The 57671-nt window shown below is 50.0% G+C and carries 55 protein-coding genes and 1 pseudogene (2 of these 56 running past the window's edge); 12 read left to right on the plus strand and 44 right to left on the minus strand.

The window, feature by feature from the left end; translation table 11 throughout:
* From ACZYR9_RS06825 to ACZYR9_RS06855, 7 genes are all read right to left on the minus strand, one after another.
* Nucleotides 1-141, minus strand: partial view of a PucR family transcriptional regulator gene (locus tag ACZYR9_RS06825; RefSeq protein WP_488977712.1) — the 5' portion only. The gene continues 1500 nt to the left of window position 1, outside the view; the window shows 141 of its 1641 coding nt (coding positions 1-141); its start codon is at nt 139-141; its stop codon lies beyond the left edge, outside the window.
* Nucleotides 142-297: 156 nt separating this feature from the next.
* A complete protein-coding gene (locus ACZYR9_RS06830; RefSeq protein WP_488977713.1) occupies nt 298-489 on the minus strand; it encodes a hypothetical protein in 192 nt (63 codons plus the stop codon).
* Nucleotides 490-620: 131 nt separating this feature from the next.
* Entirely contained in the window at nt 621-2045 is a 1425-nt protein-coding gene (gene aspA / locus ACZYR9_RS06835; RefSeq protein ID WP_488977714.1) for an aspartate ammonia-lyase, read from the minus strand.
* A 30-nt stretch (nt 2046-2075) separates the two neighbouring features.
* Nucleotides 2076-3470, minus strand: a complete 1395-nt coding sequence (gene allB, locus ACZYR9_RS06840; RefSeq protein WP_488977715.1) for an allantoinase AllB — start codon at nt 3468-3470, stop codon at nt 2076-2078.
* Nucleotides 3471-3511: 41 nt separating this feature from the next.
* Nucleotides 3512-4453: a dihydroorotate dehydrogenase gene (locus ACZYR9_RS06845; protein WP_488977716.1), complete on the minus strand. Its 942-nt coding sequence runs from the start codon at nt 4451-4453 to the stop codon at nt 3512-3514.
* A complete protein-coding gene (locus ACZYR9_RS06850; RefSeq protein WP_488977717.1) occupies nt 4450-5235 on the minus strand; it encodes a dihydroorotate dehydrogenase electron transfer subunit in 786 nt (261 codons plus the stop codon). The genes ACZYR9_RS06845 and ACZYR9_RS06850 overlap by 4 nt, the downstream gene beginning before the upstream one ends.
* Nucleotides 5232-6497 (minus strand): Zn-dependent hydrolase, encoded by a 1266-nt coding sequence (locus tag ACZYR9_RS06855; RefSeq protein ID WP_488977806.1) that lies wholly within the window; start codon nt 6495-6497, stop codon nt 5232-5234. The genes ACZYR9_RS06850 and ACZYR9_RS06855 overlap by 4 nt, the downstream gene beginning before the upstream one ends.
* 198 nt (nt 6498-6695) lie before the next feature.
* Between ACZYR9_RS06855 and ACZYR9_RS06860 the strand changes: the two are divergent.
* A pseudogene (locus ACZYR9_RS06860) lies at nt 6696-6842 on the plus strand (IS5/IS1182 family transposase); the annotation flags it as partial.
* A 166-nt stretch (nt 6843-7008) separates the two neighbouring features.
* On the opposite strand, the gene ACZYR9_RS06865 reads toward ACZYR9_RS06860, so the two are convergent.
* The 3 genes from ACZYR9_RS06865 to ACZYR9_RS06875 form a co-directional block, all read right to left on the minus strand.
* Nucleotides 7009-7254, minus strand: coding sequence for a cupredoxin domain-containing protein (locus ACZYR9_RS06865; RefSeq protein ID WP_488977718.1), 246 nt, complete (start codon nt 7252-7254; stop codon nt 7009-7011).
* Entirely contained in the window at nt 7241-7405 is a 165-nt protein-coding gene (locus ACZYR9_RS06870) for a hypothetical protein (RefSeq protein ID WP_488977719.1), read from the minus strand. The genes ACZYR9_RS06865 and ACZYR9_RS06870 overlap by 14 nt, the downstream gene beginning before the upstream one ends.
* 109 nt (nt 7406-7514) lie before the next feature.
* The gene (locus ACZYR9_RS06875) at nt 7515-8471 is read right to left on the minus strand and encodes an NmrA/HSCARG family protein (protein ID WP_488977720.1); all 957 of its coding nucleotides are present in this window, start codon (nt 8469-8471) and stop codon (nt 7515-7517) included.
* 562 nt (nt 8472-9033) lie between these two features.
* On the opposite strand from ACZYR9_RS06875, the gene ACZYR9_RS06880 reads away from it, so the two are divergent.
* Nucleotides 9034-9921 (plus strand): LysR family transcriptional regulator, encoded by an 888-nt coding sequence (locus tag ACZYR9_RS06880; RefSeq protein ID WP_488977721.1) that lies wholly within the window; start codon nt 9034-9036, stop codon nt 9919-9921.
* Here ACZYR9_RS06880 and ACZYR9_RS06885 read toward each other — a convergent pair.
* The 5 genes from ACZYR9_RS06885 to ACZYR9_RS06905 all read right to left on the minus strand — a co-directional run bounded on the left by ACZYR9_RS06885 (nt 9893) and on the right by ACZYR9_RS06905 (nt 16535).
* Nucleotides 9893-11185, minus strand: coding sequence for an MFS transporter (locus ACZYR9_RS06885; protein WP_488977807.1), 1293 nt, complete (start codon nt 11183-11185; stop codon nt 9893-9895). The genes ACZYR9_RS06880 and ACZYR9_RS06885 overlap by 29 nt on opposite strands.
* 159 nt (nt 11186-11344) lie before the next feature.
* Nucleotides 11345-12133 carry an SDR family oxidoreductase gene (locus ACZYR9_RS06890; protein ID WP_488977722.1) on the minus strand — a complete coding sequence of 263 codons (789 nt, stop codon included), beginning with the start codon at nt 12131-12133 and terminating at the stop codon, nt 11345-11347.
* Nucleotides 12134-12187: 54 nt separating this feature from the next.
* Entirely contained in the window at nt 12188-13189 is a 1002-nt protein-coding gene (locus ACZYR9_RS06895; RefSeq protein WP_488977723.1) for a TAXI family TRAP transporter solute-binding subunit, read from the minus strand.
* Between the two features lie 33 nt (nt 13190-13222).
* The gene (locus tag ACZYR9_RS06900; protein WP_488977724.1) at nt 13223-14596 is read right to left on the minus strand and encodes a sigma-54-dependent transcriptional regulator; all 1374 of its coding nucleotides are present in this window, start codon (nt 14594-14596) and stop codon (nt 13223-13225) included.
* A complete protein-coding gene (locus ACZYR9_RS06905; protein ID WP_488977725.1) occupies nt 14574-16535 on the minus strand; it encodes a transporter substrate-binding domain-containing protein in 1962 nt (653 codons plus the stop codon). Before ACZYR9_RS06905 ends, ACZYR9_RS06900 begins: the two co-directional genes overlap by 23 nt.
* A gap of 344 nt (nt 16536-16879) precedes the next feature.
* Between ACZYR9_RS06905 and ACZYR9_RS06910 the strand changes: the two genes are divergently transcribed.
* The 5 genes from ACZYR9_RS06910 (at nt 16880) to ACZYR9_RS06930 (ending at nt 21149) form a co-directional block, all read left to right on the plus strand.
* Nucleotides 16880-17989, plus strand: a complete 1110-nt coding sequence (locus ACZYR9_RS06910) for an ABC transporter substrate-binding protein (RefSeq protein WP_488977726.1) — start codon at nt 16880-16882, stop codon at nt 17987-17989.
* A 19-nt stretch (nt 17990-18008) separates the two neighbouring features.
* Nucleotides 18009-19103 carry an ABC transporter ATP-binding protein gene (locus tag ACZYR9_RS06915; protein WP_488977727.1) on the plus strand — a complete coding sequence of 365 codons (1095 nt, stop codon included), beginning with the start codon at nt 18009-18011 and terminating at the stop codon, nt 19101-19103.
* A gap of 80 nt (nt 19104-19183) precedes the next feature.
* Entirely contained in the window at nt 19184-20011 is an 828-nt protein-coding gene (locus tag ACZYR9_RS06920; RefSeq protein WP_488977808.1) for an ABC transporter permease, read from the plus strand.
* The gene (locus ACZYR9_RS06925) at nt 20011-20808 is read left to right on the plus strand and encodes an ABC transporter permease (protein ID WP_488977809.1); all 798 of its coding nucleotides are present in this window, start codon (nt 20011-20013) and stop codon (nt 20806-20808) included. Before ACZYR9_RS06920 ends, ACZYR9_RS06925 begins: the two co-directional genes overlap by 1 nt.
* A 17-nt stretch (nt 20809-20825) precedes the next feature.
* Nucleotides 20826-21149, plus strand: a complete 324-nt coding sequence (locus ACZYR9_RS06930; protein WP_488977728.1) for a DUF3870 domain-containing protein — start codon at nt 20826-20828, stop codon at nt 21147-21149.
* Nucleotides 21150-21223: 74 nt separating this feature from the next.
* Here the strand turns inward: ACZYR9_RS06930 and glaH are convergent, their stop codons facing one another.
* From glaH to ACZYR9_RS06945, 3 genes are all read right to left on the minus strand, one after another.
* Nucleotides 21224-22162, minus strand: coding sequence for a glutarate dioxygenase GlaH (glaH, locus tag ACZYR9_RS06935; RefSeq protein WP_488977729.1), 939 nt, complete (start codon nt 22160-22162; stop codon nt 21224-21226).
* 282 nt (nt 22163-22444) lie between these two features.
* Nucleotides 22445-23335, minus strand: coding sequence for a hypothetical protein (locus tag ACZYR9_RS06940; protein WP_488977730.1), 891 nt, complete (start codon nt 23333-23335; stop codon nt 22445-22447).
* Nucleotides 23336-23488: 153 nt separating this feature from the next.
* The gene (locus ACZYR9_RS06945) at nt 23489-24682 is read right to left on the minus strand and encodes an MFS transporter (RefSeq protein ID WP_488977731.1); all 1194 of its coding nucleotides are present in this window, start codon (nt 24680-24682) and stop codon (nt 23489-23491) included.
* A gap of 188 nt (nt 24683-24870) precedes the next feature.
* On the opposite strand from ACZYR9_RS06945, the gene ACZYR9_RS06950 reads away from it, so the two are divergent.
* Nucleotides 24871-25083: a hypothetical protein gene (locus ACZYR9_RS06950; RefSeq protein WP_488977732.1), complete on the plus strand. Its 213-nt coding sequence runs from the start codon at nt 24871-24873 to the stop codon at nt 25081-25083.
* 70 nt (nt 25084-25153) lie between these two features.
* Here the strand turns inward: ACZYR9_RS06950 and ACZYR9_RS06955 are convergent, their stop codons facing one another.
* From ACZYR9_RS06955 to ACZYR9_RS06990, 8 genes are all read right to left on the minus strand, one after another.
* Nucleotides 25154-26017 carry an SDR family oxidoreductase gene (locus tag ACZYR9_RS06955; RefSeq protein ID WP_488977733.1) on the minus strand — a complete coding sequence of 288 codons (864 nt, stop codon included), beginning with the start codon at nt 26015-26017 and terminating at the stop codon, nt 25154-25156.
* 130 nt (nt 26018-26147) lie between these two features.
* Nucleotides 26148-26579, minus strand: coding sequence for an Rrf2 family transcriptional regulator (locus tag ACZYR9_RS06960; protein WP_488977734.1), 432 nt, complete (start codon nt 26577-26579; stop codon nt 26148-26150).
* Nucleotides 26580-26941: 362 nt separating this feature from the next.
* On the minus strand, nt 26942-27616 hold the full coding sequence (gene rpiA / locus ACZYR9_RS06965) for a ribose-5-phosphate isomerase RpiA (protein ID WP_488977735.1): 675 nt from the start codon (nt 27614-27616) through the stop codon (nt 26942-26944).
* A 37-nt stretch (nt 27617-27653) separates the two neighbouring features.
* Nucleotides 27654-28265, minus strand: coding sequence for a flavin reductase family protein (locus ACZYR9_RS06970; protein ID WP_488977736.1), 612 nt, complete (start codon nt 28263-28265; stop codon nt 27654-27656).
* 35 nt (nt 28266-28300) lie between these two features.
* A complete protein-coding gene (locus ACZYR9_RS06975; RefSeq protein WP_488977737.1) occupies nt 28301-28915 on the minus strand; it encodes an alpha/beta hydrolase in 615 nt (204 codons plus the stop codon).
* A complete protein-coding gene (locus tag ACZYR9_RS06980; RefSeq protein WP_488977738.1) occupies nt 28915-29862 on the minus strand; it encodes a ring-cleaving dioxygenase in 948 nt (315 codons plus the stop codon). The genes ACZYR9_RS06975 and ACZYR9_RS06980 overlap by 1 nt, the downstream gene beginning before the upstream one ends.
* Before the next feature lie 56 nt (nt 29863-29918).
* The gene (locus tag ACZYR9_RS06985) at nt 29919-30383 is read right to left on the minus strand and encodes a MarR family winged helix-turn-helix transcriptional regulator (protein WP_488977739.1); all 465 of its coding nucleotides are present in this window, start codon (nt 30381-30383) and stop codon (nt 29919-29921) included.
* Nucleotides 30384-31027: 644 nt separating this feature from the next.
* Complete coding sequence (locus tag ACZYR9_RS06990; RefSeq protein ID WP_488977740.1) at nt 31028-33337, minus strand: putative bifunctional diguanylate cyclase/phosphodiesterase; 2310 nt, start codon at nt 33335-33337, stop codon at nt 31028-31030.
* Between the two features lie 160 nt (nt 33338-33497).
* Here ACZYR9_RS06990 and ACZYR9_RS06995 point away from each other — a divergent pair, with 160 nt between their 5' ends.
* The 4 genes from ACZYR9_RS06995 to ACZYR9_RS07010 all read left to right on the plus strand — a co-directional run bounded on the left by ACZYR9_RS06995 (nt 33498) and on the right by ACZYR9_RS07010 (nt 37786).
* Nucleotides 33498-34298 carry a Cof-type HAD-IIB family hydrolase gene (locus tag ACZYR9_RS06995; protein WP_488977741.1) on the plus strand — a complete coding sequence of 267 codons (801 nt, stop codon included), beginning with the start codon at nt 33498-33500 and terminating at the stop codon, nt 34296-34298.
* A gap of 24 nt (nt 34299-34322) precedes the next feature.
* The gene (locus ACZYR9_RS07000) at nt 34323-34874 is read left to right on the plus strand and encodes a GNAT family N-acetyltransferase (RefSeq protein ID WP_488977742.1); all 552 of its coding nucleotides are present in this window, start codon (nt 34323-34325) and stop codon (nt 34872-34874) included.
* A gap of 252 nt (nt 34875-35126) precedes the next feature.
* A complete protein-coding gene (locus ACZYR9_RS07005) occupies nt 35127-36527 on the plus strand; it encodes a hypothetical protein (protein WP_488977743.1) in 1401 nt (466 codons plus the stop codon).
* 161 nt (nt 36528-36688) lie between these two features.
* A complete protein-coding gene (locus tag ACZYR9_RS07010) occupies nt 36689-37786 on the plus strand; it encodes a hypothetical protein (RefSeq protein ID WP_488977744.1) in 1098 nt (365 codons plus the stop codon).
* Nucleotides 37787-37971: 185 nt separating this feature from the next.
* Here the strand turns inward: ACZYR9_RS07010 and ACZYR9_RS07015 are convergent, their stop codons facing one another.
* The 18 genes from ACZYR9_RS07015 to ACZYR9_RS07100 form a co-directional block, all read right to left on the minus strand.
* On the minus strand, nt 37972-38364 hold the full coding sequence (locus ACZYR9_RS07015) for an acyl-CoA thioesterase (RefSeq protein WP_488977745.1): 393 nt from the start codon (nt 38362-38364) through the stop codon (nt 37972-37974).
* A 369-nt stretch (nt 38365-38733) separates the two neighbouring features.
* Entirely contained in the window at nt 38734-39759 is a 1026-nt protein-coding gene (locus ACZYR9_RS07020; RefSeq protein WP_488977746.1) for a zinc-dependent alcohol dehydrogenase, read from the minus strand.
* A gap of 32 nt (nt 39760-39791) precedes the next feature.
* Nucleotides 39792-41834 (minus strand): (Fe-S)-binding protein, encoded by a 2043-nt coding sequence (locus tag ACZYR9_RS07025; protein WP_488977747.1) that lies wholly within the window; start codon nt 41832-41834, stop codon nt 39792-39794.
* Between the two features lie 19 nt (nt 41835-41853).
* Nucleotides 41854-42828, minus strand: a complete 975-nt coding sequence (locus tag ACZYR9_RS07030) for an electron transfer flavoprotein subunit alpha/FixB family protein (protein WP_488977748.1) — start codon at nt 42826-42828, stop codon at nt 41854-41856.
* Nucleotides 42829-42865: 37 nt separating this feature from the next.
* Nucleotides 42866-43639 (minus strand): electron transfer flavoprotein subunit beta/FixA family protein, encoded by a 774-nt coding sequence (locus ACZYR9_RS07035; protein ID WP_488977749.1) that lies wholly within the window; start codon nt 43637-43639, stop codon nt 42866-42868.
* A gap of 26 nt (nt 43640-43665) precedes the next feature.
* Complete coding sequence (locus tag ACZYR9_RS07040; protein ID WP_488977750.1) at nt 43666-44757, minus strand: glycoside hydrolase family 88 protein; 1092 nt, start codon at nt 44755-44757, stop codon at nt 43666-43668.
* A 142-nt stretch (nt 44758-44899) separates the two neighbouring features.
* Nucleotides 44900-46183, minus strand: coding sequence for a TRAP transporter large permease (locus tag ACZYR9_RS07045; RefSeq protein ID WP_488977751.1), 1284 nt, complete (start codon nt 46181-46183; stop codon nt 44900-44902).
* Nucleotides 46180-46737 carry a TRAP transporter small permease gene (locus tag ACZYR9_RS07050; protein ID WP_488977752.1) on the minus strand — a complete coding sequence of 186 codons (558 nt, stop codon included), beginning with the start codon at nt 46735-46737 and terminating at the stop codon, nt 46180-46182. The genes ACZYR9_RS07045 and ACZYR9_RS07050 overlap by 4 nt, the downstream gene beginning before the upstream one ends.
* An 82-nt stretch (nt 46738-46819) precedes the next feature.
* Nucleotides 46820-47965, minus strand: coding sequence for an acyl-CoA dehydrogenase family protein (locus tag ACZYR9_RS07055; RefSeq protein ID WP_488977753.1), 1146 nt, complete (start codon nt 47963-47965; stop codon nt 46820-46822).
* Between the two features lie 39 nt (nt 47966-48004).
* Nucleotides 48005-48424 carry a MaoC/PaaZ C-terminal domain-containing protein gene (locus tag ACZYR9_RS07060; RefSeq protein WP_488977754.1) on the minus strand — a complete coding sequence of 140 codons (420 nt, stop codon included), beginning with the start codon at nt 48422-48424 and terminating at the stop codon, nt 48005-48007.
* A 255-nt stretch (nt 48425-48679) separates the two neighbouring features.
* Entirely contained in the window at nt 48680-49711 is a 1032-nt protein-coding gene (locus tag ACZYR9_RS07065; protein WP_488977755.1) for a LacI family DNA-binding transcriptional regulator, read from the minus strand.
* A 211-nt stretch (nt 49712-49922) separates the two neighbouring features.
* Complete coding sequence (locus ACZYR9_RS07070) at nt 49923-51122, minus strand: CaiB/BaiF CoA transferase family protein (protein WP_488977756.1); 1200 nt, start codon at nt 51120-51122, stop codon at nt 49923-49925.
* A 378-nt stretch (nt 51123-51500) separates the two neighbouring features.
* On the minus strand, nt 51501-52241 hold the full coding sequence (locus tag ACZYR9_RS07075) for a hypothetical protein (protein WP_488977757.1): 741 nt from the start codon (nt 52239-52241) through the stop codon (nt 51501-51503).
* A complete protein-coding gene (locus tag ACZYR9_RS07080; RefSeq protein WP_488977758.1) occupies nt 52216-53304 on the minus strand; it encodes a molybdopterin-dependent oxidoreductase in 1089 nt (362 codons plus the stop codon). Before ACZYR9_RS07080 ends, ACZYR9_RS07075 begins: the two co-directional genes overlap by 26 nt.
* A 49-nt stretch (nt 53305-53353) precedes the next feature.
* Nucleotides 53354-54115 carry an SDR family NAD(P)-dependent oxidoreductase gene (locus ACZYR9_RS07085; RefSeq protein ID WP_488977759.1) on the minus strand — a complete coding sequence of 254 codons (762 nt, stop codon included), beginning with the start codon at nt 54113-54115 and terminating at the stop codon, nt 53354-53356.
* A gap of 83 nt (nt 54116-54198) precedes the next feature.
* Nucleotides 54199-55248, minus strand: a complete 1050-nt coding sequence (locus ACZYR9_RS07090) for a TRAP transporter substrate-binding protein (protein ID WP_488977760.1) — start codon at nt 55246-55248, stop codon at nt 54199-54201.
* 419 nt (nt 55249-55667) lie between these two features.
* Entirely contained in the window at nt 55668-57479 is a 1812-nt protein-coding gene (locus ACZYR9_RS07095) for an FAD-binding protein (RefSeq protein ID WP_488977761.1), read from the minus strand.
* 5 nt (nt 57480-57484) lie between these two features.
* On the minus strand, nt 57485-57671 hold the end of the coding sequence (locus tag ACZYR9_RS07100; protein WP_488977762.1) for an IclR family transcriptional regulator. The gene runs 602 nt beyond the window's last position; only the last 187 of its 789 coding nucleotides appear in the window; its start codon lies off the right edge, out of view; its stop codon occupies nt 57485-57487.

Consider the following 57671-nt stretch of genomic DNA (forward strand, 5'->3'; position numbering starts at 1 on the left):
TCCTTTTAACCATTGAATCACATCAGGAACTTCCATAACGGTAATATATTCAACAGGCCGATCTAATCCTTGTTCTCCTGCGACCACTTTGCAATGAGCCAAACCTCCAATTTTCATTGCCTCCCGGACTGTAATGGGCATACGCTCCCCCCTTAATGGATATGGTGTCAACTTCTATTTTTATTTTGTAACATTGGCGGCTTAACTGCCCCAATATTAAACAGACTGCCGGAAGTTGCGGCAGCCTAGTTCATGATATTCATCCACTGTGTCGATAAATCCGTAACAAGAAGTATGTTAGAAGGTATCACTAAATTTTTTGATGCCGAACTGTTTTCTAAATTCGGTGAAATCCACCTCAATCAGGTTGCAATAGTTCTCCAACTCATCGAAGAAATTAATATCGCTGGGTTTGTCGCGTTCTTCATAATAAAAGTTAATCAACTCAAATAAATTAAAAAGCACCTTGACCTTCTCTGTATTATCCATTCGGCTATCCCTTCCCCATGAAATAATATTTTATAATTATACAATATATTTTATAATTATACAATCCATTAAGAATTGCCCGATCGACTTTTTATCGCAAATCGCTGGCAGCAGGCGCCACTTAAGTCCCTTTATTTTTTTGTGAGCAGCGCCTCGCCGGCAATACCTGGATTGGTCATTTCGAATGGGTTCAGAATCAGATCCAATTCTTCTTCAGTAAGCACATGATATTTAAGACATAGTGTCCTGACGGACTCTCCGGTTAATATAGCCTCCCGCGCGATACGCGATACCGTTTCATACCCAAGATGCGGGTTGACGGCTGTAATTATGCCCACGCTTTTTTCCACATCACGCTCCAATTTTTCTCCATTCGCTTCAATACCCTTCAAACAAAATTCCGTGAATACGCCAAAAGAATTATTCATTATGCTGATGGACTGGATCAGGTTAAAGAACAGAACCGGCTCCATCACGTTTAACTCCAATTGTCCCGCTTCGGAAGCCAGACATATCGTATGATCGTTTCCAATCACTTGAAAAGCTACCTGATTGATAACCTCCGGCATGACCGGGTTGACCTTGCCGGGCATAATGGACGAACCGGGCTGTCTGGCCGGTAAAGTAATTTCGCTGAATCCTGTGCGCGGTCCTGAGGCCATTAGTCTTAAATCGTTTGCTATTTTGGACATATTCATCATACATACTTTTAAAGCTGCCGACACTTCGGTGTAGGCATCCGTATTTTGGGTGGCATCGACAAGATGACTCGCAGTCACTAACGGAAAGCCGCTAATATCGGCCAAATATTTGACTACAAGCTGTATATAGCGCGGATCCGCATTTAATCCCGTGCCGACTGCCGTTGCCCCCATGTTGACTTCATACAGATGCTGTCGCGAATGAGCGATTCTCTGAATATCCCGCTCCAATACTCTGCTGTAAGCTTCAAACTCCTGTCCAAGACGAATAGGCACCGCATCCTGCAGGTGCGTTCTTCCCATTTTGATAACAGAGTCAAACTCTTTTGCTTTTTGCAAAAACACGCTGTGCATGCTTCTCATCGTATCCAGCAGTTTTTCCAGCAGGGACAGCACCGCTATATGAATTGCCGTCGGAAAAGAATCATTGGTCGACTGCGCCATATTTACATGAGTGTTCGGACTTAATTGGGCGTAGTCGCCTTTTTCCTTGCCCAGTAGTTCCAGCGCACGGTTAGCGATGACCTCGTTCGTATTCATGTTAATAGAGGTGCCGGCCCCTCCCTGGATGGGATCGACAATATACTGTTCATGCCATCTGCCTTCTATGATTTCATCAGCCGCCCGAATAATGACCTCGCCCAGGCCGGAATACAATCTTCCCACTTCCATATTGGCCAGAGCCGCCGCCTTCTTGACGACAGCCATGGACCTGATCAATTCCGCATGTAATCTGTATCCTGTAATCGGAAAATTTTCGACAGCTCGAAGTGTCTGAATGCCGTAATAGGCATCGATGGCTACTTCTTTTGTCCCAAGGAAATCTTTTTCTAAGCGAAATTTTGCGTTTGACACTATTCATCCCCCCCATGATGGGTTTATTCCTTATTTGTGGGGTGTAACCAAGGTACCGACCGGTCCGCTGACAATCTGACCGTCTTTCATTACAATTTTTCCTCCGACAATCGTTGCTACAGGCAGGCCTTTCACTTGATAACCGTCAAATGCCGATACCTTGGTCTTGCTGTGCAGGTTTTCCTTTTTGATTACTGCTTCTTTCTCCATGTCTACAATGGTAATATCCGCATCGGCCCCCACCAGCAAAGCGCCCTTCTTCGGATAAATCCCATACTGCTTCGCCGGATTTTCAGATAACAACGCAGCTACCTGCTGTAATGTCAATTTGTTTTTGGACACTGCGTCCAGCAATAGCGGAACAAGCGTCTCCACTCCGCACGAACCGGCGGGAACAGACCACAAGTCGCCACTTTTTTCTTCTTCCGTGTGCGGCGCATGATCTGAACATACGACAGTAATTACGCCTTCCGAGATGCCTTGCCAAATCCGGTCCTGATCCTTTTGAAATTTGACAAGCGGATAGATCTTCATGCTGGTGCCGATGTTCTCATAGTCCTCATTGGTTAAAAACAAATATTGCGGACAGGTCTCCGCTGTAATCGAAAGTCCCTCCCGTTGAGCCCGGCCGATCAGCTCCACGGCTTCCGCCGTACTGACATGAAGAATGTGAAGGCGTGCTCCGGTCTCTTTCGCAAAGGAAATCCCCGTCTGCACCGTTAATTCTTCAGCCAGATTAGGTCTTCCCTCAACCAAAGCGTTGTAATCCGTACGACCGCTCTTTTTCACTCTTTCGGTCAGCAGATTGATCAGGTTATTGTTTTCCGCATGAATAGCAAAGATTTTCCCGGTCTTCGATACCTCTTCAAACATCTCAAACACTTCACCGTCATGGCAGGGAGGGATGATATTCTCCATATCAGGACTATAATTGTAAACAAGCTGAAATGTTTTTTTGTTAACGGCGTAGCCCCAGAAATATTTAAAGCCTATTACACCTGCTTCATTCAGGCCCTGGATATCGCTCAGATTCAATCTTCCCAGGCATATTCCCCATAAACCGAAATTTACATGCGCTTTTTCCCGGAGATTGGCTGCCTGCTTATGAAAATTCTCCACATTGTTCAGCGGAGGCGACGTATTAGGCATTTCAAATATCGTGGTAACTCCCCCTGCCGCGGCGGCTCTGGTGGAATGATAAAAGTCTTCTTTATGCGTTGCGCCCGGATCTCTTGAGTGAACATGCGTATCCATTAACCCGGGAAGAACGTACTGTCCCGACGCATCGGTTACCACATCGGCAGTTCCTTCCAGAGCGGTTTGGGATATGGCGGCAATCTTACCGTTTTGTATATAAATATCCGCTTGGTAGATCTCATGCGGGGTGACTATTTTACCGTTTCGGATGATGTGATCCCAGTGCACTTCGCACAGCTCCCTTCCATTCACTTTGCAATGAAATAAACTCATTGTTGATAAATTTCTACTTTTGGGTTAGGAATGACAACCTTCCCGATGAGATCATGAATATCTTCGATTCCATAAGCCGTCATATAATTTTGAATACCTTCCAATATGTCCAGCATGGCCATCGGGTTAATGAAACTGGCCGTTCCCACCTGTACGGCCGTCGCCCCCGCCAAAATCATCTCTACCGCGTCTTCCCACTTCATGACACCTCCGCATCCGATAATCGGGAGGTTTGTCACTTGGCGAACCTGGTAAATCATTCGCACAATAATCGGTTTGACGGCAGGTCCGGATATTCCGCCCATCACATTGCCGATTTTAGGAGTACGTGAATGAATATCAATGGCCATAGCCAATAGAGTGTTGGCAACGTTCAGGCCGTCAGCCCCGCCTTTCTCGCAGGCCAAAGCAATCTCCTGGATGCTTGTCACGTTGGGTGTCAGCTTAGCGATAATCGGTTTATCCGTAGCCTCTTTCGCCTTTTTGACCAACTGATATGACAACTCGGGATCCATACCGAAGGCTTTGCCGTTTCCTTTTAAATTCGGGCAGGAAATATTCAATTCAATCGCCGCCACCCCTTCCGCCCTTCCGATCATCTCTGTCATTTCAGCATATTCTTCAATGGAATCCGCGGAAATGCTGGAGATCAAAGGCGTATTGTATTTCCGGTAATAGGGAATGGTGTGCTTAAGGTAATACTCGATGCCTTTACTCTGTATACCGATCGAATTTATCATGCCACCCGCAACTTCACAGACACGAGGCGTCGCATTTCCGCCTCTGGGATATTTCGTGATACTTTTGGGAACTACAGCTCCAAGCCGGTCGAAGTCGAATAACCGTTCCATCTCTTCTCCGAAAGCGCCGGAAGCCGGCATAACCGGGTTTTTCAATTCCAAACCGCCAATTCTGACGCCCAGCTTCACAATTGTCATACGAGCACCACCTTATCCAGATCAAATACCGGGCCTTCTTTACACACCCGCACCGAACGCCTGACCCCCTCTTCCTGAATATCGCAGACACAGGCATAGCAGACACCCATAGCGCATCCCATATGTTCTTCCAGCGCAATTTGGCCCGGAAGTCTATATTCTTCGGCCATTTGTTGAGTCAATATTGAAAGACGCTTGGAGCCGCAAGTAAATAACGCCTTTACATCCTTCATTTCTATCAAGTGCATCATCAGGCTGCGTACATAATCTACGCCGCTAGATCCCTCTTCTTCCGTAACTTTGTAAATTTCCGCACCCAACTTTTCCAAAGCCTCCGTGGCGAGCAGATCGTTTTGACTTCTGGCGCTTAAAATCGCAATGCATTTCACCCGCTTTTTGGCAGCTTCCTGTACCAGTGCGGCCAGGGTGGCAATTCCTACGCCTCTGGCAACCAGCAGGATCGTATCCCATTCCTCCGCTATAGAGAAGCCTTCGCCTAACGGTCCGAACACATCGATATGATCTTCCGCGGAGATGCGGGTCATTCTTTGTGTTCCTTCTCCTTTAACAAGATACAAAAATTCGATCGTCCGCTCCTCTTGATTAATGCGATAAATACTAAACGGCCGTCGTAAAAAAGGATCCATATCACTACCGCACTTCAGATTAAAAAATTGTCCCGGTTTGATATCCTCTTGAATCGAGGAGGAATCGACTACCATATGCCAGTAACGCTCGCTTACCTGAACGTTGGATAAAACCTTCGCATTAGCTATGTTCATATAACCCTCTCCGTTCTGTATGTTTCTACAATTCTTCCGGAATCGCCAGACCATGTCATGATTGCTTTTTCTAATACAGCAGTGCCTGCAGCAATCTGCTCTAATGGAGTAAACTCGTCCCGGTGATGGCTGATCCCGCCTTTGGAAGGAACAAAGATGAGTCCGGTTGGACATAACAAAGCCATATTCATGGCATCATGTCCCGCGCCGCTGGGCATAAGCCTATAAGAATACCTTTCCTGTTCACAAATATGGCTCAGGGATTCAATCACTTCGTCATTCAGTTGGATCGGAATTTCGTTGCTTAACTCGTGTAAAGTGATTTGGAGTCCCCTCGTCGTCTTCGCTTCATTGACAGCATCGAGCAGCCTTTGTATGACCCTGTTTTTGGATTCGACGGAAGTACTGCGGATATCCAATTTCAATTCTGCCGCATCGGGCACCACATTCATTGCCCCCGGCTTTACTTCACACACTCCCACTGTCGCCACTGTTCCATAAGCCGTTTCCTTCTTTGCAGCCTTCTCAAGTTCAAGCGCAATTTCCGCCGCACCCAAAAATGCGTCTTTACGGCTGTTCATCGGCGTTGTTCCCGAGTGGGAGGCATGGCCTTGTACATGAACCTCATAACGTGACGGGGCTGCAATTCCCGTAACAATGCCAATTTGCTTTCCTTCGTCTTCCAATACCGGTCCCTGCTCGATATGCAGTTCGAAAAACACTTTAAGCTCCTCTTTTGAACGGACGCTTTGCTCAACATTTTCAAATATAAGACCGCAGCCGGAAAACGCCTCAGCAATGGACATCCCTTCTCTATCCTTTACTTCTCTGATCTGCTCTTTATTTAACACGCCTGCCATGGCTTTGCTTCCGATCGTAGAAACGCCGAATCTGGACGATTCCTCACAGGAGAACACGATAATCTCAAGAGGATGCTCCGTTTCAATGCCCTGGTCATTCAAGCTGCGAATCACTTCAAGAGCCGCCACGACGCCTAAAGCACCGTCATATTTACCTCCTTGAATCACCGTATCCAGATGAGAGCCGATCGCAACGGCCGCCCAATCAGGATGTAGACCTTCCCGCCGGGCTATCAAGTTCCCGCACGCGTCAATCCGCACCGTCATTCCCGCTTGTTCGCAAAGATCGGAAAAATGTTCAAGCGCTTGTCTTTCCAATTCGGAATAAGCTAATCGCGTCATCCCTTTGTCCGTATAACCAAATTGATTGATTTCAATCAATGTCTTTTCCAAACGCTCCATATTCACAATAATCCCCTCCAGCCTTTGGATTTATAAACTTCAGACCGTTGTTAATTTCTCCGTTTTCTTTATTGTAAACAGTCGGGTTATCATTTGCTTTATCGATAAAGACAAAAAAAAAGAAAGGGTTTTATCCCAATCTATAATGGATGCTCCTGCATGTTATTTAGTCTTCATCGGGGATCATCCGATGAGTTGAAGAAGAGAAAAGAAACGATCGAGCGAAGCCTCTCAGATTCTAAACAGCCTCATGGGTTTCACTTTTGCGGGGGATTACGCAATGTAACAGAACAAGCGTTAATTACCGCTGCAGTACAGAACATGAAAAAGATCGCTCTCCACCTGGACCGATAGGCTAAATGAGGAGAGCGATCTTTATTTTATTGAACTGAAGATACCCTTCGAAAAGACAGGCTTTCTCCTCAATCTGAAGCAGGTTGCCGATTCTACGTATTTAAATAGTAAACAAGAGCATGAAGACCTTTGCCCCGATTCCAACCAATGCCCTGTTTTATTTATCGGTAACCGTGATTTTGCCCTGCATAATCGGGTGGAAAGAGCAATAATAGTCGAAAACTCCGGTTTCATTAAACGTAAAGCTGAAGGATTGATCCTTGTATAAGGCGGGACTCGCGAACGTATCGTTTAAATCAATGACATCATGCTGTTGTATATCTCTGTTGATCCATGTTACCGTCTGCCCTTTTTTGATTTCAAGATTGGCGGGCGAATAAACAGAATTGTTAATTTTCCACAATGATTTGATCCGCAGCCGCCTCGTTATTCTGGTTCTCCTGTGGTTTGGGTTCTCCCGTATTATGCCCTTCATGACTACCATGTCCGCCAGGAAGAAGAGCGAGCTTGGCATCGTCACTCAAGTAGGAAATGGTGATTCCTTTTGTATTCACATCATAATCCACCTTAGCCCCGCCAACAACAACTTGCTCAATTTGTTCATTTTATTTCTCCTCTCCGACCTATCGGCGACTCTTTTACTATGAATTCATTCCATTATCTTTAAAAATTAACGAGTAGACCCGACTTATGCTTTTTCAACCATTCGGACAGACTTTGCAAGGACGGATTTAGCTGGCGAGAAACCTCCAGGTCTCTTGCGCCAATAAATACTTGTTCGTATTCTTGAAAGAATTGGAGCATATTCCCCAATTCATCGGACCCCGGAAATCCCGATTTACGAAACACGGCTAAGGGAAAATCTTGGTATCGAACTTCTTCTCCCAACGCTTTTGTCATCTCAGCAGCCATTTCTTCTCCCGTCAAATGCTCTCCTGCAATTCCTATATATTTGCCGGCATATACAGATGGTCCGCCTTTAAAGATTCCATAGGCACATTTGCCAATGTCTTCGGCGGCGATTGCAGCTATTTTTTTAGCTCCAAACGGAAGAGAAAACACCAGTTTTCCGTCCTCCCCTCTTCTTGGTCCCAAATTAAACTGAATAAAATCGTCCCAATAGAAGGAAGTGAGCAAAAAGGTGGTCGTTAATCCGGCATCAATAAAGAACCGGTCGGCTTCCGCTTTTGCATCCAAATGAGGAAGTTTATACTTTTCCATAAGCGTAGGCATACGATTGTCATTTAAGGGAATCCATTTGCGCGTATCCTCTAATGTAGACCAAATCACATGCTTCACATCGGCTCGTTTTGCGGCTTCGGCCATTAACCTTGCATGCTCTATTTCCTTGTCCGGGGAGAAATGATTCCAGAAAAATGTTACAGCGTACACCCCATATGCGCCTTCAAAGGCCTTGTGTATACTTTCCGCGTTGTCAAGGTCGGCCGCAACCACCTCCGCCCCTAACTGAGCAAGCTGTTTCGCTTTTTCGGCATTGACGTCCCTTGTAATGGCACGAACTGCGAATTCGCTTTCATGATCGTTTAAAATTGCTCGAGCCAACCCGCCGCCTTGGGATCCTGTTGCCCCTAATACAGCAATCACTTTCTTTTGCGTCATAGTGTTATTGCCTCCCGCTTTATTTTTTATCTTTTATTCATTGGGTGTTAGAATTTAAACCATTCATTTCCTTAAAAGACGGAGAAATCATGCAGCAAACTTGTATATACTGCTTATCAAATAGCTTACTGCTTGAATCTGAACTGCGGGTTAACTAGAACTAAAGATTTTTTAAGTCAACGGGAACGGTATGATGACTTTGACGGCGGTGAGAAACCCGGTTAGCGGCAGCGATTTTCTTCGTTCAGTCCGGTTTTCCGCTGCATGAAATGTTGAACATCTGTTATCGCTTGACGTGTGGGTGTTCTTGTCTACGGCCTACATAAGTCCGAACAATGCCGGAGGCCCAGTATGTATACCGACGTGTCCTCTCAATGCGCCTGGTTTGAGGCAGAACCAATGGGTTTTACGCATCGCTTGCTGCGCCCTTTTACACCTCTGGAGCTCGCCCAACACCTAGGAGCGTGCCCGGCATGCCGGGCACGTCTTAATCCATCCCTCCCACTTAGCACGCTCTATGATATAATCATGGATAAGAAATGACCAAGGTCAGGTGATCCGAGTGGAGTGGCAGCAGCTTGAATATTTTCAAACCGTAGCCCGGTTGGAGCATATGACGCGGGCAGCACAATTCCTGTCCGTCTCACAGTCCGCGCTCAGCCGCTCCATCTCGCGGATGGAAGAAGAGATCGGCGTTCCGCTGTTTGACCGGGTGGGCCGTTCCATCAAGCTGAACCGGTACGGGGAGCTGTTTTTAAAGCGGGTTCACCGCATCATGAAAGAATATGAGGAAGGAAAGCACGAAATTCAGAATATGCTGGATGAGGAAGCCGGGGAAGTGATGCTGGGGTTTCTCCATACGCTGGGAGCCCATCTCATTCCCGACCTGATTGTTACGTTTCGCACCAACCATCCGAATATCCGCTTTCAGCTGAATCAAAGCAATACCGCATTCCTGCTGCAGCAGCTCCTTCAAGGTTCGATTGACCTTTGTCTGCTTTCGTCTCCGGATGAGGCCAGCCTTTCGGTGGAATGGAAAAAGCTGTGGAGCGAAGAACTGTTTATTTTTGTCCCGGCTCATCACCCGCTGGCCAATCGTGGATCGATCTCCTTAGATGAAATTGCTAACGAACCTATGGTTTCCTTTAAAAAGGGCTATGGACTTCGAAACGTCATTGACCGTCTGTGTATGGAAGCCGGCTTCACCCCCAAAATCGCTTTTGAGGGTGAGGAGGTTCCTACGGTGGCGGGGTTGGTTGCTGCCGGACTGGGCGTTGCCCTCATTCCCGAAGCACAGGGATTAACCGAACAGAAATTGGTCAAGCTCAGCATAAGCTCGCCCCAATGCTACCGGGTCATCGGCGTTGCCTGGATGAAAGAGCGGTACATGTCTCCCCCGGCCGAGCGTTTTTTGCAGTTTGTTATGGATTACTTTGAGGGTAGGAATTAGATTTCTCCGGCACAACAGCGGTCAAGACAAAGGAAACCAGCATGGCGCAGCCAATCATGACACTAATCATGCCTACAATACCTGCCCAATCAAAACGGCTCCAGAACAATCCGCCGACAGACCCTCCCAGACTTGATCCTACATAGTAAAACAGCAGATACAAAGAAGAGGCCTGCGCCTTTCCTATAGAAGCCCTGCTTCCTACCCAGGCGCTGGCTATGGAGTGCGCCCCGAAAAAGCCGAAGGTAAACACCGCCACACCGATGATCAGAACCGCCAAAAGCGATGAGAGCGTCAGCAGGATCCCCGTCAGCATCAAAATGACATTAATCCATAGAACCATGCTAAGCCCTATGCGGTCGCTGACTCTTCCCATCCACGAGGAGCTGAAGGTTCCCACCAGATATAGAACAAAGACCCATCCTACCAGCGTTTGAGAGAGATGAAAAGGTTCCCCAAGCAGCCGGAACCCCAAATAATTGTAAAGCGTAACAAAGCTCCCCATCAAAATTGCACCTAAAACAAAAAGAAGAATCAAAGAGGAATCGCGAAACTGGACGGCAAAAAGACGGAGGATGGCCTTGGGCTTCATCCGCTGCGGTTTAAAGTGCCGGGAAGGCGGCAGATGCCGCCAAAAATACAAGCTTGCCAACAGACTGATCGCCGCCAATATACCTATGCCCATTCTCCACGTGTACACATCGGTTGCCATACTGACGACGACCCGCCCGAACAGTCCCCCAATCGTATTCCCGCTGATATATAATCCCATAGCGAATCCCAGGCTTTTGGCCTCCATTTCCTCGGCCAGGTAGGTCATGGCCACGGCCGGAAGACCGGCAAGGGCAATTCCCTGAATCGCGCGGACGATAAGCAGGCTGGTGAAATTCGGCGCGAAGGCGGTAAATAAGCAGCAAAGCGAAGATACAAGAAGTGAAACCGCCATCAGCGTTTTTCTGCCGATCCGGTCGGATATAAAGCCCGCAAACGGCAGCGAGACGGCTAACAAAACCGTACTAACGGATAAGGACAAACTGACAGCGGCGGGCGATAAGCCGAATTCCTCGGAATAAACCGGAAACAACGGCTGAACGCAGTACAAAACCGCATAAGTGGCCACCCCCGCGGCGAACAAAGCCAAGCTGCCCTGCTGAAACTCCTTGCTTCCGCGCTTCAAGTACTCCTGGCTCCTCATGTCCGTCATTCCTGCATGTAAATCGAAACGATGGTCTAAACCGATATCGGCCTGTGTCTTCGATGTCATACCCACTTGAGTTCATATCCTTCCGGGTTCATTTTTCTATTTAGCATACACCCGAATGAATGATGTGTATAATTCATCTTTTGCACTATTTCAATGCATATAAGTAATCAAAGACACTTGGCAGCCTTAAACTCCCAAGTGTCTTTGATTATGAACAATTCATAATGATTTAATCATGCCTCCGTCTACCAGAAGCGTTTGTCCGGTTATGTAGGTATTGGCGAAGGAACCCAGAAAAGCGACGGCCCCGCCGAACTCTTCCGGCTGACCATACCGTCCCAGAGGAATTTGAGCCATGATATCGGCTTGAACCGCCTCAGGCTGGACGCCCAGCTTCTTTGCTTTTGCCCTGTCCAGTTCGGCTACACGATCGGTCATGATCCGTCCCGGAGCTACCGTGTTGACTAAAATTCCGTCCTTGGCAAGCTCCGCGGCCAAGCTTTTGGCAAGGGCATGAACGCCCGCACGAATCGTATTGGACAGGATCATGTTCGGGAGCGGCTGCTTCACCGTCGAGGATGCGATCGTCACGATTCTTCCCGCCCCTCGGGACTGCATATGAGGCTGGCTTGCGCGAATCAGACGGATGGCACTCAACAAATTAAGTTCGAATGCTTGGATCCAGGCCCGATCGTCAAATTGGTAGAACGAACCCGCGGGAGGTCCTCCCGCGTTGGTAACCAATACATCCAGGCCGCCCCCGGCTTCTACGGCAGTATGAACGGCATGAACGACGTCCTCCTCACGGGTGACGTCCATCTGAACTACCGTCACCTTTTGCCCCGAAGAAGCTTCAATCTCCGCAGCCGCCCGCTTTAATTCCTCCAGGTTTCGGCTGGCTATCGTTACCGCAGCTCCCTCGTTTGCAAAAGCCAATGCACTCGCTTTGCCAAGCCCCTTGCTCGCCGCGGTTACCAAAACTGATTTCCCTTTCAATCCGAGATCCATATGATCAACGCCTCCCTGTTCGTTTTAGCAAATGACAAACGATTTATGTTACATTCACTTCACCAGTTCCGAAATAGCTCCTGCCAGCTGAGCCTCTTTATAATATTTTTCCGCGCCGGGGTGCACCGGAATCGGAAGGTTTTGCCCTGCCAGCGCAGCATCAATCGATTGGGCCGCTTGATGAGCCCTTTGTAAAAAGGGCAGGCCGGCAAACAGCTCTTTGGTCAGCGTATACACCAACTCTTCATCCATATCTTTTCTTACGAGCATCACATTCAAGGTGGCCGCCGTAGGAATCGCCGTATCATTGCGGTATGTGCCGGCCGGAATTTCGGTCATCTGAAAGAAGGGATACGTTTCCCTCAGCTTCCTCACTTCCTCCAGCGGGATGGGAACAACCGTAACCGGCTTCGAGTTAACCAGCTCGGTGACCGTCGGATTGGGCAGTCCGGAAGTAAAGAAGGCGGCATCGATCGTTTGATTTTTTAATTGCTCCATCGCCTCGGTATAGGACAAATATTCAGGTTGAATATCGTCATACGTAATACCGAGGGCCTCCAGCAGCATGCGGGCATTCACCTCCACCCCGCTCTCGGGAGCGCCCACTCCGACTCGCTTGCCTTTTAAATCGGAGACGGAATGAATGGAGCTGTCCTGTAATGTAATGATTTGCACACAGTTCAAATACAGCCCGGCCATGGCCTGCAAATCTTTCATTTCTTTTACGCCCCCGGTTCCGCGATAAGCGAAAGTGACAGCGTCCGACATGGCAAAAGCCATATCCGCCTTCCCCGCTTCCAGCAGACTCATGTTCTCTACCGATCCGTCCGTCGTTAAAACCGACGCATTGACCCCCAGCTTGTCTTCATACCTTCGGGCCAAAGCGCTCCCGATCGTAAAATAAGGACCGGCGGCATTCCCTGTCGCAATCGTCACGATCGTATCGTCAGGATGGCTCCGGCTCGGTTGATCGTCCGAAGACCGAGTCGTAACATAAACCAATAAGAAGCCCCCGGTTACCATAAACGCAGCCAACCATAGGAATATTCGCCGCATCAATGAATTCCCCCGCCTTCTCCCGCCTCCCGTCTAATCCTTGGAGGGCAAAAATTTCGTTAATTTATCCCTTAGCCCTCTTTCGCTAATGTCCAAAGCTTCGGCCGTTTTTTTGCGATGCCCGTTGCAAAGCTGCAGCTTATGCAAAATAAATTCCCGCTCGGCCTGTTCCAATGTCAGCCTCGAGGGAATAAAAATTCCCTCTCCGCCCTGACGGCCGCCGTTTTTTTTCTCAACCGCCTTTTCCTGCAAATACACGGGCAGATCGTGGACTTTAAGCAAGCTGTCGTTAGCCAGGGCGACTGCGTACTCAACGATATTGGAAAGCTCTCTGACATTTCCCGGATAAGTATGGCGATACAGCACATCCATGGCCGAGGAATGAAAATGAACATGGGCTTTGCCCATTTTCATACCGTAGATTTGAAGAAAGTGATGGATCAACAGCGGCAAATCTTCCATTCTTTCGCGCAGCGGCGGCACATGGACCGGAATCACGTTCAAACGGTAATACAGGTCTTCCCGGAACGCGCCTTTGTTTACCTCCTCAAACAAATTCCGGTTGGTGGCCGCAATGATTCGGACATCAATGGGCCTGCGCCGGTTCGAACCGATCGAGACGACCTCCCTCTCCTGGATGACCCGGAGCAATTTGACCTGCAGGTGAAGAGGCATCTCTCCAATTTCATCGAGAAAAATCGTACCGCCGTGCGCTTGCTCGAACACCCCCTCCTTTCGTTGAAACGCCCCGGTAAACGCTCCCTTCTCATGCCCGAAAAGCTCGCTTTCGAGCAAGGCTTCCGGTATAGCCGCGCAGTTCAGAGCGAAAAAAGGGAATTTACGTCTCGCTCCTTCTTCATGGCACACCTTGGCCACCATCTCTTTGCCCGTCCCGCTTTCTCCTGTAATAAGCAGGTTCGAGTCGATATTTTTCACTTTATCGATAAGCTGAAATAAGCTTCTCATAGCGGAGCTTTGGCCGATAATGCCGCAATAGCTGTATTCCGGCTGCAGCACCTCGTGAAGGCGCTTCACCTCTTGCTTCAAATCGGTCAAATGCAGCGATTTCTCGATTAAAATGCGAACCTCATCAAGATTAATCGGCTTGGTCAAATAATGGTAGGCTCCCAGCTTCATCGCTTTCACCGAGGTTTCGATCGTTCCGAACGCCGTCATGACGATAATGGACGTTTTTGGGGAAGCCTCCAGCAGCTTGGGAATCAGCGTCAAGCCGTCAACCCCCTCGATCCGCATATCAAGCAGCACAACATCGATATTCACTTTTCCTATGATCGCCAAGCCTTCTTCCGGGGAGGTCGTCGTAAACACCTGATACTGATCCTCCAAGGCAAACATCAGGGAGGTACAAATGGCCTGTTCATCATCAATGATCAAAACGGAATTCATTAAAAGCCACCTCCAAGAAATGGGGAAATTGTAATGTAAAGGTTGTACCCTTGCCTGAAACCGATTGAACATCGATATCCCCGCCATGCTCGGACACGATATTGTAGCATATATATAAACCCAGACCGACTCCGCTGCTCTTGGTCGTATGAAAGGGCTGGAACAGCCTGGACATTTCATCGGCAGGGATCCCTGATCCGGTATCGATAACCCGAATGCGGGTATAGCTTTCCTCCATTTCCGCTCGGAACGTAACCGTTTTCACTTCGCTCTCCGATATAGCGTCGATCGCATTGGTGATCAAATTAATGAATACCTGCTTCATCTGCTGCTTATCAAAATAACATGACGTTCCCGCTTCCACCGAATTAATAAATTGAATCGGCTGAGAGCCATATTGGATTTCAAAAGGCTTCACTATGGAGGATAGAAACTCATGCAATTCCACCCGCTCTTTCACGGGTACCTTGCTGCGCGTATAATCCAACAGATCCTCCACCACATGGTTCAACCGCCTGAGCTCAGCCGGGACATGCTTCATGAACTCCTGCCTGTAGCGGAGATCATCGATTTTTTGGGGAAGAAGCTCGATAAACACCTTCATCGACGTCAAAGGATTTCGCAGCTCATGAGCAATTCCGGCAACCAGTTGGCCTAACGAACGAAGCTTTTCCTGAAGGACCAGTTTATTTTGCAGGTTTTTTTCCTGGGTTCGATCCTGCATACTGATGATCCATCCAAGCTTTTCGTCAAAATCATTCCGCAGCACGGCCGCGTAATAATGGACAAGCTTCTCCCGGGAATCCGCCTGAATCAAAATGAACTCCCCCTCACGGCCTTTTTCATCCAGCGGAAGATCGAGAATCCGCTCAATTTCCTTGAACAAGGAAGAACCGGAAATACAGGTATTCACCGGATCTGTTTTCAAATTCCAAATTTCCATCGCCCGCCGGTTAGCCAGCCGGATGATCCGATCCTTATTGATCGAAAAAATGCCGTTATCCACAGTATCGAGAATTTGCTGTTGGAAGGTTAAATAGTTCTTGAGCCTTTTGGTGTGCCGCCCGATTTCCCTTTTCAGCCTCTTGTTCATCATATAAATAAATAACATGAACATGGAAACGGCGATCGAAACCGAGCCCAAGAGCCAAGCGATCTGTCTCCAAAGCGTATCCTGCGGGAAAATGGAAGGGAACCATTGATGATAGATCCTTTGATATTCTCCGTTCTGCTGCACCAGCTTGATCCCTTCATTTAAGCGGCGCACCAGCTCATAATTTCCTTTGCGCACGGCGAAAGCGTATTCATAAGAATGGATCGAATGGACTCTCACATCATAATCCGAATAAAGGTTATGCTTTGTAAAGTAATACTTGATCACTTCGTAATTTCCAACAAACGCATCGGCCCTTTGATGTTTTAGCATTTCCAGCGCTTTTGTTTGACTGGAGGCGATATTCATTCTGACATTGCGGATGTCTTCCAATATCTCATAGGCGCTGCTCCCGCGCTGAACGGCAACCATTTTCCCTCTAAGCCCCGACAGACTATAGATTTCCTTATTTTCTTTGGGCACGACCAGTGCGTCGGATAACGAAAGATAGGATTCTGAAAAATCGACCAATTCGTTATGGGCTGCGCTGTATTTCATCCCCAAAATCAGATCGATGTTTCCTTGATCCAGCTGTTCTGGACCGCCGGATTCGATGGGGACATATCTCAGTCCCAAGCCCGTTTGCCTGGAAATCGCCCCCAGAAGCTCCACATTAAACCCGGATGGCCTGCCGTGCTCGTCCAGATAAGAGAACGGCGGATGATCCCGATCAATCCCGACCCTCAATACATAGTGCTGAAAAGGCAGGTCGGCGGCTTCCGCAGCCCATCCCGAATTCACAGGAACCGATACCAAAACCAGCATACAGAGTAAAAGCTTTCTCATTGGAGGCACCTTTTCCCAAAATTTGTTCTTACTAAAAAGATAGCATTTTAAAAAGGTGCGGAAAAGAGCCATCTTTTCCGGCCGATTCAGCCGGTTCACCCCTACAATAGGCAAAAACTGCCGTTTTTCAAGAGCAGCAGCGGCAAAAATTGCTGCCCCCTTTTGGGACAACGGGAATTCAGCGGAAAAATCCATTGGCATGAAATTTGCTTATTTATTTACGGTGTAGAAAAAAATCTTATAAAGTGATAAAGGAGGGCGGGTCAGGCTTTTCGAAAGCGCTTTTACAAATGGCGAATCATGTAGGCCATGTACCTTAATTGAAAATCGGGAGGAAAGTATTCATGAAAAAATGGCTAAGCATTGGACTCATTTCTGTTTTGACAGCGCTTGCAGGATGTGGCGTTCCTGCTCCTAGCACCTCAAACAATTCAAATCCGTCTTCCCAGGCTCCGGCAGCATCCTCGAATAAAGAAATCACGGTTGCGGCCAACGGAGGGAAAATTGAAAAAGCGATCCGCGATGTCATTGCGCCCAAATTCAGAGAGGAAACCGGGATTAAAGTCAATTTCCTCTCCGCCTTGTCGGGAGAGATTCTGTCCAAAGTGGAGCTCCAAAAAAATGCGCCCCAGTTGGATGTGGCGGTTTACGTTCCCCTTGACGTACAGCGTGCAGCAGAGAAAGGTTTGGTCGAGCCGCTTGACGAAGCGACCGTTCCCAACATGAAGCGGCTTGATTCCCGCTTCGTCGCGGTAGATAACATGGGCGTCCCTGCTTTCGGCCTGGTGATTGCGCCCGCATACAACACGAAAGCATTCGAGCAAAACGGCATCGCTCCGATTACCTCCTGGAACGATTTAATACGCGCCGAATACAAGGGAAAAACCGCTTATTCCGATATCGCCAACGACTGGAGCTTCACCACACTGTATAATCTGGCCCTCGCTAACGGCGGCAGCTTGGACAATATGGAGCCCGGACTGGAAAAAGCGAAAGAGCTGGCCCGCTATTCGGACACCTTCTATAAAAACTCGACGCAGATGATGCCCGCCATGCAGCAGGGTGCTGCAGATGTCACCGTGATGGGCAGCTACGCCATTGCTGATCTGGCTGAATCCGGAGTGCCGTTAAAAATGGTCATTCCCAAAGAGGGAGCTCCTCTCCAGGCCTTTAACGCAACGGTCGTCAAAAACGCGCCGCACAAGGCTGAAGCCATTCAGTTTCTGAATTATTTAATTTCCGAAGAATCGCAAAAGCTCATTTCCGAAAGCGGCTTTTACCCCGTCCTGCAAGGAATGAAAATTCCCGAAAAATATGATGCTTCGATCGGGATCAAGGACTCCGACAAGGTGTACCGTCCGGATATCAAAAAGCTTTCTGAAATTCGCGCTGCCTGGATGGACAGATGGACGAAGGAAGTTACTCCCGAGCTTGGGAAAAGCGTAAAAAAATAAGCGATAGCGGAGGTAACCTATGCAGCAAATGATGAACGACGTGGAAATTCGGGGTGCCTATAAAAAATTCGGATCCAATGTTGTGCTGGGCGGCGTAGATCTCGATGTCAGGCAGGGTGAATTGCTCACCCTGCTTGGCCCTTCCGGCTGCGGAAAAACCACAACGCTCAATTTGATTGCCGGCTTTATCGATGCCGACCAAGGAGAACTGTACATTAAAGGAAAACGGATGAACGGCGTTCCGCCCTATAAACGCGGCTTGGGCATGGTGTTCCAGGGATATTCCCTCTTTCCGCATATGACGGTTTACGAAAACCTGGAATTCGGGCTTAAGCTGCATAAAGTCAACAAAACGGAAAGTGCCGGCCGAATTAAGAATGCGTTGGAGATTGTGAAAATGACGGGACTCGAGCAGCGTTATCCGAGGGAGCTATCCGGAGGCCAACGACAGCGCGTAGCGATTGCCCGGGCGCTGGTGGTCCAGCCGAAGCTGCTGCTGCTCGACGAGCCGTTGAGCAATCTGGATGCCAAATTGCGCCAAGAGCTGCGGATGGAAATCAAGCGTCTGCAAAAGGATGTAGGCGTTACCACGATATTCGTCACGCACGATCAGGAAGAAGCCCTGTCGATGTCGGACCGGATCGTCATTATGGATCGTGGAAAAGTAGAACAGGTAGGAACGCCCACAGAAATTTACGCGAACCCCAAAAGCGAATTTGTATTCAACTTTATCGGGAAATCCAATAGCATGCATGGAACGATTGCCCATATCGACGCGAACATCATTACGGTGCAGCGGGAAAATGGTGAACGGATGCTTGTGGAAGCCGGCAATGTGATGGGGACAAATCGCGTTTGCTCCGTCGGGGATCAGGTCAAGCTCTATATCCGGCCGGAGAAAGTGGGGATCGGAACGATCTCCGATTCGGAATACGATCTTCATACCGTGCGCATCACGCAAATGAATTATTTGGGATCCTCGTGGGAAATCCTCACCTTGTTCCAAGGTGATGTTTTACAGGTGCAATGCAGCGATATGGATCCCGCTTGGACGATCGGAAGCGAGGTGAGGATCGGATGGAAACCGTCGGACGTCATGCTGATCAAAACATAGACGCGGGAGTTCAGCCTTCTTCCCGGCCCGATCTGCCCCAAAAAAGCGCGGGCCGTAAAAGACTGGCTCCCGGATGGCTGATGCTGGCCCCGCTCTTGATTTTCATTATTGGATTTTTTGTCGTGCCTATGCTTTATATCTTTTATTTAAGCTTTATTGAGGTTGACGAAGCGTCGGGCCATGCAGCGTACGGCATTGCGAACTATATTCATTTTTTTACGGACCCTTATTATATGAATTCCCTTTGGCTTACGATCAAAATCAGCGTATACACCGTGATCGTCTCGCTGATTCTCGGTTATCCGGTAGCCTTAACGATGTCCAAATGCTCACCCGGCGTAAGAGGGCTGCTTGCTCTGCTCGTAGCCTCGCCGCTGCTTGTCAGTATCGTAGTGAGAAATTTCGGCTGGTTTTTGCTGCTCACGCCCAACGGAACCGTAAACCAGCTCCTGACCTCCCTTCGTATCGTTGACTCCCCTGTGAAGCTGTTATTTTCCGAGATCGGGGTCATCATCGGGATGTCCAACGCTTATTTGCCGTTTATGATCCTGGCGATTGCAACCAGCTTATACAATATCGATCCTTCGCTGGAAAAAGCAAGCGCCATTCTTGGAGCCCATCCGTTTCGTACTTTTCTATCCGTCACGCTGCCGCTCAGTCTTCCGGGCATCGTATCCGGAGTCGCTCTTGTCTTCAGCATGTCGATGAGCTCTTATGTGACGCCGGCCCTGATGGGCGGCCCCAACGTGCCGATGATGCCTGTGGTGGTCTATGATCAAATCCTTCATTTACTGCGCTGGACCTACGGCTCTGCGATCTCGTATGTACTGCTTGGCATTACGCTGATTATGGTGACCGTATTTACTCGCATGTTTGAAAAAGGAAGATTTAAGGAGGTGTTCCGTTGATGAAAATAGCGGGTAAAGTCCGGGTTTTTGCTGCCGTGCTGGTGGTCGTCTATATCCTTCTTCCGCTGCTCGTTATCATTCCGGCCTCCTTCACTCGGGCAAGCTTCCCAAGCTTTCCGCCGCAAGGCTTTTCGGTACAGTGGTATACGATGCTGCTGCATCGTCCCGAATATATTGAGGCGTTTTGGAACAGCGTCAGGTTTGCGTTCCTGGCCTCCTTCATCTCGGTCGTGCTTGGCACCCTTGCCGCCCTCGCATTAGCGAAATATGAGATTCCCGGCAAAACGTATCTGGTATCGCTGCTTACGGCTCCATTAACGGTCCCGCAGCTGGTATTAGGCGTCGCTTTGCTCATTTATTTTACCCCGATGCTTCTCTCGGGAACGTCCACCGGGTTTCTGATCGCACACATTATTATTTGCGTGCCCTATGTCGTCCGGTTCGTCATCACCGGGCTAAGCGGCTTCGATTACACGCTGGAAAGAGCGGCTATGATCCTGGGAGCCAAACCCATGACGGTGTTCTGGAAAGTCACACTGCCTTTGATTCGACCGGCGATTTTATCGGGAGCGCTATTTTCTTTTCTCACTTCTTTTGATAATGTTACAGTATCCCTATTTATGGTATCGCCTGGTATGCGAACGCTTCCATTGGAGGTCTTCTCTCAAATGCAGGATGCTTACAGCCCGCTCATCGCATCCGTTTCCGGTATTGTTATTTTTATCTCGGCGGCATTGATCCTCATTCTGGAGAAAATTCATGGGGTAGGGAGAATGATCGGCAAATCTCATTCATGATGCGGAGGTATTCATTCATGTTTCCGATAAACACTTTGTTTATCGCAGGACACGCCAAGCTGCCTACAGGCATGGCCGCCAAAAATGTTTATGACTCGCTTACCATCACCGCGGAGATCGACAAAAAATACGGCGTGATTCTGGAGGCCTCCTGCACGCTGGCCACAGAACATGGACGGGATTATGTCAGCAGCCTGTTAAAAGGCTTCAGTCTTCAAGACGGCATAGAAGAGCCGATCAAAGTCCTTCAGCATCATTACCGCGGCCGGGCTGCCAACGCTTTGGCCGCCGCCTTGAAAGACTTGCATTTGCAGTACGAACACATCAAGGGAAAAGCCTGATCCGCCCCGTGTGCCAAAGCCCTTTGTCCAACGCCTAACGCATCACTTGGACAAAGGGCTCCTTTTATGAAGTGTTAAATTGTTGAGAAGCTGCCGCGTTGACGCATCAGCTCCCTGTACAGCTCAGGATGCTTTTCAAACGGCGCCCTTCCGTGCAGCCAAAACGTATTGTTCAGCATAATCAGCTGTCCGACGGGCAAGGGCAGCGCAATCGTGGCCGGGCTATTCTCCATGGAGTTCGACATTTCTTGAAGATAGACGGCCTGCTCGATCGTATCGGGATAAGCGAATTGATCGATAAAGCAGATGCAAATCCCGTTGCTGCGTTTAAAAAACGTTTTTTGCTTCAATGTGATGCCCTCGTTTTTGCTTGGCGGCGATTTGTAGGTGAACGGATAAGAAGCCAGGGGATGATTGCTGAACCTCTCCAGCTCCTCCCAATCGTCCAGGTGTAAAATACGCGATTCCCCGCCGATCGCATTGCGCTCCTCAAACTTCATCATCAGCAGCCAATCGGTCACTTCATCCACATACGTCCCGTCCGTGTGCAGTGTGAACAGACGGTAAGCCTGGCGCAAATAAGAATCGCTATTGTCCGTATCCTTGACGGTGAAACGGGCGTAGTAGGTGCCGGTCATGGCGTCAAAGTTAGGAATCCCGGCCAAATGGCTGATGGCCGTACCGAATTTGACATAGTCTTCCGATTCCATCGTTTGCTCCTGAACCCCGATGGTGAATCCGCCGGTGTGACGGTCATGCAGGATGCCCCGTATAGCCTCGCCCAGCGGTGTTCCGAACAATTCAAGCATTTTTCCGGCCAATACCAACCGCATGTAGGGCACATATTCAAGCGCTTGCGCATTCACCTCCCGAATCGAGGAGAAAAACGTTTGCAGCAGGCCGCTATCCAGCACAATATGATACAGCCGCGAATGCTCCGGATGGGGAGTGATTTCAAACCCCGGATGCTTCTGCACGAAAGTCATATCCCGTTTGCTTGCCAACATACTCATAACCCATTCCTCCTATGAACATTTTTATGATAAGGGCACCGCCTCATCGATGAACGATAAAACGCAAAAAGCCAGCACATCATTCAACAACCGAATGATCGTGCTGGCTTAAACCTGCTTCGCCGCTCTGTGGATCAGAGTTCAACAAGTTTCTCAGCGTTTATATTTCATTGTAGGGTGGTGCTGCCGTCTTACATTCACGGATCTTGCAAGGGCTTTCAAGCAAGACGTGAACTTCTCACGTGTGATTAATCTCATCATAAGCTACAGGGGTTGTCCGTGTCAATTCCTTGGATCAACAATAATCCAGGCATCCCCAAGCCAGGTATGGATTCGATACCAGTTGTTCCATTTCAAATGGGCCTTGACCGGCTGCGGCGATAATTTGGCAAGCCAACCGCCAACCGGACTGGAATACAATGCCGTTTCCTTGTCCAATTGAATCACTTCATCCACTTTTTGCGGGAGATGACTCTGGTCCACTTCAATCCATCCGTCTCCTACGGAACTGCGGATATGATACCAGCCCGTCTTCGTTTGTTCATAGGACGTGACGGCTTGCGGCCGTATGGTTCCCATCACCTTTGCATGCTTACTGGGATATTGTAAAACGGCGGTATCGAGTACCAAATCAAGGGTGCGATTCGATTTTTCCAGATCTTTGGGTAAAGCGATTGCCGGATTGATCCATTGATCTCCGAGCCAGGTTTGAATGTGATACCAGCCCCCGGCGGCCCTTTCAAAAGATGTAACGGTTTGCGGATTCAGTTCCCCGGCTCGATGTTCATTACCATTTGGAAAGTCAAAGATCGGCGTTACCGTGGGCAAGAGCAATTCTTGTTGGAAAGGCTCCAGATTATAAATGATTTTATTTTTCGGAAAAATCCATTTTTCCCCCAGCCAGGTATGGATTTTAAAAAAAGCATTATCAAGTCCGGTTGCACGTACGGTTTGAGGAGATAGTGAAACGCCCGTTTTACGGTCAAGGGACGCAGAATCGTATACTTCTTCTTCACCCGTAATCGTAACGGTAATATCCAACGGAGTGACATCCCCGCTGATGACATGGATTGTTCCCTCCTCGTCTATCCCGGAATAGGCATTGGCTTGAGCGATTGATAGCGCCGAAACCATCAAGGATGCCGCCGCGAGGGAGAGTATGATTTTTTTCATTGTACCTTCCTCCTTGTTCATCTTTATTATCCTAAACGAGGCCCTCCGAAGGAATGTTGCATTTATATGACGGTAACAAAAAGACAGGGATAGCGAGCTGTCAGGTTCACTCCGGACCCCACATGCCTTACCCTGTCTTTTACAACAAACACTTTACCTGACCGCTGCGTTCATCTTGCTTCTGCCCCAGCTTAGTGACATGGTCAAGCTGAGGATCAGAACCAGTGCCCCGAACAGATAAGGAATATTAACATGAATATCAAACAAAATCCCGGCCACCGCCGGACCGAAAATATTGCCGACGCTCATATAAGCATTGTTCATGCCCGCAACAAATCCCTGCTCATCGCCCGCCATTTTCGAAAGCAGCGTATTGATCGCAGGACGCAGAATGGACGTAAACGAGAAGAATAATGCCGTAAGCACAAGCATGTACCAGAAGTTACCCGACAACAGCATCAGCACCAACGATACGGCGGATAATAAAAACGTCGAGTTGATCAGCAGCTTTTCTCCGAAACGGTTGATCAGCCTGCCGATGAGCACCGCTTGAACCACCGCGCCGATCAAGGCGCCTACCGTAATAAGCACCGCAATATCGCGGGAGGTATAGCTGTATTTATGATCCACAAACAGCGGAAAGACCGCTTCAAAATTAGCAAGACCGAATGTCAGCGTGAAAATGAGCACCAGCAAAATCAAATACGGCGCTTTGAACGATTTGCCGAACTGCCGCCAAATGTTCTCTTTCCGTCCGGTCGAAAGTCTGGCCGCCTGCCGCTGCTCAAGAGATCGGGTCTCCTTAAGCAATGTTATGGAAAGCAGCATCGCGAAGGCCCCTACGGCTGCGGAGACATAGAAGGGAGCGCGAATGCCAAGCTCGGCAAGAAACCCGCCGATTCCGGGTCCGATAACAAAGCCAAGCGACATCGCGGCTCCCAGCAGCCCAAGACCTTTGCCCCGATTTTCTTCACTGGTAATGTCGGCTACATACGCCAGCATAGAGGGTATCATGGCCGCGGCCCCAATGCCCCCGATCAAGCGCGAAACGTATAACAGCCACATCTCGTGAGCTACAGCGAATAAAAAATTAGAAAAGCTGAAAAGCGCAAGCCCTGACACAATCATCAGCTTTCGGCCGTACTTATCCGACCATTCCCCCGCAAGAGGTGAAAACAAAAACTGAGTTAAGCCCATGGCTGCAACCAGATATCCGGCCGCTTTGCCTGCGGCGCCAAAGGCCTTCAAAAAATCCGGCAGTACGGGTATAATCAATCCAATCCCGAGCATGGCGATAAACATGTTAACCATCAGCATGATCAACGCCGCGTTGTTATTTTGTTTCATTTCTACTCTCCTCTATACCTAACCTAATCTAACGCCGCACCATCGGTTGCTGAACTTGACAGTACTATTAAGCCCCATCTATGATATAGAAAATTTCATACGGCGAAAAACCAGCACCGAGATCTGCTCCGTTTATTTATGCACAAAACCTAACGTAACTTATACTGACGATCAAGGAGAACCAAGTCATGGCTCAACGAAGATTATTGACCGATCAAGACTTCCAGGAAGCGATGGAACGGCAGGCCCCCATCCGTGTTTTTCAAGATGACCACATTGTGGATTCGGGTGTAATGATCATCCGGTTTACCGATACATCCATTGTCACCCAGTCCGGTGTCAGCGACGTGACGTATCACCAACGCAATGCCTGTGAATTTTTTGAGATGAAAAAGCGGTAAATAAAGCAGGTCACCATGTCAGACGAACGGTGACCTGTTTTTGTTGCAATTCATTTGTAAGATGAAATCATTATCCTTGCAAAGCTTGTTGTACGGTCTCTTTCAAAGGAGTCTCTTCGCCAATAAGCTTCTTAAGATCGTCTGCCGTTTTGGACGTCTCGCCTTGAGAAACGGCTTGATAAATACCGGCAAAAAGGACGGCAACAGGCTCGGGAAAACCGGCGCCCATCAGAATATTTTTCTCCTCTTCAAAGGATACGGGCTGGTGTACGATGTTTTTACCTGCCGCTTCGGAGACGATTTGAGCAAGCTCATCGTAGCTCCAGGTTTGATTCGAAACCAGATTATATGTCTTGTTCTCATGGCCTTCCTCTGCAAGGACCGCCGCGGCCGCCAGAGCCAGATCACTGCGGGTTGCCGTATTCAGTCTTCCGCTGCCCGTATTCGTAACGATGGCGCCATGCTCCAGGGATGCGCGCAGACCCGGGTTCACAAACACCTCCGTGTACAAAGCGTTGCGCAGGAAGGTATAAGGAATATTCGTCGTACGAATCATTTGCTCCGTAGCCAAATGCACATGAGCAAGAGGAATATTGGACTCCTCGGCAAAAGCGAAGCCGGTGTAGGAAATATGTTTTACGCCTGCATCTCTGGCCGCTTTTACGACATTCGCATGTTGAACGATCCGCAGCGTATCATCCGAATCCGGGCTGGAAATAAAGAGCAATTTATCGGCGCCTGCAAACGCTTTTTGAAGAGATTCAGGGCTTAAATAATCCCCGTGACGTACTTCCACTCCAAGCCTGACGAGATTGGCGGCCTTATCTACGTTACGCACCACCGCGACGATTTGATTGGCAGGTACCTTCTTAAGCAGGTGCTGAATCACCAGACCTCCGAGTTCACCTGTAGCGCCGGTAATTAAAATGGACATGAGAAAATCCTTCCCTTCATTGGAATATTAATTCATAGGGTGAATTCATTATAACCAATACGGTTACAACTAATGTAAAAAAATACATAGAACCATATTGGTTACAACTTTATGAAAAAAATGAGCTCTTTCAAGAGCCTTTTTTCTCGCTAAGTTCCGTCACCAGCTGCTTTAATGTCACTTGAGCCAACTGCTGCTCCATGGCTGATTGGGCCTCCAGCATATTCTTTCGCAGTACCGATTCAATGTTGGCCCCAACCGGACAAACCGGATTAGGATGCTCGTGGAAGTTAAACAGATCGCCCTTCTCGGCTACCTCAACCGCTTTATAGACATCAAGCAAAGTGATTTCGTCGAGTCCTTTGCGCAGATAGGTTCCTCCGGTTCCAGCCTTTACATAAACCATACCGGCATTCTTCAGCTGTCCGATGATTCTTCGAATAATGACCGGATTCGTATTTACGCTTCCCGCAATGAACTCTGATGTACATGGCACGGTGCTCAGCGACACGAGCGACAAGATGTGGACCGCGATCGAAAACCGGCTGCTCATTTTTTTCATATGTTTCACCCTCTTGTTGTAACTATTATAGTTTCAACACGGACGAATGTCAACGAGTGTACACTCTACGTTTATATCATTTGCTGGTTTATATCGATCACCGTTTAGTCCTATAAATCAACGGGATCGACGCTATCATACTGTTGGGAGCTGTAGGAACCGTCATGGGATGTGAGATTGTTACAATGGGACGAAACAAACGGATGAAATTTGTAATCGAATTGAAATGTTATTATCATCGTTCTTTAATATAAACCGTCTATACTTATTAGTGACCCCCCTTTTTTTATATATAACCCTTTAGACCCGCGGCCCGTTGCTTGCGGGTCTCTTTTTTTGGGGTCCGCCTCACTTTGGTCGGGTTATCGCCATCCGGTGAAAAGCTCAACACCATCCGGACCCGCTATAATGACCGTATCGGCCATGCCTACGAAAAGCCCGGTTTCTACTACGCCTGTGAGCAGCTTCAGCTTGTGATGTAAAGCCAATGGGTGGGAAATGACCTTGAAGTCGCAATCGACAATATAATTGCCGTTATCCGTTTGATACAGAAGACCTGATTCCGATAATCTTATGGCAGGGATACATTCTAACGCCTTGATTCTTCGGAGGGTTTTTTCCCATGCAAAAGGGATCACTTCAACCGGCAGTAAAAATCCGCCCAGCTCGGGTACCCGTTTGGAATGATCCGCCACAATAATGAAACGCCGGGATGAAGCCGCTACCAGCTTTTCGCGAAGCAGCGCCCCACCCCCGCCCTTGATCAAATTCAGATCGGGGCTGATTTCGTCAGCCCCGTCAATGGTGAGATCCAGCTGTTCCACGCCGTCGAGGTTGATTAGCGGTATGCCTGCTTGTCGGGCCAGCATTTCGGTTTGATGAGAAGTAGGCACACCACGAATCTGCAGCCCTTGCTTCACGAGCTCGCCAAGCTTTTGAATGGTCCAAAATACGGTTGATCCTGTACCAAGACCCAATGTCATGCCCGGCTTCACCAATTCCACTGCTTTTTCTCCAGCCAGCTTCTTGTAGTTCAATATAATCTCCTCGGCATCATTAGAATCATTTCTTGATCTATACAGGACGTTCCAATGAAAAGATTTCACCCAGCTTGCTGTAGCTGCTGCCGGCAAGCCGGCTTACCGGCTTAAGCCCCTCCGGATCAATATGACCGTTTCGAACCAGCTCCTCCGCTATATGAAAGCATACGACGCGGCCGATTAACAAATCGCAAGCGGGCGACTCTTCGGAGCCTCCAAGCGGAATGGAACGTTCAAGCACGCATTCCATTCTGATTTTCGCCTCAGCTACACCAGGTACCGATATTTTCCCGCTTGGGACAGGAGTAAGACCGGCAAGCTGAACCTCGCTCTCCTCCGGACCCAAATTAGCGGCCGTTTGGTTAATTTGCTCAATATACGATTCGTCACTGATATGAACGACAAAAGCGCCTGTATCCTGCGCATTTCTAGCGGTATCTTTGGGTAAGCCCTGCTTGCGCTGTACCGATACGGAAACCATCGGAGGATTCGCCGTAACGATATTAAAATAACTGAATGGGGCCGCGTTCAGCACCCCCTCTTTGGAGAGGGTAGTCACAAACGCAACAGGCCTAGGTATAATGCTCCCTATCAATAGCTTATAGTTATCCCTTTCGCTTTGGCTGGCAGGATCGATTGATATCAAGTTCATTCTCCTTTCGGCACCATAGCCCGCGTTCATTATTGTTTTGTAAAATGCTGATTGAACCAAGCTGCAGCCGCATGAACCTCCGAGCTCGTCAGCTGATGGCCCTGATTTTCCCAATGTAGGGCAACGGCTGCTCCGGCACCTTCCAGCAGGTGCTGTAAATCTTCGGTTTCCTGCGGAGGGCAGATCGGATCGTTTCTTCCCGCACCGATAAAGATCGGTGTGCCCGACAGATCCGGCAGCTCTACCCCGCGGCGCGGCACCATCGGATGATGAAGAACGGCGCCTTTTAAAGAGCCCTTGTGATGAAATAAGAGACTCCCCGCGATATTGGCTCCATTGGAGTATCCGACGGCTACCATATTTTGACGATCGAGCCCGTATTCGCCGGCGGCCTGGTCCAGAAAATCGCCCAGCTCCTGGGTCCTGAACAGCAGATCCTCTTCATCAAATACGCCTTCCGCCAGTCGTCTGAAAAACCTCGGCATGCCGTTCTCAAGTACATTGCCTCTTACGCTCAACACGGATGCAGCCGGTGCAATGATCCCGGCCAGCGGCAGTAAATCGTTCTCGGTTCCTCCTGTTCCGTGTAAAAGCACCAGCGCCGGCAGCGCAGAATCGGTTCCTTTTTTAAAAATATGCTTCATCACTTATCCTCTCCCAAAACACGAATTTGAATAGGCGGCAGTCCTTGTTCGATGGCGGCGCGGTGAGGTTCATACCACTCGGGAAGCATCAGCTTTTCGCCCAACGCATCAGCCGGCTCATCCAGCGCAAACCCCGGCGGATCCGTAGCTATTTCAAAGAGAATTCCCCCTTCTTCGCGGAAATAAATCGCATTGAAATACTGCCGGTCTACAATGGGTGTCGGTTGAAACCCGTTCTGAAGAATATGATTTCTCCATAGCTGATGGTCCTGATCATCCTTCGCGCGCCATGCAATATGATGTACAGTACCCGCTCCGCCGACTCCTGAACCTACGGGCTCAGCATTGATATCGATCACATTCCCCAGATCGCCTATGGCTTTAAAACGGACAAAGCCGCCTTCCCGGCCTATCTTTTCAAGGCCCATCACCTGCTGCAGCAGATTCATGGTTTTGTCAGGCGCATGACTGTAAAGCACGGCCCCTCCGAAGCCTTTGATCGCTTTGTCCGGCGTCACCCCTCCGAATGACCACTGACTCCTGGGACCTTCCTCCCGCTCGACAATTTCCAGCTGCAGGCCGTCTCTGTCCTCAAATTGAAGATACACTTCAGAAAACCTTTCCGTCCGTGTAAAAGGAATACTGAATTTCTGCAGTCGTTCTTCCCAGAAGCCGAGCGCGCCCTGCGGCACGACAAACGTGGTGAATCCGACCTGACCTCCTCCAATCCTTCCCCGCCGCGCATTCGCCCACGGGAAAAATGTAATCGCGGTACCCGGGCTGCCTACCTCATTACCAAAATATAAGTGATACACTTCCGGCGCATCAAAGTTGATCGTCTTTTTGACGAGTCGAAGAGCCAGCACCCCGGCGTAAAAGTCCACATTGTCCTGAGCGTCTGAAACAAAGGCCGTAATATGATGAATTCCTGCGGTTTGTTGTGACATAAGGTTCACTCTCCTATTTTATATGATCTAATCTTTGCTTTGTAACACCTTACCGGTTAAACAGTCTTCTGGGCTTCCAGCCCCAGCTTCTTTAACAATCCGATGGCCTCTGCCTTTTCCTTCGGTGTGAGCCCCTGCATAATGGACTCGATCACGTCGGCATGATCCGGAAAAATCGTCTGGAATAATTCCGTTCCCGCATCGGTAATCACGGCATACGTCACTCGGCGATCCTCGGAGCAAGGAACACGGCTCAAATATCCCTTCTTTTCCAGCTTATCGATATTGTAGGTGATGCTGCCGCTGGTCACCAAAATCTTATCGCCGATTTGCTGAAGCGGAATTCTTCCCTTATGATACAGCAGCTCCAGCACGGTAAACTCCGTTGCGGAAAGACCATGTTTTTTCATGTCTCTCATGGCGCGGTCCATAACGACTTTATAGGCTTTGGAAAGCACAACCAGCAATTTTAGCGATAGCTCCCTGTTATTTAAAAGCTGGGACTCTTTTACTTCATTCATTTTTTTCATCCCCAACCATTATGGCTTAAATTTAAATATCTTTAATTTAAGATAAATATACACTTCAACCAACGCATTGTCAACTTAAACCATCACGATAGGAATTAAAAGCGGTTTGACTTTATCGGTGCCTGTAGTCATTACTTGATGATGATTGGAAAATGTGTCCGCTCATATGACAATGCTTTTCGCGCAGCGCTTGCTGCGTTCTTTGTTTGACACCGCTCGAGCATGCGGAACACCTTAGGTCAGCGGCCGGCATGCCAGGCGAAGCCCTGTATAGATTGATGACAAGCAGCGAGTGCTTTATGTGATTTCCAATGTTTCAGCTTAGGCTGGATTAGGTGCGCGGTGACTATCGGGGTACAGGAAACGTTATATAGTGAAAATATGGCACTTCGGCGATGCTAACAGACTGAGAAGCCGGCTAAGGCCGCTCGAACATTGGGAAAAACCGCCGGGACAATCGTGCAGCCTCTTAAACTGGGGAAAAGCAGGCATACTTTTATCATAGAAAACCAGTGGAGCAACGAGACCGTCATCGAGAAATTCGGGACCAGAAAGGATCTGAAAAAATTCGGCACAAACCGTCTGCTTATCCGCAAATACGGTTCATGCCGATCCTGCCTATTGTTTTGCCAAGCTCAGAACTCTCCGGTAGTTGCGTCAACGGCTTCCAAAAGCTGAATAAGCTCCTCCAAAGGCATAGGCTTATGAAAATAATAGCCCTGTACGACGCAATCGGCGTTGATTTCCTTGAGCAGGATGAACTGCTCGCGCGTTTCCACCCCTTCTGCTACAACAGTCAGGTTGAGGCTTTGGGCCATAGCCATGATCGCCCTGACAATACTTGCATCCTGATCATTTTCCGTCATTTGACCTACGAAGGATTGTGCGATCTTAATGCCGTCGAGCTGAAAAGTGTGTAAATACCCCAGAGAACAATACCCTGTGCCGAAATCGTCCATCGTAACCTGCAGTCCCAGCGCCTTCAATCCGAGCAGTGCATTCGCCGTCTCTTCCGTATCGAGCAAGGCGACTCCCTCGGTGATTTCAATAACCAAGCGGCCGGAGTCTATTCCCGACTCCGCCAATATTCCGGCAACATGTTCTACAAAATCGGCTTGAATCAGCTGTTTAGGCGATACATTCACAGCCAATTTCAGAGGAGACGTTTCCTGCCTCCTCCATTGTGCCGCCTCAAGGCATGCCGTGCGCAGCACCCATTCGCCCATGGGAACAATCAATCCAGTTTCTTCAGCCAGCTGAATAAACTCCGACGGGGAAACCAGGCCTGCGCCGTTCCTGTTCCAGCGAAGCAGAGCCTCGACCCCCACGATGCGGCCTGTATGAGAACATACCTGCGGCTGATAATACAGGACGAGTTCACGGTTATCCAGCGCTTGCCGAAGGTCTCGTTCCATCGTCATCATGCTTTGCATTTGATTCATCATCGCCCGGGTAAAGAATTGCGACCGGGAACCTCCGAGCTCCTTGGCCCTGTACATAGCCATATCGGCGTGCTTCATGAGCTCGGACTTATCCATACTGTCTTCAGGGTATACCGCAATCCCGATACTGGTGCTTGTCCGAACGGCATGATCACCAATCCGAAATGGTCTTGCGATGTCCTGAATAATGAAAGACGCGAGCTTGGTCAACTCCTGCTTTGTATCAAACCCTCGGATCAGGAGCGTAAACTCGTCCCCGCCCATTCTGGCGACCAAATGTTTTTCCGAAACGGCCTGAACGATACGCTTGGACACCTGCTGAATCAACTGATCTCCTGCTGCGTGCCCCAAACTGTCGTTGATATATTTAAACCGGTCCAGATCCATAAAAAACACCGCCAACCGCTCCCCGGAAGCTTCAGCTTCCTTGATCGCCTCATTCACCTTGCGCTCAAACAGACGTTTATTGGGAAGCTTCGAGAGTTCATCATGTTCGGCCAAAAACTCGCTGCTTCGGAGCATCTGCTTCAGCTTCAGAACCAGAACGTCGTTTTCCATCAAAACCGTGATTTGTCGGATTACGATGAGCACCAACGCAAGGAATGTACCGACCACCACCCCGTCAATGGAACGAATGCGATCGGCCATCAGCGGAAATAAAAGAAGTAAACACATATACGGAATAATCAGACGAAGCTTTCGTATTTTTCCTTTAATCGAGAAGTAAGCGGATTCGGGATTTATCGTTTTATGCAAAGAATAAACACCCGAATAGCCGACCGCTACCAATGCAATAGACCATAACGGATCATACCAGACGCCCTTTTCATACGTACCCAGAGAAACATCAGAAAAATACATCAGGTCCGCAATGACAAACAATACGATTCCGGAAGTAAACAGAAGCAGCGACTTATAAGGAAACAAAGGCTGATAGGCAAAATAAACCATAAACAAGCACATGATGATACCGAAATCTACAACCGGATACAGTAAAGCATTCACAATGCTTGCCCAGGATGAGCTTTCCAGCATAAACTTCATATTCGGCCGGATGATAAATTCCCAGAAAACCGTTCCACTCACCAGCATAATGATAAAGGAGTCGTATAAAAAACGGATGCCTTGAGAAACGTTTTTCTCCTTGAACATTATATAAAACATAGCGATGAGATATAAAAATGCCTGAAGGTGCCAAAAGATTTGTGCCGGGCTTAGGTTTAATCCCTCCATGTGCAGTTCCCAGCTGCTAAAGATCAATGAAGACGATGCCCCAATATAGCAGCCTGAACCGAGCGCGATCAGCAGCCAAAACACCTTGATGCTCCCTAGATGACGGCGGTAGGAAAACACCAGCATGGCCAAGGATAAAGCTGCCGGAATCATATCCGCGGCGTAATACAGGTTATACGTTTGCGGGCTTACATAATGCATTACGGCGTAACTGAATAAATAAAGAAGCATACAGGCCAAGACTTTGCTATTCCAATTGTACACCTGCATAAGTAGGCATCCCTCTCATGAGATACTAAAGTTAACAAGCGTTGTGAATCTATTATAAATCATTATTCGACAAAATTGGACAAATTTTTCGGGTCGTTTTCATCCTCCCCGGCTTAAGATATAATGAAGAAATTAGAGGAAATAGGGGTGGGTAGTGTCCATGTACAAAATGCTTGCTATTGATATCGACGATACGCTGATTAATGATGAGAAACAAATTACAGAAGGCACCAAACAGGCGCTGGCCGCCGCATTATCTCAAGGGGTGATCGTCACGCTGGCCACCGGGCGCATGTATGCTTCCGCCAAGCAGCTGGCGGCTCAGCTCTCGCTGAATGTTCCGCTGATTACCTATATGGGATCGCTGGTCAAGAACGCGCTCGACGGCCAGGTGCTGTACGAACGCACCATACCTTTGGAAGCCGCTCGGACCATTTTTGAATACTGCGAAAGCCGCGGCCTGCATCTGCAAACTTACGTGGACGATGTGCTGTATGTGAAGGAAAGCAATGAAAAGGCTGAAGCTTACGCGGCACTGTCGAAAATTCCGTATACGGTTTGCCCGGATTTTGAAAAGCTTGTCTCCATGCCGTCAGCCAAACTGCTGATCATCGACGATCCGGAGGAATTGGACAGGATAGCCCCCCCACTGCGCGAGCTTGTGGGCGGCAGCGTGCATATTACGAAATCAAAGCCTCATTTTCTGGAAATCGTCCATGCGGAGGGAACCAAGGGGCACGCATTAACGCATCTGGCGGAGCATTTCGGCTTGGAGCTTTCTCAGGTCATCGCGATCGGCGACAGCTGGAACGACCGTGAAATGCTGGAGGTCGCAGGGCTCGGTGTTGCGATGGGAAATGCCGTTGATGCACTGAAGGAAATAGCCGATTACGTTACACTGAGCAACAATGACGACGGAATTAAGCATGTTGTGGAGAAATTTATCCTGCAAACCGTGTAAATGATGAAAGCCAAGGATCTACTTGTGAACTATCACACTACTGCTGAATGGGATGAAGCTCTTTGGAATGAGGCGGAACGCATATACAACCAAGCGTTTTCCGAAGGCTCCAGAAAGAGCCGTACCATCATCCGCCGCATGTTTGACAAGCGCATGTGCTTCCTGCACACGATGACCTTGGGCAGGGAAATGATAGCTATGGCCCTTAGCGGCATAAGCAAGAACACGCAGATGCTGGTCCTCGATTATCTTGCGGTCAAGGAAGGTTTTCGGTGGAATGGCTATGGGAAGCTTTTTGCCGGCTATATTCAAAACTGGGCTGAAACCACGGCCCATTGTAAAGGAATTGTCATCGAAATCGAAGCCGAAGCCACCCCGGGCCATATCCGGCGTATCGGCTTTTGGGAACAATGCGGATTCCGGTTAACCGAATATGTTCACCACTACGTTTGGGTTCCCGAGCCATACCGGGCCATGTACTTGAGTTTCCATCACGATTTCCGTATTCCGGACAATGGACAAAGCCTTTTTCGCTTCATTACCCAATTTCATCAGCAAGCGTATAGCAAGAAATGAGAACCATAAGATATTCTCAAAATATAGATTTACTTTTCAAAACAAAAAGCAGCGCGGCAGCCTGCTTTTTTTGTATTTATGGTGATCTTATACCGAACCTTTCAACTTTCGCCGTGTATATGGGGTGAATCTCAACCAATTAAAGCGGAAGCAAGCTGTCGGAACTTAGAGCATGTTCTCACCCTTTCAACCGCTCTGCATACGCTGTATTACAAAAGTAATTAGGCTTTTGTCTTATGGAGGCGAGCGGGTATGGACGTTTCGTTAATTTCGCTGCACTGGGTATATCTTATTTTTATTTTGCTGATTATCGGGTTTATGGTGATGAGGCGGGACACAAGCATGGTGTGTATTGTTGGCATTCTGGTCCTTGGCCTTCTCTCAACGCAATCTCTGCACGCTTCAGTTAGCGGGGTTTTCAACAGTTTTATTTATGCGATTAAAGAGCTGTTAGGCACTATTCTGATTATCTCGATCATTGTTTCGATGAGTAAAGTATTGACGCGCACTGGCATCAATGAAGTTATGATTTCGCCGTTTGCCCGTCTGATTCGGTCGCCCTCGTTAGCCTACTGGGTCATCGGTATCGTAATGATGGTGATGTCCTGGTTTTTCTGGCCTTCTCCTGCAGTCGCCCTGGTAGGGGCCGTTCTGCTGCCGGTGGCGCTGCGGGCAGGCTTACCGGCTTTAGGAGTGGCGATGGCCATGAACCTGTTCGGGCACGGCATTGCGCTTTCGGGTGATTACATTATTCAAGGTGCGCCGAAGCTGACCGCCGATGCTGCAGGCATTCCCGTCGCCGATGTATTGGAAGCGAGCGTACCTCTGGTCATCGTGATGGGTGCCGTTACGACTGTCACCGCGTTCTGGATGCTGAGGCGAGACATGCGAAGCGGCAAGCTCCCGGCCGGCAGCCAGGCAGCGGACGACCCATCACTTCGGATGACCGAAGAGCAGCCCTCAAGGCTAACTCCGATGAGCAAAAGAATGCTGGCCATTCTGATTCCGCTGCTGTTCGCCGCCGACGTCGCAGCGATGTTCGCATTCGATCTGCAGGGCGGCGACGCTACGGCGTTAGTCGGTGGAACTGCACTGCTTGCAATGCTGCTCATCTCGCTGCTGGCTCATGGCGGGCAAGCGCTGGAGCGGACGACCGGCGATTTGATCGAAGGCTTCCTGTTCGGCTTCCGGATATTCGGGCCCGTCATCCCCATTGCCGCATTCTTTTACTTGGGAGACTCCGCTTTATTGGATATATTTGGGAATGTTTTGCCCGAAGGCTCCCATGGACTCGTGAACGATCTTGGTTCTGCACTGGCTAATACGGTTCCGCTGAATCAAGCGGCAGGTGCCATTACACTGACAACAGTAGGCGCCATCACGGGGCTTGACGGCTCCGGCTTCTCGGGCATCTCTCTTGCTGGCTCCATCGCTAATCTGTTCTCCACCGCGATCGGCAGCGGCATTGCCACACTGACCGCTCTCGGACAAATCGCTGCGATCTGGGTTGGCGGCGGCACGCTGATCCCATGGGCACTGATCCCTGCAGCCGCCATTTGCGGTATCGATCCATTCGAACTGGCAAGACGCAACCTGAAACCGGTTATCTTGGGACTGATCGCAACGACAATCGCAGCTATGTTTCTCATCTGATGCATACGTCAAGCCGCCTCACGGAAATAGACTAAGCGGATGAAAACGTGCAGGCATCCTCCTTTTCTTAGTCACCTTTAAGTACCTTTAACATATATTGGTACTGTCAATAGGCATTCGTACATAGCGTCTGCCTACTTAAGTGAAAAGGAGATGTCCAGATGGCTTATTTCTGTTCTTGTTGCGATCCGTATCGGAGTTTAATCCCCGGCTTGCCGGGCGGGTTTCCGGGCGGATTACCAGGGGGCATGCCAGGCGGATTGCCAGGCGGATTTCCGGGCGGATTACCAGGGGGCATGCCAGGCGGATTGCCAGGCGGATTTCCGGGAGGGATGCCGGGCGGATTGCCAGGCGGGATGCCGGGCGGATTGCCGGGCGGCATGCCGGGCGGATTGCCAGGCGGGATGCCGGGCGGGATGCCGGGCGGATTGCCGGGCGGATTGCCAGGCGGATTGCCAGGCGGATTGCCGGGCGGCATGCCAGGCGGATTGCCAGGCGGCATGCCAGGCGGATTGCCAGGCGGCATGCCAGGCGGATTGCCAGGCGGCATGCCTGGGGGCATGCCAGGCGGGATGCCGGGCGGGATGCCGGGCGGCATGCCAGGCGGATTGCCGGGCGGATTGCCAGGCGGATTGCCAGGCGGCATGCCTGGGGGCATGCCAGGCGGGATGCCGGGCGGGATGCCGGGCGGATTGCCAGGCGGATTGCCGGGCGGATTGCCGGGCGGCATGCCAGGCGGATTGCCAGGCGGATTGCCGGGCGGCATGCCAGGCGGGATGCCGGGCGGATTGCCAGGCGGATTGCCGGGCGGCATGCCAGGCGGGATGCCAGGCGGATTGCCGGGCGGCATGCCAGGCGGATTGCCAGGCGGCATGCCAGGCGGATTGCCAGGGGGCATGCCGGGCGGTACCCCAGAAGGGCAGCCAGGCTCATCCCCTGTGTTCCAGCCGAGTGCAGTTCCCCCATCACCGCCCCATGGAGCAGGCCAAACGGGAGCGCCTCAAACTCCTCCGCCAGCCTACACACCGCAAAAACAGGCTGCAACATCATATGCCGTCGATCCGGGCGGAATTCGGAACTGCCTGTTTCGTTTCGTGTATATCTGGCAAACCAACGGAGAACAGTATTGGATGTACCTTACCTTTGTCGGCCGCAACTCTATATCCGGTTTCCGGTGGTTCGGCCGAGGACCTTTCGGGCATTGGGTTTTCTTCGGCCTCGATTTGCGCCGCATCGAATCCTTCTTTTGCCACAGATAATGCAAAACAACCCTGTACCGTTCGCGCGTACAGGGTTGTTTCTTTGTAAGGCCAGTTCTCCGTCGCCAGTCCGTACGGGCGAGGTCCTGTAAAAATAGAATGATATCCACTGCAGTCCCGATCAATAGACCGCTTTGGGGACAACCACCTTTCATTCCTCACATCTCTTGATTAAGAGATCCTCCTCAGGTGAACAATGTACGGAAGCCCTCGGGCACTTCACAGCTCTTGCCCGTAGCATTATCAACCGTTACGCTCGTCACCAAAGCATCGGCGCACAGCTCTCCCCGTTGATTGTAAATCTCCTGCCTGATGACGAAGCTGGTACGACCCACTTTTTCCGTTATGGCTTTGGCCGTAAGCCGATCGCCCTTTTTGCATTCTTTCCGGTAGCTGATATTTACGTTTACGACGACCGGATGGATACCGAGAGCTTCGAATCCACCGAATTCCTTTTCCCCTTGCGCATAAAATTCCTCGCGGGCCCATTCCAAGTATTCCAGATACTTCGCGTTATTGACATGACCATTCATGTCCAACTCCGAAAAACGCACGACAATATCGACACTCGCTTCCATGTTGTCCCCCTCATTCTATTAAGTAATGCTTTTTCTATTATCTCACTTATCTGTATTTTTTCAATATTTGCGCGCATTGATATTTTTGGAGGATGGATGAAGAGGAACCGCTGCTGCTTATCCATTGAAAGCGCACGAGTAAAAACGTACGAGGCTATGTGTCAGACATGTCGCCATCACGGCTCTCAGCCTTCGGTTTATTGGCGTATTACCTCACCGTCTAGGCCAGCAGCCATGCCAAAAACGGACAGAGTGGATGCTCTTGCCCGCTTTGGAGAATGCCGCAACCCGTCTTCGCCGCTCCCCTCCTGCAGGCAAGCTGTTTTTAACGAAACCGATCGGGCGTATTTATATTTTGAGCTCCATCCTTCATTGATCCGAGCAATTCAGAAGGATTTTCATGACGGCACCTTTGTTGTCCATTTGGTCGAGGCCCAGCTTTACATCCTCCAACGGATACACCTGAGTAATCAGCCGGTCCAGCGGCAGCGCTCCCGAAGCCGCCAAGCTGATGGCCGCTTCGAAGTCCTCCCTTTCGTACACCCGGGCTCCAAACAGCTGCAGCTCCCTCCAGAAAAACTTATGCAGATCCACCGGCACCGGCTTGCCGAAAATGGAAACGACGACGATGCGCCCCCGCGTCCGCGGCAGCTGCGTCATGATCTCGGCGCCGACGGTCGAGGACGTCACCTCGAATACGACATCGGCTCCCGCTCCATCCGTTGTTTCATTCACGAAGCCGATCAGGTCCTTCTCTTGCGTGTTGATCGTGTTTAAACCGAGCTCGGCAAGCAGCTTCAGCCGGAACGGGTTAATCTCGGAGACAAGCACCTCGGCTCCTTTGCTTCTCAGGACTAGCGCGATAAGCGTCCCGATCGGGCCGCCGCCGAGCACGACGGCATACTCGCCCGCTTTCACCTGGCCCATGCGCACGTCATGGCAGGCAACAGCCAACGGCTCGATCATCGCGCCGTGCTGCAGGGACAGGTTTTCCGGCAGCTTGTGCAGCGTGTGTGCGGGTACCGTCCAGTATCCCTGGAAGGAGCCGGACGTCTCGATCCCCAGAAACCTCAGCTTCTGGCAGATGTGTCCGTGGCCGGCTTTGCAGGCGGGGCATTGACCGCAGGAATCCAGCGGGCGTACAGTCACTCTGTCGCCCGGGACGAAGCCCTCTACGCCTTTACCGACTTCGGCAATGATGCCGGACATCTCGTGTCCCATAATTTGCGGGAACGTCACCCGCTGGTCCATCGCCCCGTGATAGATGTGCAAATCCGTGCCGCAGATACCGCTGTAGGCTACCTTAATCTGCACTTCGCCCTCCAGAGGCTTCCGGGGCGCGCATTCTCCGATCCGCATCGTTTTATTGCCCTCATAAAAAGCCGCTTTCGCCATCTCATCACCTTTTCTCTTAAGAAAGTTAACCATTAACTGACGGCTTTCAGAAGAATTTCCGCGACATCCATCGTACCGATTTCGTTCTCTTTGTCTTTGGCCTTGATCCCGTCGTTCACCATCGTAAGACAGTAAGGACAAGCGCTGCTGATCAGGGTAGGATTCGTCTCCAGAGCTTGCTCCACCCTTTCAATATTAACCCTTTTCCCCTCTTTTTCTTCCAGCCACATCAGACCTCCGCCCGCGCCGCAGCACATGCTGTTTTCGCGATTGCGGTTCATCTCCGCTAAAGTAACCCCGGGAATCGCGCGCAAAATGTCCCTCGGCTGCTCATAAACGCCGTTATAGCGGCCCAGATAGCAGGAATCGTGGTATGTGATCGTTTCTTTAAGCTCACGGATCGGCTTTAACTTGCCTTCCTTCACCAATTGGGCCAAAAGCTCGGTATGGTGAACCACTTCCGCCTCCAGACCGAATTCCGGATATTCGTTTTTGAGCATATTGTAGGCGTGGGGATCGGCGGTAACGATTTTTTTCACGTTGTACCGCTGCATGGTTTCGATATTCTCAGCCGCCAGCTGCTGGAAAAGGAGCTCATTGCCGACGCGGCGCGGCGTGTCCCCTGAATTTTTCTCCTCATTGCCGAGGATGGCGAATTTGACACCGGCCATATGCAGCAGCTTCGCCGTGGCCTGCGATACCTTGACGCTGCGGTTGTCGTACGAGCCCATCGAACCGACGAAGAACAAATATTCAAAGTCTTCCGTTTCCTTCACCGTCGGAATGATATCTTCCACCCCCTCACGCCACTTGATGCGCTCATTGCGGTTAATGCCCCAAGGATTGCTTTGGCGCTCGATATTTTGCAGGGTCCGGTTGATCTCGCCTGGCATTTTCCCTTCGGTCAGCACCAGGTGTCGGCGCATATCGATAATCATATCGACGTGCTCGTTGCCGACAGGACACTGGTCTTCACAATTGCGGCAGGTCGTGCAGGCCCAAAGCTCCTGCTCGGTAATCACTTCGCCGACCATTTCCATGCTGGTTGCCGGTTTCTCTTCGGAAGCCGCCGCCAGCTCGGATCCCGCGCTGCCGGTGATTGTGAAAGCCGGCACCCATGGAGTCCTGGATGTGATCGCCGCCCCTTTTTCCGTCAGGTGGTCCCTCAGCTTCGTTATGATGTGCATCGGGGACAACTGCTTGCCCGTCGTGGATGCTGGGCACATGTTGGTGCACCTGCCGCATTCCACGCAGGAATACAGATCGAGGAGCTGATCCTGACGGAACTGCTCGATTGTGCCTACGCCAAACGTTTCCGCGTTTTCGTCCTCCAGATCAATCTTCGTCAATTTGCCCGGCGGATCCATTTTCTTAAGATAAATATTGATCGGTGCAAAAATCAGGTGAGCATGCTTCGATTGCGGCACATAAACCGCGAACGATAGTAAAATCAGCAGGTGAGCCCACCAGAAAATATAAAATCCAACTTTTGCCGCATTTGCTCCGATCCCGGAAAACAGTATCGCGATCAGCGACGAGACAGGAGCATAAACCGTGCTCTCCTGTCCCAGCCACAGCCTCTCAAACCCGAGCGAGAGCAGGACGGACAGCATCAGCGTGGAGATAAAAATCAGAACAAGCCCGGCTTTAAATCCTCGCTTCAGACGCTTCAGCTTTTCGATATACCGGCGGTAAAAGGCATACCCTGCGGCCAGCATAACGGACAATACGGCAAACTCCTGCGTCAGGTTGAAAAAGGCGTGAGCCTCTCCAAGCGGAATGGTCCATCCCTTGACAAAGCCTTTGACAATAAGCTCCAAAGCGCCGAATTGCAAGATGATGAAGCCGTAAAACATGACCATATGCATGATACCGCTTTTTTTGTCCTTCAAAAGCTTCTTATGGCCAAATACGTTCACGACGAATTCCCGCCATCTGTCTTTCGGGCTGCCACTCAACGTCATCGGCTGCCCTAGCTTAATGAAGAGGTACCTGCTGTACAGGACCTTGAATACCAAATACATACCGTATCCGGTCACCGCCAAAAACAACAGGAAATGAATAAATGCAAACATGGGGTCCTCCCGGCTCAGGCTAGACTTTGATCTTCTTGAATTCTTCGGTCAAAAGCGGCACCACTTCGAACAAATCGCCAACGATCCCGTAATCAGCCACTTTAAAAATCGGCGCCTCCGCGTCCTTGTTGATGGCAACGATTACTTTGGAGTTCGACATGCCCGCCAAATGCTGAATGGCTCCCGAAATACCGCAGGCAATGTACAGATCCGGCGTCACTACTTTGCCGGTTTGGCCGATCTGCATATCGTAGCTGCAATAGTTAGCGTCGCACGCTCCGCGCGATGCGCCGACAGCTGCGCCCAGGACTTGGGCCAGCTCATTCAACACGTTGAAGCCCTCTTCACTCTTTACACCGCGGCCGCCGGAAACAACGATCTTGGCTTCGGTGAGGTCAATGGCACCGGACGACTTGCGGACGATGTCTTTGACTATCGTTCGCAAATCCTTGACTTCGGCTTGAAATTGTTCGATGCTTGCCGGTTTTCCCGCATCCGGCGCATCGACTTCAAAGTTATTGGGACGGATAGTGACTAAAGCACTGCCTTCTGAAATACTCCGCTTTTCAAAAGCTTTGCCCGCATAAATCGGACGGATAAACTCCGGTTCTCCGTTATCTGTATTGACGCCTACGCAATCCGAAATCAGGCCGAGCTTCAAGCGGGCAGCCACTCTCGGCGCAAGGTCTTTTCCCATTGCCGTGTGCCCCATCACAATGATGTCCGGCTGCGATTGCTCGGCCAGCTGTGTCAATGCCTGAGCGTAAGCGTCAGTCGTATAAGCATCAAAGCAGGAGTTACGTAAGACGTATACTTGATCTGCACCGTATTGGGCTAACGTTTCTGCGTAGCCTTCAATGCCTTCTCCGCCGATGACGGCTGCGGAGATTTTTCCATGATTTGCAAGCCTTTTGGCCAAAGAGAGCGATTCGAGGGAAACGTTGCGCAGCTTCCCGTCCTTGGCTTCAGCCAAAACAAGTATGTTTTTGTCCATGCGATTTATCCTTTCTGCGGTCATGCCACATCGAATTTTAAATGACCTTCGCTTCGCTGCGTAACACCCGGACCAGCTCCGATACCTGTTCCCCGGCGGTTCCGGACAGGAGCCTTCCCGCTTCCTTTTTGGGCGGAAGATCGAGGCCTAAGATGCCTGATTTCGGTTGAAGCGGCGACGCATCCATGTTCAAGTCGGCTGCGGATAAGGTTTCCAAAGGCTTTTTCTTGGCTTTCATAATGCCGGGCAAGGACGGATAACGCGGCTCGTTTAACCCCTGCTGGGTCGTAAGCAATACCGGCATCGAAGCTTCGAGGGTCTCGGTATCCCCCTCGACATCCCGTTCGACGGTCACCTTTGGCCCGTTAATGTCCAGCTTTACAATCGTAGTGATCTGGGGGATATCGAGCAGCTCGGCAACGCGGGGACCGACCTGCGCGGAGCCGCCGTCAACGGCCATATTCCCTGCCAGAATGATATCGAATTGCCGGCCTTTGAGGACTGCGGCCAAAATGACCGACGCCGAATATTCATCGATGTCTAAGCCGAAGGATTCGCTGTCGACCAGGACCGCTTTATCCGCTCCCATCGCAAGAGCGGTGCGCAGCGCGCTTTCCGCGCGGGCGGGACCAAGCGAAACGACGGTCACTTCACCGCCGTGCTCCTCCTTGATCTTGACGGCTTCTTCCACGGCGTACTCGTCATACGGATTGATGACAAACTTTACGTTATTTTCGCTGACCTTGTTATTGTCGATCTGGATTTTCTCTTCCGTGTCCAATGTCTGTTTAAGCAAAACGGCTATATTCATCGTATGCTTTCCCTCCCCTGAGTAGTTCAATAGAGCAGCTGAAGCTTGCTGTTGTCGTTTTTGTTCAATAAACGGTATAACGCTTCAACAAAATAGTAGTCGCCGTACATGGTCGATTCCCCGACACCGGAATTGCGCGGCTTGTCAACTGTCGCTTTCTCGATGATGCCGTATTTGTCCAGACTCTGATACTGGCAGTGCAACACTAAGGACTTTACCAGCAGCGTTGCGCGGTCATACCATAGTTTCGATTGCTCGGCACGCCCTGCCCTCGCCAGCTGCTCCGAGAGAAGAAGCATGCCTGACGCCGCAATCGAGCCGGCAGCTGCGTCGAACGGCTCTTCCGCCCGGTTTTGGAAGACGAAATCCCACCGGGGCAAAACCCACCAATCGTCCAGGTGGTTCCAGAAGTAGGATGCCAGGTTTTCGGACGTTTCCAAATAGTGTTCCTTACCGGTACAGCTGTACATTTTAGCAAAGCCGTGAAGTGCCCAGGATTGTCCCCTCGACCAGCACGTCTCCGCCGAAAATCCCTGATGCGTCGTTCTTTCCACTATCTCAAAGGTATTCAAATCCCACTTTACCAGGTGATAAATAGAACCGTCAGGCCGGACATGGTGCTTCAGAATCGTGTCGGCAATGCGGCATGCCAGCTCGTTAAGCTCGGACCGGCCCGTTTTTTCGGCAGCCCATACCAGAAGCGGCACGTTCATGATCGTGTCTACGATCGCGTTGCCTTCATAGCCCGGTTCGTCCCAGGCAAGAATAAGACCCGAGCGCTCCTCGTAGAGATCGGTCATATTGCGGGCGCCGGCCAGAGCCAGCTTGGCCAATTGCTCGTCACCCGTCAGGTTATAGCCCATCACACAGCTGGGTCCGAAAAGAAAACCCATATCGTGCGTTTTATTGTCATTTTCACGGGCTTTCAATATCTTTGCCCACTGCAAAGCCTCTTGTTGGTCTTTTTCCGGGCTGCCGCCGTAAAGCGACTTGATCCACAGCAAGCCGATCCAAAATCCGCCGGTCCAATGACCGTATTTATGGGTTAACCAGTTTCCGTCTTGCGTGATGTGTGGAAAATCGTTCAGCCCTTTTTGCATATGTTCGACTTTGTTCAAGCTTCTCTCCATAACAGACAACAGTTCCATCCTCATCAGTCCTATCGTTTTTTTTCATAAATTCGTTCTGCACGTAGGGGCGCTTCCGAGAAGACCTTCGAAGTCGGCTGTACACCTGGCTGCTTGCCATGCTTCCCCTTATTTATTTCATAAATGATGGAAGCCACGTGGATAAGGCCGGAACGTAGCTGATAATCAGTACGTCTATCGTTAATATAACGAGGTAACCCACAACAGGCTTCGTAATTTGACTCATCTTCAAATTGGCGATCTGGCAAGCCACGACAAGGTTGACAGCAACCGGCGGCGTCAGCATGCCGATGGCTACGTTGACGACCATGATGATGCCAAAATGGACCGGGTCAATCCCAAACTGCAGCGCAACCGGCGCCAGGATCGGCGCGACCAAGAGGATCGTTACAATCGCTTCCATTGCGGTGCCCACGATAAACAGAAAGATATTGACGAGCAGCAGAAAAAAGAGCGGACTATCGGAAACGCTCGCAATCGCTTGACCCACCTTTTGCGGAACCTGCTCAATTGTCAGAACATATCCAAATATCGCAGCGTAAGCAACGATCGACATCAGCAGCGAGGTCGCCACCATCGATTTCGAGAAAATCGGCAGCAGATCTTTAAACTTCAGCTCGCGGTAGACGAACATCCCGATGAAAAACCCATAAACCACCGCTATAACCGATGCCTCAGTCGGCGTAAACCAGCCTTTGTATATCCCTCCAAGGATGATAAACGGCATCAGCAGGGCGAAGAACGCCCGGTGAAACGAGGTCCACAGCTCTTTAAGCCATTCTTTCTTGCTTTGTTTCTCGATAATATCAAAACCCTTAACCCTGGCATAAATGATGATGGTCAAGATTAGCGAAAGACCGATCAATATTCCGGGAAGAAAACCGGCCAGGAACAATGCCCCGATGGACACGTTGGCCACGAGCCCGTAAATAACCATGGGAATGGACGGCGGGATGATGACGCCAAGCTCGCCGGCTGCGGCGCAAGTCGCCGTGGCAAACGGTTTCGGATATCCCTTTTTCTCCATTGCAGGGATCAGCGTCGAACCGATCGCTGCGGTCGTCGCCGAAGAGGAACCGGATATCGTAGCGAAGAACATGGAGGTCAGCACCGATACCGAACCCAGCCCACCGCGGAACCATCCCACTAGGGCGTTCGCCAGGTTGATGAGCCGCACGGACATGCCGCCGGTCTGCATCAGATGACCGGCCAAAATGAAGAACGGGACAGCCATCAGCGGGAAGGAATCGATGGCCTCGAAAACGGTTTGGGCCAATGTGACCAGTGGAATCCCTTTGATTTGCAGAGCGATCAGGGAAGCAAATCCCAAGCAAACCGCTACCGGCATACTGATAAACAAAAATACGATAAGAGCTACAAAAAGCATCGTAATCATACGGCAATTTCCTCCTTCCCTTGGGGCTTGTATTCGGCCAGCGCCTCTTCCACTTCAGGGTCGATGACTTCCAGTATGTCTTTTTTATTCAGGTAAATGTCGAGCAGCAGGGCGACTGAACTTATAATGGTTAAAAATGCTCCGACCGACATCGCCGAATAGATGGAGATCATAGGCAGCTTCATCACCGAAGACGTTTCGCTGAGCCCGAATTTTGCCCAATCGAGCCCAATGATAAAAAGATACCCGTAGAACGAAATGGCCAACAGGTGGGCAATCACTTTAACGCCCCTGCCTATCGGTTTGGGAACTGCGGTCACGAAGGCTTCTACGGCGAGCGAGTCAGCTCTGCGCGCAACGACGGCAGCCCCGAGAAAAATGGCCCAAACCATTAAATACCGGGCAAGCTCTTCCGTCCACGGCGCAGACAACCCCGTAAAAACGAACCGAACGAGAACTTGATAAAAGATGGAAAGCGTCATCAGGAGCAGCAAAATACCGACAACGATTTCTAACACTCTGTTCAATTTGTCCACCAAACGAATAAAAATCATCGTATCACACCTCTGCTTATAAATGAGTACCCAAAGGTTGCTTTTTGTAAGCCCTTACTTTCACAGTCGGCCGAGGTCCGGTTTATGAATATGACTTTAGTATGTCGCGGGCAATAATGACACGCTGGATCTGGTTTGTGCCTTCATAGATTTGCGGGAGCTTGGAATCCCGGTACATGCGCTCAACCGGATATTCTTTCGTGTAGCCGTAGCCGCCGTGAATCTGTACCGCATTGGTCGCGATCTCCTGTGCGATGTCGGATGCGTATAATTTCGCCATGGACGCTTCCCGGCTATAAGGCCGTCCCTGATCCTTCAAATAGCATGCCTTGTAAAGCAAAAGGCGGGCGGCATTGATTTTGGTTTCCGCGTCGGCAAGCATGAACTGGATCGCCTGGTAGTTGCCGATCGACTTGCCGAAAGCCTCGCGCTGCAAAGCATACTTGAGTCCCTGCTCATGGGCGCCTTGAGCGATGCCCAGCGCAAGTGAAGCAATGACGATACGTCCGTTATCGAATGATTGCATCGCATATTTGAAACCTTCGCCTTCCTGCCCGATCAGGTTCTCGACAGGTACGGTGCAGTCCTCATAAATCAACTCTCCCGTACCGATCCCGCGTACACCCATTAGGTCTTCCTTTTTTCCAATTTTGAACCCTGGTCTGCCCTTCTCAACCAAAATCGCCGAAATGCCCTTGTGCCCAGGCGTATCGTTCGTGCGGGCCAGCGTGACAACCAGGTCGGCCATTTGCGCCATCGTAATGAACATTTTACTGCCGTTAATGACGAATTGGTCTCCTTTGCGTTCCGCCTTCGTTTTCATGGACGCCAGGTCGGTTCCGCAGTGCGGTTCCGTGGCCCCGATGCAGCAGATGGTTTTGCCTGCTCCGATGGATTCGACGTGTCGATCCTTTTGCTCTTTCGAGGCAAACCGGTTAATGAAGTCCGCCTGCAGTTTGGAGGTCAGGACCGCGTTGGACATGGATGCCGAAACCTTCGCCAGCTCTTCGAGCATAATGCTGCAGCTGATATGGTCCGCCGCCATTCCGCCGTATTCCTCCGGCAGCGTTAAGGACATAAAGCCGAGATCGGCCATTTGCTTCCAGATGTCGGCTGGAAATTCATCATTCTTGTCGATTTCCGCAGCACGCGGGGCAATGACTTCCTCCGCAAACTCTCTGACTGTATCGCGAAGCATCTTCTGCTCTTCCGTCAAATCGAATATCATAGCGAATCCTCCTGACGCTCTTCACAGCGCATTTTAATTTTAAATGAAAAATTTCAATATATGCTGGGCAACCGTACAGAGCTCGCCACGTTGGTTCTTGATTTCAATGTTAGAAACGGTTTTCAAGTTGTCTTCGTCGATCTGCGCAATCGTATAGGTCACCGTTATGGTATCGCCGATAAAAACCGGCTTAATAAAGCGAATGCGGTCGTAGCCATAGGAAACCCCGGTCATTTTGGTCTTTTCGACCATCATCGTAGAGGTAGTGGATGCAAAACCGATGGAAAGCACGCCATGTGCAATCCGGTGTTTATAAGGCGTTTTGCTCATGTACTCTTCGTTCACATGGTTGCCGCTGAGATCGCCTGTGATGCCGGCAAACATGTAAACATCGGATTCTCCAACCGTCTTGCTGAACGAAACCTGATCTCCCAATTCCAAAGGTATCCTTTTGCCCATTTTCATTTCCTCCCAAGGGTTCGTATTTTTCATCGATTTGATCGAACATAATGCTATTCAATAAATTATAAGCGCTTACATAATACTGACTCTTAATCTTTCATATTGGAGACTCTTCGTCATGTTTCTATTAAAACGATTTAATTGGTTTCAGATGGTGTTTTACGACATAGCAAAATAGCTATATTGGGTAATCCCCCCTCTCATCAGTAACATTTCATTGAGCGTCCGGCTTCATTTGCAGCTTTGATGATGTCACTTGAAATTACGAACGCCAAGATGCGCGCCGCACGTACGGCGGATAATCAAATGCGTCGGCAGCACAATCCGGATATTCCCCGGCGGGCCCGACCTGCTGATGCGCTCCAGTAAAATACGGGTGGCCTGCTGCCCCATATCATAGCGGGGAATTCGGACGGTTGTGAGCTGTACGGCTCTGTATTCGGCAAAAAAGATATCGTCAAAGCTGATCAAAGCCAAATCTTCCGGCACATCCAGTCCCATATCCTTCACCGCATCCATGACACCCAGGGCTGCCAGATCCCCGGCTGCAATAATGGCCGTCGGCCTTTCTTCCGATTTTTGATTCAGCAATGTCGTCACAGCCGTGTAGCTTTGCTGATATTTGGCACGGCCGGAGATGATCCATTCCGGACGTACTTGCAGCCCGGCATCGGCCATGGCCTTGTTGTACCCTGCAATCCGATCGATGTTGACGGTTGAATGTTCAACACCGGATATCTTGGCGATTCTCTTATGACCAAGCGAACACAAATGGCGGACGACCGAATAGGCGGCGCTGAAATTGTCGGCAAGGACCGTGTCGATATCTAGGTCGGGTACATGTCGATGGGCAAGCACTACCGGATAACCGTCCTTCACTACTTCACGCAGCAGTTCCATGTCCTGCGTGGAGGTGCTGGCGATGATAAGCCCATCCACCTTGCCTTCGCGGACCAAGGAAACGGCATTGGCCATCCGCTCCTTCTCATCATTTGTATTCACGATGATCACGGTATAGCCCTTCTCTTGGGCGACATCCTCGCACGCCTTGGCCAAATCCGGATAAAACGGGTTGGTTACATCCGAAATGACAAGGCCGATCGTTTTACTCTCCCTCATACGAAGACCGCGGGCGACGGCATTAGGCACATAATTCAGTTCCTCGATGGCACGTATGACCCGGTCTTTACGTTCCTGGCTCACGAACCTGGAATTATTAAGCACGTTGGAAACCGTAGCAACCGATACATTCGCTTTTTTCGCAATATCCCTTATTGTAATCAAAAGTCGTATCTCCCTTAATTTAATCGTTTTTATATCTATTAACATTGTATATATTAGCAATTACATAATCAATATTAAAGGAGAGTCAGGATGCATTGCGCAGCGCTTGTTAACCTAGGAAGCCTATTCCGAAAAGGAACGTTATACCCTACCTGCTTACGGTTATCCGTTTTGAAGACGATGTCATCGGCCTTGGCATAACATATTTTCTCTATTGTTCCCCCTCTTTTTTCAGGGAATGGTTGACAACACCTTCGTTCAGCAATTCATCGATGTCTTCGGCCGCAAAACCGATCTCCGCCAAAATTTCATCCGTATGTTCACCCACGCGGGGCGGGGTTCTGTATACTCCCGTTTTGAAATTTCCGTATCGAACCGGATGATTCAGGACTTTCGTTTCACCGGCGTCGGGATGCTCGAATGTAAGGATGCTGTTGTTCCATTCGACTTGCGGATCCGAGACAATTTCTTTATACCCGTTTACCGGACTGTGCCAAATGCCGTTCTTTTCAAAAATATCGAACCATTCGTCCGTCGATTTCTCTTTCATTCTCCCGGACACGATGGCGTCGATTTCCTGACGTTTATGCATTTGGTCTTTGGCGGTAAAAGCACGAAGTTCCTCCTTTTCCAGAGCATCGGCCAGCTTGTCGGTCGGCGAATTGGAGATCGTGATCCAGCCGTCAGCCGTCTCATAAACGCCGTAAGGAGCCTGATGATACCGCGTTGCAAGTCCGCTGCCGATTCTGTCCCACAGCTCGCCTTTGTTCATGTAATAGGTCAGCGGCTCAATCTGCAGGTCCAATGCGGAGTTCAGCAGATTGCTTTCCACCTTTTGCCCCTTGCCCGTTCTCTGAGACTCATACAAGGCAGCCATCACACCGAATGCGGCAAGCACAGCGCCATGCTGGTCGATCACGGCAGCGCCTACCGGCGTCGGAGGATCGCCATTTTTGCCGGACAGCGATGCAATGCCGCTTAAACCCTGAATCAGCATATCCTGACCCGGTCTGTCTTTATAAGGGCCGTCCGACCCGTAACCCGTACAAGAGCAGTACACCAGCCGGGGATTCATTTCCTTCAATGTTTCATATCCAAATCCCAAACGGTCCATGACGCCCGGGCGGAAATTTTCCACGAGAACGTCGGCTTCCCTGACTAGCCGGTAAATGATATCCTTCCCTTTTTCCGAACGGAGATTGATCGACAAGCTTCTTTGGTTCCGGTTGCCCAGCATGAAAAATAAGCTGACATTGTTCTTATAGGCATCGAATCCGGACCAATGGCGCTCGTAAGCTCCGGTGACCGGCTCGATTTTGATGACGTCGGCGCCGATGTCCGCAAGCATTTGCACGGCGGATGGCCCCTGCAGAAAATGGGTAAAGCTTAGCACCTTGACTCCTTTTAGCATGTTTCCATTCTCCTTTTTGGCCCGTTGGCGTTATGGAAATGACCGCCGTTAATCAACGCATCCGGGCGATTAAACCGTCCACGGCTTGACTGTACGCAATAAAACTGAACCTGCTTCCCTCCTCCTCTTCCCTCGGGCCCTTTAATTTAACAAAATGGAATGCGCTTACACGAAATGTTAAAACGATTAAATATTAGGCTAGATTTAATCCTGAAGTATAAAAATATACTTATAATCACCGTAAATAAATCGTTTTAATGATGGCTGTTTCCATGTCAACTTCTTATTTTCCATTTAAAGGATATTATAACGTTTAAATATATCTCAATATTAAACATAACTGTAAATGATGTCAATCCTTTTTTCGACTCGGCTCGATTATTTTAATTTTTCCGCTTGCCTGGCAGCGCTTGGGATCTCCAGATGGAACTTTTCGTTGATGTTGGAAAAAACGACGGTGTAGCTTACCTTATTATAGCTTTTCAGCGTATTTTGCGGAGACTCGATTTCCAGCTGAAGCTTCTGCAAATTGCCTGTCGCCTGATCGGACCATACGGAAAGCACTCCCTCCTGTCCCTCAAAAGTCATGCCATGTTCTGTTTCCGCAAAGGGTCTCAGTTCCATACGGTAATACGCAAGGTCATTCTCATTTTCATGTTTAATCCGCTTAACGTACGTAAGAAGGATTTTCCAAAACTCCATCGGTTGACTTACTGCGGTCAATTCTCCGGCGGTAGGATGGTTAGAGGACATCTGCACCCAATTGCCTTCCTGCAGGTTATGGATGTAAATCTGCTCATTCTCCAAAAATGCCTCCAAATGAAAATATTCGTTCTCACGCAGCAGCGCATGGATCTGAAATTGCCCCAGCCTCGGTTCATGGTTAATCCGGCCTTTGACCTCTGCCAGCGTTAGCCCGTCGCCCAGCACGCGTTCGTCCACGTAGTACGAATTCCAAGAGCCGACTCTGGAAAACATGCGCTCAAGCTGTCCCCATTCGACGCTCATTTTACTGGGAAAAGCCATATAGCCCAGGTATCCCGCCCCAAACCAGATCAAAAGCGCGAGCAGCAGCCAGGCCGGCTTCTTCGACTTACGTAATATAACCGTCCAAGTCATAGTTCTCCAAAGCCTCCCAGTACCCTTTCTCCCGCACATTTGTAAATTCGATGCGTTCCACCCACTTGATCGATTTGTAGCCGTACATATCCGGGTGCAGCAGCCTGCAGGGCAAGCCTTGACTGGCAAGGAGCAGTTTGCCGTCCATTCGGAAAGCGAGGATGACATCCTGGCTCATCAGCTGCTCAAGCTTGAACGTTTCCGTGTATCGTTTATCCGACGAAACCATTTTGACATATTTGCCCTCCGGCTTCGGATTGACCGCCTGGACGAACTGGTTGAACGGGATGCCCTCCCACTCGACGCCAAGCACGCTCCAGCCGGTAACGCAGTGAAAATCACGGACGATTTTTTTTGTTTTAAACTGCTCCAAATCTTTTATATCATACGATCCGGGGCGTTCCACTAGACCGTCAATCGTCAATTTCCACGTATTCTCATCAAAAGACGGGATTTCATCGGTCACCTTAAAAATTCGGAAATAGCCTTTTCTCACCGGTGCCCGAAATCGGGTATCGTCTTCCGTCAGACCGGGTTTAAACCATTTCAAGGCTGAACCGAACAGCAGAAAGAGCAGGGAGCCCACGGTCGCGTGCAGAAATTCTCTCCTGGTCATCACATTGCCGATCTTTTGAATAAACTTTACATTTGCCGTACGGCGCTTCAGCACTTTCCAACATACGTGAAGTGCGATCCACGGCACGATGACGATGCTCATCAGGTCGTGGATGAATAGCGACTGAACGCGGTACTGCAGCAGCCAAGGCTGGTTCTGCCAAAGCACATACCCGGTTACCGACCAAACGAAGGCAAAAAAATAAATGAAGGCGATGTGAAGCCTTTTTAAATTCTGCTTTCCAAGCCGCTTGAAGTACTTTCCGACAGGATACAGCGAGTAAAGCAAAAACAGGGCATACCCTCCGGCGATAACCAGATGTACATTGCGAATCGCCCTTTTGGGGAGCAGGGGAATGCCGGAAAAGTACAAAAGGACCCCCGTCAGAAGCAGAAGGAGAAGAAAACCCGCATGAATCCAATGGATGAGTACGAGTGGTCTGCGCATTTTCTTCTCCTCCCCCTCGTCAACCAAAATGATGATGAGATTCAGCAGACTATTTCACTGCAGCTCCGCCGTCCACCGATAAAATCGCACCTGTCACGTATATGTTTTTCGGGAGGGCAAAATAAATCGCCGCTTCCGCAATTTCTTCCGGTGATCCGAGATAGGGCGTTAGGCGCCGATGCAAAAACTCTTGCATCATGCCTTCAGGATTTTCATGGGTCTCGATGATTTTTTTGATCATGGGCGTTTCGATCGTGCCCGGGCATATGCTGTTCACCCGAATTCCGCTCGGTGAATGATCAACGGCCATCGCTTTCGTCATTCCGATGACGGCCGCTTTTGCAGCGCAGTATGCTGATCGGTTTTTCAGCCCCTTAAGGCCCGCTTCGGATGCAATGTTGATAATCGAGCCGTTCTTGCGCTCCAGCATATACGGAAGCGCATAATGGCTTACCAGATAGGCGGAAGTCACATTGATGCGGAACACCGTTTCCCAATCTTCCAGGGAGATGTCCGCTACCGTGCCCGGCAGAACTTGACCGGCATTGTTGACAACAATGTGCAGAGCACCGAATGTTTTGACCACATCCTCCACCATGCGTTTGACATCCGGCTCGGAAGTCACATCTGTCGAAAAAAAAGCCGCCTCGCCGCCTCCCTCCCGAATGGCGGAGATGACTGCGCTGCCTCTTTCCTCATTCCTTCCGATAACGGCAACCTTGGCGCCTTCCTTGGCGAACGCCAGCGCAATGGCCTCGCCCAAACCCGAAGTGGCTCCTGTAACAATAGCGACTTGATTGGCCAATCTCATACAATGTCCCTCCGTATTATGCCGTATCCATTTTGCATCCAAGAATCGGCCGATTCTTGGATGCAAATGTGTCGGTCGAACGATTACTGCTTTTTAGCCGCCTGAATTTCATCGAAGAGCGCTTGGCCGTTGGGGATTTCTTTCAACAAAGCCTCATATACCGGCTGGGCTGCTTTCTTCATGGCTTCGATATCCGGCTCGACGACGGTTACGCCGGCCTCTTTCATTTTGGCAATGGAATCGGCGTAGGACTTCTTAAAGAATTCCTTGTTGAAAGCCAGGGCTTCGTTCGCAGCTTCCTGCATAGCCTTCTGCTGGTTCTCCGATAGCGTGCCCCAAACTTGTTTGGACATCAGTAGCAGTACTGGCAAGTAGTGAACTTTCGTGATGTTGTAGAACTTCGAGACTTCAATAAATTTATCCATGACAAATTGGTCAGGTGAAGTATCTCCGCCGTCTACAACTTTTTGCTGAAGGGACAGGTAAACCTCGGAATAAGCCATCGGAGTCGGCTGAGATCCAAACGCTTCATACGCTTTGACATATCCCGGCGACTGCATTACGCGGATTTTCATGCCCTTCATATCTTCAGGCTTATTGATGGCCTTGTTGCTGAAAACGTTGCGTTCGATGACCGTCAGGAAACCGAGACCCATCAGATCGTGCTGCGGAAGCATGTCCAGATATTTTTTGCCGACAGGTCCGGCCAACACTTTATTTCCTTGATCCAGATTGTCGAAGAGGTAAGGCAGATCAAAGATGGAATATTCTTTAACCGTATTCGTCAAAGGTGCTTGCGCCGTAATCAGCATACCCAAAGCACCGGTGCGTGCCGCTTGAATCATCTTCACTTCGCCGCCCAGCTGGGACTGTGGAAAGACGTTAATTTTAATCGTACCGCCCGATTTTTGGGCAGCCAATTCGGCCAGCTTCAGTGCCGTTGCCTGGTAATGGCTATCCGGCGCAAGCGTATGTCCGATGTTAATCTCAACGACTTTGTCCGCCGGCTTGTCCCCGGAGGCCGCTCCGTTCGTCCCGGGATTGGCGGATCCGCTTCCGCCTCCGCAGCCGCTTAATACGATGGAAGCCGCAAAAATTGTACTTAACACAGGAAGAAAAACTTTTTTATTCACTTTGATCGCACCCTTTCTATTTTCTTTTCATGTCAACCCTTAGCCTGCCGTCTTTTTTACGCATATGATCTTAAAACGATGGGATAATTCTTCTTCAGCCCCCCTAGTCGACTATTGCTATTTCTATATGAACCCGCCCTAATTTTTAAAAGCCGGAAACCCATATGGGGAGGGCAGGTATATAGCATTTCATCAGTTCGCCGCCAGAAAAAATGATTTTACTTTCCCAATACAGTACCTGCTCTAAACAAGAAGCTGCAGACTAGCTTCACTTAAAGAATGCGCTTACAAATTCATTTTTAAGGTTTGCGGAAAGCAACATTTTGTATCTTAAGCATCGTTGGATTTGAACCTTGAACCTTGATCCAAGGTCCGTCCCTTTCCGACAGGCGGTGAACGAACCTTGACCGGCAATCGTATTAGGCATGTACAATGAGGTATGGATAATCCTTTACCGTTTCGTCGCTGCTCATGATCATGCGGGAATGGATGCTATCGTTCTCAAAGCGGGAAATGATCCGGTAGAGATAATCAGCATCGTTACGTGTTGGATAATCGACGCGGAAGTGGCTTCCCCTTGTTTCTTTTCTCAACCGGGCCGCTCTTGCAATCACCTCGCCAACCAGCACCAAATTCTCCGCTTCAATCGCGTGCATCATTTCTTTCGTATTGGTGACCGTGATATTCTCCCTGCATTTCATCCGCAGCTCGGCCAATTTGCTGATCGCGGTCGATAAGCTTTCCTCGCTTCGGATCACCAGCACGTATCTCCACATGATTTCCTGGAGCTCTTTTTTGATATTATGCGGCTTGTATTCCCCTTGCTTTCCGTTCATTGTCCGGAGGCGCTCCCGCTCTTCCTCTAACTGGTGCACAGGTAAGGGGCGTATACTTCCGCATTTCGCAAACTCAGCCGCAGACCGTCCGGCCAGCTTGCCGAACACTTGGCAGGTGAGGATCATATTGCCGCCGAGACGGTCCGCGCCGTGCGGGCCGCCCGCGGTTTCTCCGGCTGCGAAGAGCCCCGATATGGTCGTCTGCGCCTTTTCGTCGATCATTAGTCCGCCATTGATCGCGTGACCCAAGATGGCGACTTCCACCGGCGTTTCGAGAAGATCCAGCTTGCGGTTTTCAATCAGCCAATTTCTCGTAATATCCCAGGATTTACGCAGTTCCTCACCTCTTGCGTTCTGGGGCAGCGCATTTTCGTCCACCTGGGTAAAATCAACGATGACCCCGCCGTGCGGGCCTCCGCGTCCTTCTTTGATTTCCGTCTGGATCGCGATATCAATCCATTGGGAACCGTCATAACTGGAGAACGGATAGTGGCCGGACCGCAAATCCATACACTGCTTAACCGACATGCCCTCCGGCATATATTTATGCAGAAACTCTTCGCCCAAGCCGTTGGTCACCTTCGGATAAAACGCCCACAGCCAGGAGTTGAACATATTTTTGCACGGGTAAATCATGCCTGGACCTGCCTGCATAAACTCCATATTGATCACTTCGGCGCCGGCCTGAAGCCCCAATGAATATCCGTCTCCCGTAATATCGGCAGGGTTGATGTTGTACGAGAACAGCTGTCCGGCCCCGCCGGTGCCCATGACGACCGCCTTCGCGCGAAAAACGATTTCCTCCCCCTGGGAGTTGAAGCCGATGGCCCCGGCGATGGTGTTGTCCTCCACCAAAAAACGGGTGAGAATCGTCCTTTCATAGACGGGAATGCTGCGGTTTAAAATTTCGCTCTTCTGCGCGTGTACAATCGGTTCGGCGTGCCCCGGAATAAAATGCATCCGGGGCTTCGTGGCAAAACAGCCGAGAACCTCCATATACTTGCCGTCCTCGCTTCTATGGAAAGGAACGTTCATTTGTTCAAGGTACCGCAGCGACTCAACAGCGCCCTCAGCCAACTTGTGGGCCAATTTCGGTTCCGCCATTCCCGCCGCCATCCGCATGATATCCTCGAAATGATGCCTTGGCGAATCGCTGGCGTCCACCTCTCCGTCAGCTACGTTGTAACCTGCGATTTCGGCAATTTTGTAAGCGCTTGCTCCGCTCGTTCCGAACAAGCCTTTCATGACCACCGCTACGGAAGCGCCTTGATCATGCGCCTCGATGGCCGCTCGCCCCGCTGCGGCTCCTCCTCCAATGACAAGTACGTCACATTCGACGACCATCTTGTTCGTCACCTCTTTGTATAATGTAATAAAACGATTAAATGAAGCCATCCGGATTACACCCGTACATAATGCCCAAGCTTTTCGGATATGTCCTCCGCTACTCGTTTCAATTTTTCTCCGTAAATATCCACCTTATCCAACGCCAGCCTTACCGAAGGAATATTGACGTGAATCGCAGCTACCATGTCGCCCTGAAAGTTGAAAATCGGAACGGCCACGCTTCTAAGGCCTGTTTCAAAC

This window comes from Paenibacillus sp. F024 (assembly GCF_057814255.1).

What these genes read in the sequence shown, in the direction of transcription:
- ACZYR9_RS06995 (WP_488977741.1), top strand. Translation starts at nt 33,498, where the DNA reads ATGTACAAAATGCTTGCTATTGATATCGACGATACGCTGATTAATGAT.
- ACZYR9_RS06885 (WP_488977807.1), bottom strand. Translation starts at nt 11,185, where the DNA reads ATGACATCGAAGACACAGGCCGATATCGGTTTAGACCATCGTTTCGAT.
- ACZYR9_RS06950 (WP_488977732.1), top strand. Translation starts at nt 24,871, where the DNA reads ATGGCTCAACGAAGATTATTGACCGATCAAGACTTCCAGGAAGCGATG.
- ACZYR9_RS06905 (WP_488977725.1), bottom strand. Translation starts at nt 16,535, where the DNA reads ATGAGAAAGCTTTTACTCTGTATGCTGGTTTTGGTATCGGTTCCTGTG.
- ACZYR9_RS06830 (WP_488977713.1), bottom strand. Translation starts at nt 489, where the DNA reads ATGGATAATACAGAGAAGGTCAAGGTGCTTTTTAATTTATTTGAGTTG.
- ACZYR9_RS06900 (WP_488977724.1), bottom strand. Translation starts at nt 14,596, where the DNA reads ATGAATTCCGTTTTGATCATTGATGATGAACAGGCCATTTGTACCTCC.
- ACZYR9_RS07035 (WP_488977749.1), bottom strand. Translation starts at nt 43,639, where the DNA reads ATGAATATAGCCGTTTTGCTTAAACAGACATTGGACACGGAAGAGAAA.
- glaH (WP_488977729.1), bottom strand. Translation starts at nt 22,162, where the DNA reads ATGAGTATGTTGGCAAGCAAACGGGATATGACTTTCGTGCAGAAGCAT.
- ACZYR9_RS07085 (WP_488977759.1), bottom strand. Translation starts at nt 54,115, where the DNA reads ATGAGATTGGCCAATCAAGTCGCTATTGTTACAGGAGCCACTTCGGGT.
- ACZYR9_RS06980 (WP_488977738.1), bottom strand. Translation starts at nt 29,862, where the DNA reads ATGTCACAACAAACCGCAGGAATTCATCATATTACGGCCTTTGTTTCA.
- ACZYR9_RS06845 (WP_488977716.1), bottom strand. Translation starts at nt 4,453, where the DNA reads ATGACAATTGTGAAGCTGGGCGTCAGAATTGGCGGTTTGGAATTGAAA.
- ACZYR9_RS06930 (WP_488977728.1), top strand. Translation starts at nt 20,826, where the DNA reads ATGTTTCCGATAAACACTTTGTTTATCGCAGGACACGCCAAGCTGCCT.
- ACZYR9_RS07055 (WP_488977753.1), bottom strand. Translation starts at nt 47,965, where the DNA reads ATGATATTCGATTTGACGGAAGAGCAGAAGATGCTTCGCGATACAGTC.
- ACZYR9_RS07060 (WP_488977754.1), bottom strand. Translation starts at nt 48,424, where the DNA reads ATGGGCAAAAGGATACCTTTGGAATTGGGAGATCAGGTTTCGTTCAGC.
- ACZYR9_RS06955 (WP_488977733.1), bottom strand. Translation starts at nt 26,017, where the DNA reads ATGTCCATTTTAATTACCGGCGCTACAGGTGAACTCGGAGGTCTGGTG.
- ACZYR9_RS07070 (WP_488977756.1), bottom strand. Translation starts at nt 51,122, where the DNA reads ATGCTAAAAGGAGTCAAGGTGCTAAGCTTTACCCATTTTCTGCAGGGG.
- ACZYR9_RS06990 (WP_488977740.1), bottom strand. Translation starts at nt 33,337, where the DNA reads ATGCAGGTGTACAATTGGAATAGCAAAGTCTTGGCCTGTATGCTTCTT.
- ACZYR9_RS06985 (WP_488977739.1), bottom strand. Translation starts at nt 30,383, where the DNA reads ATGAATGAAGTAAAAGAGTCCCAGCTTTTAAATAACAGGGAGCTATCG.
- ACZYR9_RS06915 (WP_488977727.1), top strand. Translation starts at nt 18,009, where the DNA reads ATGCAGCAAATGATGAACGACGTGGAAATTCGGGGTGCCTATAAAAAA.
- ACZYR9_RS07005 (WP_488977743.1), top strand. Translation starts at nt 35,127, where the DNA reads ATGGACGTTTCGTTAATTTCGCTGCACTGGGTATATCTTATTTTTATT.
- ACZYR9_RS06875 (WP_488977720.1), bottom strand. Translation starts at nt 8,471, where the DNA reads ATGACGCAAAAGAAAGTGATTGCTGTATTAGGGGCAACAGGATCCCAA.
- ACZYR9_RS06945 (WP_488977731.1), bottom strand. Translation starts at nt 24,682, where the DNA reads ATGAAACAAAATAACAACGCGGCGTTGATCATGCTGATGGTTAACATG.
- ACZYR9_RS06890 (WP_488977722.1), bottom strand. Translation starts at nt 12,133, where the DNA reads ATGGATCTCGGATTGAAAGGGAAATCAGTTTTGGTAACCGCGGCGAGC.
- ACZYR9_RS06925 (WP_488977809.1), top strand. Translation starts at nt 20,011, where the DNA reads ATGAAAATAGCGGGTAAAGTCCGGGTTTTTGCTGCCGTGCTGGTGGTC.
- ACZYR9_RS07050 (WP_488977752.1), bottom strand. Translation starts at nt 46,737, where the DNA reads ATGATTTTTATTCGTTTGGTGGACAAATTGAACAGAGTGTTAGAAATC.
- ACZYR9_RS07010 (WP_488977744.1), top strand. Translation starts at nt 36,689, where the DNA reads ATGGCTTATTTCTGTTCTTGTTGCGATCCGTATCGGAGTTTAATCCCC.
- ACZYR9_RS07045 (WP_488977751.1), bottom strand. Translation starts at nt 46,183, where the DNA reads ATGATTACGATGCTTTTTGTAGCTCTTATCGTATTTTTGTTTATCAGT.
- ACZYR9_RS06960 (WP_488977734.1), bottom strand. Translation starts at nt 26,579, where the DNA reads ATGAAAAAAATGAGCAGCCGGTTTTCGATCGCGGTCCACATCTTGTCG.
- ACZYR9_RS06975 (WP_488977737.1), bottom strand. Translation starts at nt 28,915, where the DNA reads ATGAAGCATATTTTTAAAAAAGGAACCGATTCTGCGCTGCCGGCGCTG.
- ACZYR9_RS06895 (WP_488977723.1), bottom strand. Translation starts at nt 13,189, where the DNA reads ATGCGGCGAATATTCCTATGGTTGGCTGCGTTTATGGTAACCGGGGGC.
- ACZYR9_RS06920 (WP_488977808.1), top strand. Translation starts at nt 19,184, where the DNA reads ATGCTGGCCCCGCTCTTGATTTTCATTATTGGATTTTTTGTCGTGCCT.
- ACZYR9_RS06910 (WP_488977726.1), top strand. Translation starts at nt 16,880, where the DNA reads ATGAAAAAATGGCTAAGCATTGGACTCATTTCTGTTTTGACAGCGCTT.
- ACZYR9_RS06940 (WP_488977730.1), bottom strand. Translation starts at nt 23,335, where the DNA reads ATGAAAAAAATCATACTCTCCCTCGCGGCGGCATCCTTGATGGTTTCG.
- ACZYR9_RS07015 (WP_488977745.1), bottom strand. Translation starts at nt 38,364, where the DNA reads ATGGAAGCGAGTGTCGATATTGTCGTGCGTTTTTCGGAGTTGGACATG.
- ACZYR9_RS07095 (WP_488977761.1), bottom strand. Translation starts at nt 57,479, where the DNA reads ATGGCTTCATTTAATCGTTTTATTACATTATACAAAGAGGTGACGAAC.
- ACZYR9_RS07030 (WP_488977748.1), bottom strand. Translation starts at nt 42,828, where the DNA reads ATGGACAAAAACATACTTGTTTTGGCTGAAGCCAAGGACGGGAAGCTG.
- ACZYR9_RS07075 (WP_488977757.1), bottom strand. Translation starts at nt 52,241, where the DNA reads ATGACTTGGACGGTTATATTACGTAAGTCGAAGAAGCCGGCCTGGCTG.
- ACZYR9_RS06850 (WP_488977717.1), bottom strand. Translation starts at nt 5,235, where the DNA reads ATGAACATAGCTAATGCGAAGGTTTTATCCAACGTTCAGGTAAGCGAG.
- ACZYR9_RS07025 (WP_488977747.1), bottom strand. Translation starts at nt 41,834, where the DNA reads ATGTTTGCATTTATTCATTTCCTGTTGTTTTTGGCGGTGACCGGATAC.
- ACZYR9_RS06855 (WP_488977806.1), bottom strand. Translation starts at nt 6,497, where the DNA reads ATGGAGCGTTTGGAAAAGACATTGATTGAAATCAATCAATTTGGTTAT.
- ACZYR9_RS07020 (WP_488977746.1), bottom strand. Translation starts at nt 39,759, where the DNA reads ATGGCGAAAGCGGCTTTTTATGAGGGCAATAAAACGATGCGGATCGGA.
- ACZYR9_RS07080 (WP_488977758.1), bottom strand. Translation starts at nt 53,304, where the DNA reads ATGCGCAGACCACTCGTACTCATCCATTGGATTCATGCGGGTTTTCTT.